General features: G+C 73.4%; 38 protein-coding genes, 1 pseudogene and 2 CRISPR repeat arrays (1 of these 41 only partly in view). Of the genes and pseudogenes, 22 read left to right on the top strand and 17 right to left on the bottom strand.

Going from position 1 to position 46710, the window contains the following annotated elements; genetic code table 11:
• Positions 1-261, top strand: a 261-nt coding sequence (locus tag LPU43_RS22730; RefSeq protein ID WP_229402527.1) for a type II toxin-antitoxin system VapB family antitoxin, incomplete at its 5' end; no start/stop codon positions are given.
• 38 nt (positions 262-299) lie between these two features.
• Here LPU43_RS22730 and LPU43_RS22725 read toward each other — a convergent pair.
• Together LPU43_RS22725 and LPU43_RS22720 are read right to left on the bottom strand one after the other, a co-directional pair.
• Positions 300-554: a hypothetical protein gene (locus LPU43_RS22725; protein ID WP_229402526.1), complete on the bottom strand. Its 255-nt coding sequence runs from the start codon at positions 552-554 to the stop codon at positions 300-302.
• Positions 551-865: a DivIVA domain-containing protein gene (locus LPU43_RS22720; protein WP_229402525.1), complete on the bottom strand. Its 315-nt coding sequence runs from the start codon at positions 863-865 to the stop codon at positions 551-553. The genes LPU43_RS22725 and LPU43_RS22720 overlap by 4 nt, the downstream gene beginning before the upstream one ends.
• On the opposite strand from LPU43_RS22720, the gene LPU43_RS22715 reads away from it, so the two are divergent.
• The 5 genes and pseudogenes from LPU43_RS22715 to LPU43_RS22700 all read left to right on the top strand — a co-directional run bounded on the left by LPU43_RS22715 (position 864) and on the right by LPU43_RS22700 (position 3267).
• Entirely contained in the window at positions 864-1010 is a 147-nt protein-coding gene (locus LPU43_RS22715; RefSeq protein WP_229402524.1) for a hypothetical protein, read from the top strand. The genes LPU43_RS22720 and LPU43_RS22715 overlap by 2 nt on opposite strands.
• 197 nt (positions 1011-1207) lie before the next feature.
• A complete protein-coding gene (locus tag LPU43_RS22710) occupies positions 1208-2113 on the top strand; it encodes a helix-turn-helix domain-containing protein (protein ID WP_229402523.1) in 906 nt (301 codons plus the stop codon).
• Positions 2106-2306, top strand: coding sequence for a DUF397 domain-containing protein (locus LPU43_RS22705; protein ID WP_229402522.1), 201 nt, complete (start codon positions 2106-2108; stop codon positions 2304-2306). Before LPU43_RS22710 ends, LPU43_RS22705 begins: the two co-directional genes overlap by 8 nt.
• A gap of 213 nt (positions 2307-2519) precedes the next feature.
• A CRISPR array of direct repeats spans positions 2520-2852; the repeat unit is 28 nt.
• A 36-nt stretch (positions 2853-2888) separates the two neighbouring features.
• Positions 2889-3038 (top strand): annotated as a pseudogene (locus LPU43_RS28805) (XRE family transcriptional regulator); the annotation flags it as partial.
• 13 nt (positions 3039-3051) lie between these two features.
• On the top strand, positions 3052-3267 hold the full coding sequence (locus LPU43_RS22700; protein ID WP_229402521.1) for a DUF397 domain-containing protein: 216 nt from the start codon (positions 3052-3054) through the stop codon (positions 3265-3267).
• Positions 3268-3328: 61 nt separating this feature from the next.
• A CRISPR array of direct repeats spans positions 3329-4875; the repeat unit is 28 nt; unit sequence CTGTTCCCCGCGCACGCGGGGGTGATCC.
• A 352-nt stretch (positions 4876-5227) separates the two neighbouring features.
• Here the strand turns inward: LPU43_RS22700 and LPU43_RS22695 are convergent.
• Positions 5228-5824, bottom strand: a complete 597-nt coding sequence (locus tag LPU43_RS22695; RefSeq protein WP_229402520.1) for a TetR/AcrR family transcriptional regulator — start codon at positions 5822-5824, stop codon at positions 5228-5230.
• A gap of 62 nt (positions 5825-5886) precedes the next feature.
• On the opposite strand from LPU43_RS22695, the gene LPU43_RS22690 reads away from it, so the two are divergent.
• Positions 5887-6813 (top strand): NmrA family NAD(P)-binding protein, encoded by a 927-nt coding sequence (locus LPU43_RS22690; protein WP_229402519.1) that lies wholly within the window; start codon positions 5887-5889, stop codon positions 6811-6813.
• An 18-nt stretch (positions 6814-6831) separates the two neighbouring features.
• On the opposite strand, the gene LPU43_RS22685 is transcribed toward LPU43_RS22690, so the two are convergent.
• Complete coding sequence (locus LPU43_RS22685) at positions 6832-8928, bottom strand: prolyl oligopeptidase family serine peptidase (protein ID WP_229402518.1); 2097 nt, start codon at positions 8926-8928, stop codon at positions 6832-6834.
• Positions 8929-9010: 82 nt separating this feature from the next.
• Between LPU43_RS22685 and LPU43_RS22680 the strand changes: the two genes are divergently transcribed.
• Positions 9011-10150, top strand: coding sequence for a site-2 protease family protein (locus LPU43_RS22680; RefSeq protein WP_229402517.1), 1140 nt, complete (start codon positions 9011-9013; stop codon positions 10148-10150).
• Positions 10151-10157: 7 nt separating this feature from the next.
• Here LPU43_RS22680 and LPU43_RS22675 read toward each other — a convergent pair whose 3' ends face one another.
• Together LPU43_RS22675 and LPU43_RS22670 are read right to left on the bottom strand one after the other, a co-directional pair.
• Positions 10158-11396, bottom strand: a complete 1239-nt coding sequence (locus LPU43_RS22675) for an FAD-binding protein (protein WP_229402609.1) — start codon at positions 11394-11396, stop codon at positions 10158-10160.
• A gap of 309 nt (positions 11397-11705) precedes the next feature.
• Complete coding sequence (locus LPU43_RS22670; RefSeq protein WP_229402516.1) at positions 11706-12635, bottom strand: LLM class F420-dependent oxidoreductase; 930 nt, start codon at positions 12633-12635, stop codon at positions 11706-11708.
• A gap of 172 nt (positions 12636-12807) precedes the next feature.
• Here LPU43_RS22670 and LPU43_RS22665 point away from each other — a divergent pair, with 172 nt between their 5' ends.
• Positions 12808-14043, top strand: coding sequence for an acyl-CoA dehydrogenase family protein (locus tag LPU43_RS22665; RefSeq protein ID WP_229402515.1), 1236 nt, complete (start codon positions 12808-12810; stop codon positions 14041-14043).
• Here LPU43_RS22665 and LPU43_RS22660 read toward each other — a convergent pair.
• The 6 genes from LPU43_RS22660 to LPU43_RS22635 all read right to left on the bottom strand — a co-directional run bounded on the left by LPU43_RS22660 (position 14040) and on the right by LPU43_RS22635 (position 22091).
• Positions 14040-14660 carry a DUF6518 family protein gene (locus LPU43_RS22660; RefSeq protein WP_229402514.1) on the bottom strand — a complete coding sequence of 207 codons (621 nt, stop codon included), beginning with the start codon at positions 14658-14660 and terminating at the stop codon, positions 14040-14042. The two genes, LPU43_RS22665 and LPU43_RS22660, sit on opposite strands and share 4 nt — an antisense overlap.
• A 62-nt stretch (positions 14661-14722) precedes the next feature.
• The gene (locus LPU43_RS22655) at positions 14723-17938 is read right to left on the bottom strand and encodes an ATP-binding protein (protein ID WP_229402513.1); all 3216 of its coding nucleotides are present in this window, start codon (positions 17936-17938) and stop codon (positions 14723-14725) included.
• Positions 17935-18636, bottom strand: coding sequence for a hypothetical protein (locus LPU43_RS22650; protein WP_229402512.1), 702 nt, complete (start codon positions 18634-18636; stop codon positions 17935-17937). The genes LPU43_RS22655 and LPU43_RS22650 overlap by 4 nt, the downstream gene beginning before the upstream one ends.
• 18 nt (positions 18637-18654) lie before the next feature.
• Positions 18655-19791, bottom strand: coding sequence for an endonuclease domain-containing protein (locus LPU43_RS22645; RefSeq protein WP_229402511.1), 1137 nt, complete (start codon positions 19789-19791; stop codon positions 18655-18657).
• Between the two features lie 51 nt (positions 19792-19842).
• Entirely contained in the window at positions 19843-21345 is a 1503-nt protein-coding gene (locus LPU43_RS22640; protein WP_229402510.1) for an ABC transporter permease, read from the bottom strand.
• A complete protein-coding gene (locus LPU43_RS22635) occupies positions 21342-22091 on the bottom strand; it encodes an ABC transporter ATP-binding protein (protein WP_229402509.1) in 750 nt (249 codons plus the stop codon). The genes LPU43_RS22640 and LPU43_RS22635 overlap by 4 nt, the downstream gene beginning before the upstream one ends.
• Before the next feature lie 143 nt (positions 22092-22234).
• Here LPU43_RS22635 and LPU43_RS22630 point away from each other — a divergent pair, with 143 nt between their 5' ends.
• Positions 22235-23455, top strand: coding sequence for a sensor histidine kinase (locus LPU43_RS22630; protein WP_229402508.1), 1221 nt, complete (start codon positions 22235-22237; stop codon positions 23453-23455).
• Positions 23452-24093, top strand: coding sequence for a response regulator (locus LPU43_RS22625; protein WP_229402507.1), 642 nt, complete (start codon positions 23452-23454; stop codon positions 24091-24093). The genes LPU43_RS22630 and LPU43_RS22625 overlap by 4 nt, the downstream gene beginning before the upstream one ends.
• Positions 24094-24107: 14 nt before the next feature.
• On the opposite strand, the gene LPU43_RS22620 is transcribed toward LPU43_RS22625, so the two are convergent.
• The gene (locus tag LPU43_RS22620; RefSeq protein ID WP_229402506.1) at positions 24108-24473 is read right to left on the bottom strand and encodes a hypothetical protein; all 366 of its coding nucleotides are present in this window, start codon (positions 24471-24473) and stop codon (positions 24108-24110) included.
• Between the two features lie 272 nt (positions 24474-24745).
• On the opposite strand from LPU43_RS22620, the gene LPU43_RS22615 reads away from it, so the two are divergent.
• The 10 genes from LPU43_RS22615 (at position 24746) to LPU43_RS22570 (ending at position 37457) form a co-directional block, all read left to right on the top strand.
• Positions 24746-25570, top strand: a complete 825-nt coding sequence (locus LPU43_RS22615) for a TrmH family RNA methyltransferase (RefSeq protein WP_229402505.1) — start codon at positions 24746-24748, stop codon at positions 25568-25570.
• A 92-nt stretch (positions 25571-25662) separates the two neighbouring features.
• Positions 25663-27165: a hypothetical protein gene (locus LPU43_RS22610; protein WP_229402504.1), complete on the top strand. Its 1503-nt coding sequence runs from the start codon at positions 25663-25665 to the stop codon at positions 27163-27165.
• Positions 27166-27676: 511 nt separating this feature from the next.
• Positions 27677-28705 carry a hydroxymethylglutaryl-CoA lyase-like TIM-barrel protein gene (locus tag LPU43_RS22605; protein WP_229402503.1) on the top strand — a complete coding sequence of 343 codons (1029 nt, stop codon included), beginning with the start codon at positions 27677-27679 and terminating at the stop codon, positions 28703-28705.
• The gene (locus LPU43_RS22600) at positions 28702-29538 is read left to right on the top strand and encodes a fumarylacetoacetate hydrolase family protein (RefSeq protein ID WP_229402502.1); all 837 of its coding nucleotides are present in this window, start codon (positions 28702-28704) and stop codon (positions 29536-29538) included. Before LPU43_RS22605 ends, LPU43_RS22600 begins: the two co-directional genes overlap by 4 nt.
• Positions 29539-29555: 17 nt before the next feature.
• Positions 29556-31271 carry a non-ribosomal peptide synthetase gene (locus LPU43_RS22595; RefSeq protein ID WP_229402501.1) on the top strand — a complete coding sequence of 572 codons (1716 nt, stop codon included), beginning with the start codon at positions 29556-29558 and terminating at the stop codon, positions 31269-31271.
• A gap of 3 nt (positions 31272-31274) precedes the next feature.
• The gene (gene asnB, locus LPU43_RS22590; protein WP_229402500.1) at positions 31275-33050 is read left to right on the top strand and encodes an asparagine synthase (glutamine-hydrolyzing); all 1776 of its coding nucleotides are present in this window, start codon (positions 31275-31277) and stop codon (positions 33048-33050) included.
• Entirely contained in the window at positions 33047-33781 is a 735-nt protein-coding gene (locus LPU43_RS22585; protein ID WP_229402499.1) for a thioesterase II family protein, read from the top strand. The genes asnB and LPU43_RS22585 overlap by 4 nt, the downstream gene beginning before the upstream one ends.
• Positions 33782-33806: 25 nt before the next feature.
• Positions 33807-35279 (top strand): hypothetical protein, encoded by a 1473-nt coding sequence (locus LPU43_RS22580; protein WP_229402498.1) that lies wholly within the window; start codon positions 33807-33809, stop codon positions 35277-35279.
• A gap of 86 nt (positions 35280-35365) precedes the next feature.
• Positions 35366-36139 (top strand): SDR family oxidoreductase, encoded by a 774-nt coding sequence (locus LPU43_RS22575; protein ID WP_229402497.1) that lies wholly within the window; start codon positions 35366-35368, stop codon positions 36137-36139.
• A 262-nt stretch (positions 36140-36401) separates the two neighbouring features.
• Complete coding sequence (locus LPU43_RS22570) at positions 36402-37457, top strand: hypothetical protein (protein ID WP_229402496.1); 1056 nt, start codon at positions 36402-36404, stop codon at positions 37455-37457.
• Positions 37458-37526: 69 nt separating this feature from the next.
• Here the strand turns inward: LPU43_RS22570 and LPU43_RS22565 are convergent, their stop codons facing one another.
• Genes LPU43_RS22565 through LPU43_RS22555 form a run of 3 tightly spaced genes read right to left on the bottom strand, consistent with a single transcriptional unit; the run spans position 37527 to position 42764 of the window.
• Complete coding sequence (locus LPU43_RS22565) at positions 37527-38804, bottom strand: MFS transporter (RefSeq protein ID WP_229402495.1); 1278 nt, start codon at positions 38802-38804, stop codon at positions 37527-37529.
• Positions 38801-39619 (bottom strand): thioesterase domain-containing protein, encoded by an 819-nt coding sequence (locus LPU43_RS22560; protein WP_229402494.1) that lies wholly within the window; start codon positions 39617-39619, stop codon positions 38801-38803. The genes LPU43_RS22565 and LPU43_RS22560 overlap by 4 nt, the downstream gene beginning before the upstream one ends.
• Positions 39609-42764 (bottom strand): non-ribosomal peptide synthetase, encoded by a 3156-nt coding sequence (locus LPU43_RS22555; RefSeq protein ID WP_229402493.1) that lies wholly within the window; start codon positions 42762-42764, stop codon positions 39609-39611. The genes LPU43_RS22560 and LPU43_RS22555 overlap by 11 nt, the downstream gene beginning before the upstream one ends.
• A gap of 309 nt (positions 42765-43073) precedes the next feature.
• Here LPU43_RS22555 and LPU43_RS22550 point away from each other — a divergent pair, with 309 nt between their 5' ends.
• Positions 43074-43919 (top strand): helix-turn-helix transcriptional regulator, encoded by an 846-nt coding sequence (locus LPU43_RS22550; protein ID WP_229402492.1) that lies wholly within the window; start codon positions 43074-43076, stop codon positions 43917-43919.
• Here LPU43_RS22550 and LPU43_RS22545 read toward each other — a convergent pair.
• Positions 43879-46710 carry the 3' portion of an AfsR/SARP family transcriptional regulator gene (locus tag LPU43_RS22545; protein WP_229402491.1) on the bottom strand. It continues 147 nt past the right edge of the window, so the window shows 2832 of its 2979 coding nt (coding positions 148-2979); its start codon lies beyond the right edge, outside the window; it ends in the stop codon at positions 43879-43881. The genes LPU43_RS22550 and LPU43_RS22545 overlap by 41 nt on opposite strands.

Raw genomic sequence — 46710 nt, 5'->3', positions numbered from 1 at the left:
GTGTCCCGAACCATCCTTGACGTTGACGACGAACTGCTCCACGAGGCGGCGAAGATTTTCGGTACGACCACCAAGAAGGCCACCGTCAACGCGGCACTGAAGGCGGCGGTCGATCGGGAGAAGCGCCGGGAGTTCGCCGACTGGCTCAAGAGCGGCGCTCTGCCCGACCTGACGGGGCCACACGACGGCGACTACGACATGATCACCGCCATCGCCGGTCAGGCCACCACCTCGGTGGTCCCGTCCGGCACTGCGGACTGACCGCGCCGCCCTCGCCCAAGCCGTGGTGGCCCCGACCCTCACCGCAGCCTCGGCCGCCGGGAACACTCGCCGTCGTGCTCGGGCCGGAGCTGGCACCGCCCGCGACCGGGCATGATCCGGTCGCAGAAGACCCAGTGTCGTACGTTCTGGTCGTCCTCCGCCGAGACGGTGGTGCTCCCCGGCTCGGTCTGCGGCAGCACGCGGGTCCAGTGCGCCACCACCCGGGCGAGCCGCTGGGCGGAGAGCAGGTCGTTCGCGACCACCGACAGGTGGATGACCCAACGGTCGCTCACCGCTCCCACCCCCGGTCGTCGCGGGCCTGCCCCCGCTCGGACTGCAACTGGCCCAGCACCAGCTTGACCCGGCCCACCTCCCGGCGACTGCGCGCGAGTTCGTCGTAGACGGCGGCCAACTCACCGGCCACCCGGTCGAGGAACTCCTGCACCTCCCGAGGGTCGACCCCGCGCCGGCCGAACCGGGCCGACCGGAACCGCTGCTCGCGCACCTGCCACGGCAGCAGCCGGCGGTGGGTCGCCCGGAGGTGTCCACCCGGCCCGGGGACCGGCGGCCGACAATGCCGGACCCGGCGGAAGAAGACGCGCATGACAGACCTGCCCCTCGCCATTGAGATCGACCTGTGGAAGGGCGGGCCCACCGGCCCGCCGCGCACCGGCGGACCCACCCCGGCACCTACCACCGCAGCCTTCAACCAGCAGCAGTACGGCAGCAGGGCCATACATGGCCGCTGAACAGCGCGAACTCCACAACGGCCGCAGGGGCGGTGAAGCACCGAGCCAGCCTGATTGCAACATCTCAATAGCGTTGCCTCTGATGATCTATAGCTTCCGGCATATACCTTCAGTGACGTGTCTATTGCTTCTGACACAGCACCGCGCTTCAATTGGACGGACCTGTGTTGACGGGTCACAACGGCAGGAGGCTACGAATGTCACAGTCGGTGGCCGGCTCGACCATGCTGCGGCGGCAGATCGGGCGCAAGTTCGAGTTACTCCGCAAGGCAGCGGGACTGACGATGGAGCAAGCCGCCGAGCGCCTGGACCGGGCACGGGCGACCATGCACCGGATCGAGAACGGGGCCGAGCACGTTCGCTTCCGGCAGGCCGATGTTCAGCAGATGCTCGATCTCTACGGAGCAACCGCCGAGGACCGAGAACTACTTCTCGCGATGACGGCCGCAACCCGCGAGAACAAGAACTGGTGGCACGACTACGTGGGCTCCGGCCTGCCGCGATGGTTCCAGCTATACATCGGACTGGAGGCTGCGGCATCCAACATCCGGCAGTACGAGGCAGAGCTGGTTCCGGGCCTACTTCAAACTCGCGCGTACGCCGAACACGTCTTCAGGATGCCCGGCGGCGCGATCGACGCCAGCGACGGCGAGGAACAGCAACGCGCGATCCAGCTCCGAGTGGAACGACAGGGCCTGCTCACCCGCTTCGCCGCTCCGCAACTCAGCGTGATAATCAACGAGGCCGTGTTGCGTCGACCCGTCGGCGGAGGCACTCTCATGGCCGAACAACTACATCAGATCCTGAAGGCCGCAGAGCTACCGAACGTAGTGGTCCAGGTTCTACCTTTTTCCGCCGGGCTGCACGCCGGGGCAATGGCCGGAGCCTTCTCGGTCCTTCAGTTCCCCGAGGACAGCAGAGGCCAGGAGGTGGAGCCACCAGTGGTGTACCTGGAGGCCGCGACCGGCGCGATCTACCTGGACAAGCCCCACGAAACGGCTGCCTACGACGCCCTCTGGGTCGACATGACGGGTCGGGCCTTGAGTGAGGATCGGTCGAAGGACATGATCCAGCAGATCGCAGAGGAGTACTCCCGTGGCTGAACTGACCGGTGCACTGTGGCGCAAGTCAAGCCGTAGCAACAACGGCGGCAACTGCGTCGAGGTCGCCGACAACCTGCCCGGCGTCGTCGGCCTACGCGACAGCAAGGACCCGGAGGGGCCGGTGCTGATCCTCGAACCGAGGTCGTGGGCCGCCTTCGTCAAGGGGGTCAAGACGGAGCCGCCCAGCAAGTGAGCCTGCCACCCGCCCGAGGACGCCACCAACAGATCTGATACCACCTCGCAATCAAGGGACAGCTCTGCTCGTACGGGAGTTGCGGACACCCACCGCATAAGCTGCGCCAGACCGGCTGGCTATGGCAGATCACCGACGCGGATTGCGATGATCTTGGTAGGCCAAGTGAACAAAATCAGCCGAGTTGATCTATAGATCCGCAGGTCAAGAAGCGTGTTCCCCGCGCATGCGGGGGTGATCCCTGCCCGGCGACCTGCGGGATCGTGTAGACGACGTGTTCCCCGCGCATGCGGGGGTGATCCGCTAGAGCGCACGCCGTAGGATCGACGCCCCCCGTGTTCCCCGCGCATGCGGGGGTGATCCGGTCACCTGCGGGCCCGGGTCGAGCAGGTCGGTGTGTTCCCCGCGCATGCGGGGGTGATCCCCACCTGTTGCTGATCCTGATCGGCGGGCCCGTGTGTTCCCCGCGCATGCGGGGGTGATCCCGTCTCGATGACGCCGCGCTGGAGGTCGTTCTGGTGTTCCCCGCGCATGCGGGGATGATCTCTCGCCTGGCTCCCTTCGGCATCTCGAAGTCCTTGCGTCAACTACGTCGAGATTCGCGCGGGTAGCCTCGACCTCGAAGGCCAACAGGTTAGGGAGCACGGCCGCGTCTTCGAGCACCTCGTCGCCACGGCGGCGAGCGCCCGGGAGTCGCGCGACCTGATCCGGGAGGCGATCGACGGGTTATGAGAGGACGGCTCGGGTGGACGAGGTCGACACGACCCGCGCGACCTGGCGAAAGAGCACTCGCAGCAATGGCTCGGGTGACTGCGTGGAGGTCGCGGACGACCTGTCGGGCGGGGTCGGACTACGGGACAGCAAGAACCCGACCGGGCCGGTGCTGACCTTCACGCCGAAGTCCTGGACCACCTTCCTCGAAGGACTCAAAGCCCAGCCATCCACCAAGCCCCAGAGCTGATCTTGGTGATTCGAGTGAACAAAATCCGCACAGTTGATCTATAAACCCGCAGGTCAAAAAGCCTGTTCCCCGCGCACGCGGGGGTGATCCGTGACCGTCTCCGCGCGATTGTCTCGCGTGGAGCTGTTCCCCGCGCACGCGGGGGTGATCCGCGGGGGGCGGAGCCGGGGCCGGTGGCGGGTCGCTGTTCCCCGCGCACGCGGGGGTGATCCCGCCCGGACGTGGACCAGCTTGCCCGCCCGGACCTGTTCCCCGCGCACGCGGGGGTGATCCCGAGGTCGTCGGCTTGGGGGCCGGGGAGGGTCGCTGTTCCCCGCGCACGCGGGGGTGATCCCGTCACCTCGCTGGTGCCGGTGCTCCGCGACGGCTGTTCCCCGCGCACGCGGGGGTGATCCCGGCTGCTCGTCGACACCGAAGGCGATGAGGCGCTGTTCCCCGCGCACGCGGGGGTGATCCCCAGAACAGCGGCAACTGCCCGTCGCCGTCGGTCTGTTCCCCGCGCACGCGGGGGTGATCCCCGTGTCAGAATCCTGTCCCATGAACGGGATTCCTGTTCCCCGCGCACGCGGGGGTGATCCCCGGTGCGCCGCCGCGACGTCCGTGAGGTCTGCCTGTTCCCCGCGCACGCGGGGGTGATCCCGACTCGATGAGCTCTTCTTGTTTGAAGAAATCCTGTTCCCCGCGCACGCGGGGGTGATCCCGGTTAGCGGCTGGTATGCCGCAGGATGGAACGCTGTTCCCCGCGCACGCGGGGGTGATCCCGCCGCCGGGTGCTGCGGGCGAACACCGGGGAGCTGTTCCCCGCGCACGCGGGGGTGATCCCGCCGCCGGGTGCTGCGGGCGAACACCGGGGAGCTGTTCCCCGCGCACGCGGGGGTGATCCGCGGGAGTACGTCGGCCTCTGGTACAAGCGGTTCTGTTCCCCGCGCACGCGGGGGTGATCCCATCCCGGACACGCCGGTCTGCCAGCTCCCCGCCCTGTTCCCCGCGCACGCGGGGGTGATCCGGCGTGGCACTACACCGGGGCCGCCTGCCGACGCTGTTCCCCGCGCACGCGGGGGTGATCCGCCTCCTGAAGGTCGTCCGCCGTCCCCTGTTCCCCGCGCACGCGGGGGTGGTCCCCACATCCACATCGCCATGGCCGACGGGGGCGTCTGTTCCCTGCGCACGCGGGGGTGATCCCGCCACGCTGCCGGTGATGGTCAGCGGTGGGTGCTGTTCCCCGCGCACGCGGGGGCGATCCCGGGAGCACCTCCCCCAGAGGTGCTGCGGTGTCCTGTTCCCCGCGCACGCGGGGGTGATCCGTCCACCGGCAAAGCACCGAGGAGGTCCGACTTCTGTTCCCCGCGCACGCGGGGGTGATCCCAACGGTTCTTCAACAGCGACACCGCCGTGGACTGTTCCCCGCGCACACGGGGGTGATCCGCGGTTGACGGTGCTGACGCCGTCGAGCCAGCGCTGTTCCCCGCGCACGCGGGGGTGATCCCTCCACCACCGCATCGCCGCCCGCCTCCCTGGCCTGTTCCCCGCGCACGCGGGGGTAATCCCAGGTGGGCGGTGGCGCACACGGCCGACAGGTTCTGTTCCCCGCGCATGTGGGGGTGATCCCATGGACCGCCGACGCAGTATCGGCCTCGGCGCTGTTCCCCGCGCGCAGGCGTGATCCCCACCAGGTGCCGAACGACGGCCGCATGTTCCTCTGTTCCCCGCGCATGCGGGGTGATCCGGCCGCAGCACATACCAGTGGGCCAGCCCTCTCCTGTTCCCCGGTATGCGAGGGTGATCCGACGGAGCGCCCCGTTTGTGCGGGCAGCTCCATTAGCGCCCGAACACAACGACCCCGGGTCGGACAGATCACCCACAGTCACCGACTCCGGCCCAGGCCCCAGCCGACCATAGTGGGGTGAGCCCGGTCGACGGCACTGGCCAGAGGCGCAGCAGGCTAGGGACTGCCCGTTGCCTAACCCAGTTGGGCGAAGGCGTGGTCTGCGTCGGCGACCGCCTCGGGGTGCACGTCGCGTGCGGTCCGCCCGTCGGCGATCTTCTGCCAGTTGGTCCGGGCCAGCACACGTTGGACCGCGATCACCTGGGCGGCTTGCAGTCGGCCCCGGACACCCGGGTCGAGGGCGGCGGCCAAGGCGTCCTCGTCGGCGAGCATGTACTCCAGGAGCCGTCCCGCCAGGCTCGGAGTGGTGAACACCAGACGGTGGAACGCCACCACCTCGGGATGGTCGCTGAGGCCGGTGACGGGCTCGAAGCGATCGAGACCGGCCCGGAAGTGCCGGTGCAGCGCCGCGATCGGCGCGATGCCGGGGGCCCGGTCGCGGACCACGCGGGCGGCCTCACCGCCGTGGTCGGCGAAGCGGTGCAGGACGAGGTCTTCCTTGGTGGCGAAGTACCGGAACAGGGTCGGTTTCGACACCTCGGCCGTCGCGGCGATGTCGGACACCGACACCTGGTCGAACCCGCGCGCCAGGAACAGCGAGATCGCCGTATCGGCGATTGCCTCCCGGGTTCGTACCTTCTTGCGGGCCCGCAGCCCGACCGGCTCACTCACCGCATCACGGTAACATCCGTTACTCGGTTGTGAATTTAACCTGGTAACGCTTCAATGGGATTATGAACAGCCCCCAACACCCGCTCCACTCCGCCCAGGCCGGCGCGGACGCCATGACTGCCACCGCACCTCCGGTGCTCGTCACCGGGGCGACCGGGCGCATCGGGCGCGCCGTGGTCGACCTGCTGACCGACGCGGGCGTGCCGGTCCGTGCCCTCGTGCGCCGCCCCGAGTCGGCGGCGACGCTGCCCGCCGACGTCGAGATCGTCACCGGCGATCTCACCGCGCCCGAATCCCTAGATGCCGCGCTGCACGCCGTCAGCACGGTCTTCCTGGTCTGGACCGCCCCGCCGCAGACCGCTGCGGCCGTCGTCGACCGGCTGGCCGCCCACACGCAGCGGGTCGTCTACCTGTCCGCGCCGCACCGGACCCCGCACCCGTTCTTCCAGCAGCCGAACCCGATGGCGGCGCTGCACGCCGAAATCGAGCGGCTCATCGCGGCCAGCGGAGTCGAATCGACGATCGTCCGGCCGGGGATGTTCGCATCGAACGCCCTGTTCTGGTGGGCCGCCGCGATCCGTGGGGACGGCGTGGTCCGGTGGCCGTACGGCGCGGCCGAGACGGCCCCGGTCGACGATCGAGACGTGGCGGAGGTCGTCGCGCGGGCCCTGCGCGAGAGCGGACACGTCGGCGGCGACTACGTCCTGACCGGCCCCGAGTCGCTCACCCAGGCCGAGCAGGTGCGCATCATCGGAGACGCGCTGGGCCGCCGGCTCACGTTCGAGGAGATGCCGCCCGACGAGTTCCGACGCGAGGCCCCGGAGGCCGCGCGCCCGGCCGTGGAGATGCTGCTGGCCGCTTGGAACGCCGCGCTGGGCCGCCCGGCACACGTCACCTCGACGGTGTCCGACCTGCTCGGAAGGCCGGCGCGAACCTTCCGCCAGTGGGCCGCCGACCACGCCACCGCGCTCACACCCGCCGCAGACTGATGTAGCGCTGCCGAACGATCACACCGCGCGGTCCCGGCTGGTAGAGCTTGCCGAGCGCTGGCGCGGCACGGCCGGGTCGGGCTGCCCGGTCAGGTTGCGCCACAGGAACTCCAGGGTCAGCGCCCAGAAGAACGCCCTTTGCTCGTTGTTCGCCGCCCCGCCGTGCCCGCCCTCGACGTTCTCGTAGTACGCCACCTCGCGCCCGTGCTCGCGCAGCAGGGCCGCCATCTTGCGGGCGTGCCCGGGGTGCACCCGGTCGTCGCGGGTGGAGGTGGCGAGCAGGAACGGCGGGTACGGCCGGTCGGGGTCGACGTTGTGGTAGGGCGAATACCCGCGCAGGAAGGCCCAGTCGGTCGGCTCATCCGGGTCGCCGTACTCGGCCATCCAGGACGCGCCGGCCAGCAGCCGGTGGTAGCGGCGCATGTCCAGCAGCGGCACGTGCGCGACGACCGCGCCGAACAGCTCCGGGTAGCGGGTCAGCATCACGCCCGCCAGCAGCCCGCCGTTGCTGCCGCCCTCGGCGCCGAGCCGCTCCGGGGTGGTGATGCCCCGGGCCACCAGGTCGGTGGCCACGGCCGCGAAGTCCTCGTACGCCCGGGGTCGGTTCTCCCGCAGCGCGGCCCGGTGCCAGCGGGGGCCGTACTCGCCGCCGCCCCGGATGTTCGCCACCACGTACGTGCCGCCCCGGGCCAGCCAGCCCCGGCCGATGATGCCGCTGTAGGTCGGGGTCAGGGATATCTCGTAGCCGCCGTACCCGGTGAGCAGGGTCGGGCCGCCCGCCGCGCCCGCGTCGCCGACCACGAAGTACGGCACCCGCGTGCCGTCCGCCGAGGTGGCGAAGAACTGCCGCTCGGTCAGCGCGTCCCCGTCGAAGAACGCCGGCGCCCGCTTGAGCGCGTCGACCGGGCCACCGACCCGCCCGAGCCGCAGGGTCGCCGGGTGCCGGAACCCCTCGGACACCAGCAGGTAGTCGTTGCCGGTGTCGGGGTCGGTCTCCACCACCCGGCTGTGGCCGGAGTCCGGTACGCCCGGCAGCGGCTCCCGCCGCCACCCCGCCGCGCCGGGGGTCAGCAGCTCCAGCCGGCTCCGCACGTCGGCGAGGGTGGACAGGATCAGGTGGTCGCGGGTCCACGCGTGGCCGCTCAGCGCGGTGCGGTCGTCGGGCGTGAACAGCACCGCCAGATCCCGCTCGCCGGCGAGGAAGGCGTCGAACCGGGCGGCCAGCAGCGCGCCCGCCGGATGCGTGACGCCCTGCACCGTCCACGGCGAGCGCAGCCGGATCAGCAGCCACTCCCGGTGCGCGTCCCAGCCAGCGTCCTCCGGCACGTCGACCCGCAGCCGCTCGCCGACCCCGGCGAGCAGGTAGGTCTCGGTGCGGTAGAAGTCCAGGCGGCGGCCCACGAAGGTGCGCTCGAAGCCGGGCGTGTGGTCGTGCCAGGCGTACGCCTCGATGTCGTCCACCTCGACCTCGAAGACGACCTCGGCCGCCGACAGCGGCGTGCCCCGCCGCCACCGGCGGACCGTGCGGGGGTGGCCGGAGGTGGTCAGCGAGCCGGGCCCGAAGTCGGTGCCCACGTAGACGTGGTCGGCGTCGATCCAGCAGACCGTGCTCTTCGCCTCGGCGAGCGTGAACCCGTCGGCGACGAAGGCGCGGTCGACCAGGTCGTACTCGCGCACCACGACCGCGTCGGAGCCGCCCCGGGAGAGGCTGACCAGGGCGCGCTCGTAGCCGGGGCGCAGCACCGTCACGTCGCTCCAGACCCAGTTCTCCCCCTCCTCGGCGGCCAGCGCGTCGACGTCGAGGAGCACGTCCCACTCGGGCTCGGGCCGGCCGTACCCGTCGGGGGTGGTCCGCCGCCACACGCCGCGCGGGTGCGCCGCGTCGGTCCAGAAGTTGTAGTAGAAGCCGTCCCCGCGCCAGCCGGGATAGGGGATGCGCTCGTCCGAGTCGAGCACCTGCCGCAGCTCGTCCCGCAGGGCGGCGAAACGCTCGCCCCCGGTCAGCCCGGCCAGGGTCTCGGCGTTGCGGTCCCGCACCCATCCGGCGGCGTCCGGGCCGTCCAGGTCCTCCAGCCAGAGGTACGGGTCGTCATGCTCATCGATCAGCCTCGCCACGGTGCCACTATCCCCGACCCGTCAACACCGATCAGCCCCGTCGGCCGGGCATGAGCCGGTTTTCGCGGGGTATGACCGGAACATGAGGGCGAGTTTCCGGATCGGCCGCGTCGCGGGCGTGCCCGTCGGGGTCAACTGGAGCGTCCTGGTCATCTTCCTGCTGATCGCCTGGGGGCTCGCGGCGGTCCAGTTCCCCCGCGCCTACCCGGGCCGGCCCGTCTGGGCGTACGTGCTCGCGGGGTTGGCCGCCGCCGTGGTCTTCTTCCTCGGGCTGCTCGCCCACGAGGTCTCGCACGCCGTGGTCGCCAAGCGCAACGGCCTGGAGGTCGGCGGCATCACGCTGTGGCTCTTCGGCGGGGTGGCCGAGCTGCGCGGGGAGGCCCGCGACCCCGGCGCGGAGCTGCGCATCGCCGGGGTCGGGCCGCTGGTCAGCCTGATCATCGGCCTCTTCTTCGGCGGCGTCGCGGTGCTGCTCTCCCTGGCCGGCGTGCACGGGCTCTGGCTCGGCGCGCTGGCCTGGCTGGCCGGCATCAACGTCCTGCTGGCGGTCTTCAACGCGCTGCCGGCCGCCCCGCTCGACGGGGGCCGGCTGCTGCGCGCCGCCGTCTGGAAGGCCACCGGCGACCGGACGAAGGCGTCGGTGGTGGCGGCCCGCGCCGGCTGGGTCCTCGGCGTACTGCTGATCGGGCTGGGGCTGTGGCGGTTCCTCGTCGGCGCGGGGTTCGGCGGGCTCTGGCTGGCGCTGATCGGCTGGTTCCTGATCGGGGCGGCCGGGATGGAGGAGCGGCAGGCCCGAATGGGCAGCGCGCTGCGCGGGGTGCGGGTCGCCGACGTGATGACCCCGCAGCCGCAGACCGCGTCGGGCGACATGACCGTGGCCGACTTCGTCGACCACTACCTCTTCGCGTACCGGCACTCGGCGCTGCCGCTGACCACCGACGGCCGGCCCGTCGGCCTGGTCACCGTCGACCGGGTACGCGGCATCCCCGCCGAGCGGCGGTCGGCCACCACGCTGGCCGAGGTGGCGTGCCGGGCCGACCAGCTCGTGCTCGCCTCGCCGGACGAGGAGCTGACCGACCTGCTGCCCCGGCTCAGCGAGTGCGCCGACGGCCGGGCGCTGGTGGTGGCCGACGGGGGGCTCGTCGGCATCGTCTCGCCCAGCGACATCAGCCGGGCGGTGCAGCGGAGCAGCCTCCGCGAGCAGGCGGCCGGGCGGCGCTGACCCCGGCTCAGGCGCGGGGGAAGTAGCGGTCCAGCAGGTCGGTGCGGAACTTCCCCGCCGGGTCCGCCTCGCGCAGCAGGGCCAGGAAGTCGGCGTGCCGGGGGTACGCGGCGGCGACCGCCGCCGGGTCGAGCGCGAACACCTTGCCCCAGTGCGGGCGGGGCGCGTACGGGGCGAGGCGCCGCTCCACCTCGGCCACCACGGGGGCCACCGCGTCGACGTCGCCGGTCCAGGTGAAGTGCGCGGCGAGGCTGCCCCGGTCGTACTGCGGGCTCAGCCACAGGCCGTCGACGGCGATCGTGCGCAGCTCGCAGACCTGGAGCACGGCGGCGATCCGCTCCGCCAGCGGGTCGAGGGCGGCCAGCGCGTCGGCCGCCGCCGCCCGGGGCAGGTGGTACTCCGACTGGAGTTCGTCGCCGCTGCTCGGGGTGAAGCCGAGCCGGAAGTGCGGCAGCCGCTCGTGCCACGGGCCCGGCGCGCCGAGCTGCGCGGTGCAGTTGCCCGCCGGCATCCCCGGCACCGGGTGCACGGGCGCGGTCGCCGCCGTGGTGCCGAGCCAGCCGTCCTCCGGCGGCGGCGCGTCGGCGAGCTGCTTGCGCCACACCTGCCCGAACCCGTCGCCGCGCCAGTCGGTGAAGAGGCTGACGCTGTACGCGGAGGCGAACGCCTCGTCCAGCGCGGCGCGCGGCAGCCCGAGCCGGACGTACTGGCGCAGCTCGAAGGCGGGCACCACGTCCAGGGTGACCCGGGTGACCACGCCCAGCGCGCCGAGGGCGACCACCATCCCGGGGAACCGGGCGTCGGCGTCGCGGCGCACGGTCACCAGCTCGCCGTCGGCGGTGACCAGCTCCAGGGCGGTCACGGCGGTGGCGAGGTTGCCGATGCCCGCGCCCGAGCCGTGGGTGGCGGTGGCCACCGCGCCGGCCACCGAGATGTGCGGCAGCGACGCCATCGTCGGCAGGGCGTACCCGGCGGCGTGCAGCCGGGCGGCCAGGTCGCCGTAGCGCACGGCGGCGGCCACGGTCACCGTGGCGCGCTCCCGGTCGACCTCGACGGTGGGCGGCAGCCCGGCCAGCGACACCAGGTCGCCGGTGGTGTCGCCGAGGCGGTTGAACGAGTGCCCGCTGCCGACCGCCCGCACCCGGGCGCTGCCGGCGACCAGGCGGCGCAGCTCGTCGACGGTGGACGGGCGGTGCCGGCGCGCCGCCGCGTACCGGATGTTGCCGGCCCAGTTGCGCTCCGGCACGCCCGGCCCGGCCCCGGTCGCCGGCTTCCGCTCCCCCACGTCCACGTCGCGCTCCCGTCGCTCGGCGGTGCGTCGCCCCGGGCCGCGCGGCCGTCGGGGCACGGTTGGCCGGGGCGTTTCGGGGAACCCTACGCCGATGAGGAGCTACCCGAACCCCGCCCGGCTCGACGCCCCGCGTGCCCACGGCAACGCGTCCATCGTCGAGCCGAGCAACCCGTTCCCCGCCCCGACGCCCGGCCCTGGACCGGCGCCCACGCCACGGCCGGGGCCGGTCCCCGCGCCGCCGCCGGGACCGGCCCCGCGCACGGCCTAGAGCTGCGGCATCACCTCGGACGCGACCAGCTCGACGTGGTCCAGGTCGGCCAGGTCGAGGACCTGGAGGTAGACGCGCCCGCTGCCGGCCTCGGCGTACCGGCCGATCCTGTCGACGACCTCGGCGGGGGTGCCGGCGAGGCCGTTCTCCCGCAGCTCGTCCGGCTCCCGGCCGATCGCCTCGGCCCGCCGTCGCACCTCCGCCTCGTCGCGCCCGCAGCAGAGCACGAGGGCGTTGGACCAGCGCATCGTGGCCGGGTCCCGGCCGATGTCGGCGCAGGCGGCACGGACCCGGTCGAACTGGGCCACCGTGTCGGCGACGGAGACGAACGGCAGGTTGAACTCGTCGGCGTAGCGGGCCGCGAGGCGGGGCGTGCGCTTCGGGCCCATGCCGCCGAGCAGGATCGGCGGTCGGGGCCGCTGCACCGGCTTGGCCAGGGCCGGCGAGTCGGCCACCGGGTAGTAGCGGCCGGCGAAGTCGAACGTCTCGCCCGCCGGGGTCTCCCAGAGCCCGGTGACGACGGCGAGCTGCTCCTCCAGCCGGTCGAACCGCTCTCCGAGGGAGGGGAACGGGATGCCGTACGCGGTGTGCTCCTCGGCGTACCAGCCGGTGCCGATGCCCAGCTCCACCCGGCCGCCGCTCATCTGGTCGACCTGGGCGACGGTGATGGCCAGGGGGCCGGGCAGCCGGAACGTGGCCGCCGTCATCAGGGTGCCGAGCCGGATGCGGGAGGTGTCCCGGGCCAGCCCGGCCAGGGTCGTCCAGGCGTCGGTGGGCCCCGGCTCGCCGCTCACCGCGCCCATCTTCAGGTAGTGGTCGGAGCGGAAGAACGCGCCGTAGCCGGCGTCCTCCGCGCAACGGGCCACGGCGAGCAACTGGTCGTAGCTGGCGCCCTGCTGGGGTTCGGTGAAGATCCGCAGTTCCATCCCCCGAGCATAGGTAGCTGAAAGGAAGGGCACCTTCTTAACGCCTGCGGTAGAGAGGGGCGCCCCTCTCACCACCGCCGACGGCCGCGCGGCGTGGGCGCAGCGCCCGGTCGGCCGGTACCGGCGTCCCTTCCCGGCGGGACGCCGGGCGGCGCAGCCTCGACATGACCCGGTGCCGCGAGTCGCGCGGCGCGGCGGTGACGCCGCCGCGATGCCGGGCGAGCAGGAGGCGACCATGGACGACCAGGACCGGACCCGACTCATCGACGCCGTGCGGGAGCTGGCCCCGGAGCTGGGCCGGCGGGCCGCGGAGATCGAGGCCGCCCGGGAGCTGCCGGCTGACCTGCTCGACCGGCTCCGGGCCGCGGGCTGCTTCCGGATGTTCGTCCCGCGCAGCCACGGCGGGTACGGGGCGGACCCGCGCACCGGCCTGGCCGTGCTGGAGGCGCTGGCCCGCGCCGACGGGTCCACCGGCTGGACGGTCATGATCGGCGCGGAGACCCCGCACCTGCTCGCCATGCTCCCCCGCGACCGGTTCGACGAGCTGTACGCGCAGGGCCCGGACGTCGTCGTGGCCGGCGGCTTCGCCCCGCAGGGGCGGGCCGAGCCGTCCGACGGCGGGTTCCGGGTGACCGGCCGGTGGGGGTTCGCCAGCGGGTCCCGGCACGCCGACTGGATCTTCGGCAACTGCGTGCTCACCGAAGACGGCCAACCCCTGCCCGGCCCGGACGGCCAGCCGGCGCAGGTCCGCTCGATGCTCCTGCGCGTCGATCAGGTGCGGGTGGAGGACACCTGGCACTCGCTGGGGCTGCGCGGCACCGGCAGCCACGACGTGGTGATCGACTCGGTCCACTGCCCGGCCGGGCGGAGCTTCGACATTTTCTCCGGCCCCCCGTGCGTGCCGGGGCCGGGCTTCGTCGCGCCGCTGTCCCAGTTCGTCCTGCACCTGGGCGCGGTGGCCGTCGGGATCGCCCAGGGCGCGCTGGACGACATGGTCGCCCTGCTCGACGCCGGCCGGCAGCGGCTGTACGCCCGGCAGTCGCTCGCCGACTCGCCGGCCTTCCGGGTGCAGCTCGGCCGGGCCGACCTCTACGTCCGGGCGGCCCGGACGCTGCTGCGGTCGCTCGCCGACGACCTGCTGGGGGCGGCCGAGGCCGGCGACCCGGCCGCCGTCGACGCGCTGCGCCCGGTGATCTCCGCGAGCCTGCCCTGGGTGACGGAGGCCGCCACCGCCGCCGTGGACGCCTGCTACCGGTCGGCGGGCGGCGGCGCGGCCCGGGACTCCTCCCCGATCCAGCGCCGCTTCCGCGACATCCACACCTTCGGCCAGCACGCGGCGGCGGCCGAGGGCTGGCTGGGCAACAACGGCGCCCACCTGCTCGGCCGCCCCGTGGAGCTGGCCTACTAGACCGCCGCGCCGAAGACGGCGAAGGCGACGAGGACGACGGCCGCCATCGGCAGCGACACGGCCAGCGCGAGGGCGCGCTGCCGGTGCGTACGGCCGAGGAGCGCGACGAGCAGCAGGGCGAGCGCGACGTCGATGGCGACGTTCCACGCCAGCTCCGACGAGTAGCTCGGGTCGCGCAGCCGGAGGGCGAAGCGGGTCGCCTCCTCGAGGAGGACGGCGGCCGGCAGCGCGAGCCCGACCACCGCTCGCCACCCCTCGGCCCGCGCCCAGACCCCGCCGACGCCGAAGACCAGCCCGGTCAGCACCCCCAGGAGCATCCAGAGCAGCGCGGTCTTCCCCCAGACGATCGCCAGGTCGTCGCCCTGGATCAGCGTCGCCGCGAGGTAGTAGCTGGGCACCGCGAGGACGAGCAGGACGGCCGCGCCGAGCGCCGCCCGCAGCCATCCGGAGCGCACCCACCAGCCGAAGAAGAAGGCGGCGATCGCCCAGGTGGCGGTCGAGTTGCCCAGCTCGGCGAGGGGGTACGGGACGAACTTGATCCACACGAAGTCGAGGGAGCCGAGCAGGAGCCCGCCCACCACGGCGGCGAGCGCCACCTTCCGATCAACCAACGACATGGCCGGGAGCATACCGAGTATGCGGCCGGGGCCCGTCGTTCGGGTGCGAAATTCTCTCGGATTCACGGGGACGACCGCTGGACCACCTCCTCGGGCGTCAGGGGCGCCTTGGGGTGGTGGGTCAGGCACATCGGGGTGTCCACCCGGACGAAGGGGAAGCCCTCCCCCGCCACGTAGAACTGGCCGCTGCCCAGCAGCCCGATGTCGGGCAGCCGGCCGCCCTTGGCCTCGGCGAGCTGCCGCGCCGCGTCGATCTGCGTCGGGGCGTTGAGCAGGCCGAAGAACTGGGTGGTGGCGTTGCCGGAGACCTGGTTGTGCAGGCCCTTCGGGGCCTGGGTGGCGAAGACCAGCCCGAGGCCGTACTTGCGGGCCTGCGAGGCGAGCGCGATCGTGCTGGCCGTGCAGGCGGTGTTCCCGCTCGACGGGGCGAGGGTCTGCGCCTCGTCCATGACGAGCAGGCCGCCCAGCGGCCGGTCCCCGGCGGGATGCCGCCGCACCCACGCGAACAGCGCCATCTGCAACTGGTTGACGAAGCTCTGCCGCTCCTGGTCGGAGGTGAGCCCGACGAAGCTGACCACCGACACCCGGGCCCGTCGGCCCGGCGCGGGGGTGAGCAGCAGACCGGGATCGGCCGGGGCGCCCGCGCCGCCGAAGAGCGGGTCGGTGACCATCGCCGCCTTGAGCGCCTCGGCCAACTCCAGGGCCAGCTTGTCGGCGCGGGCGAGCCGGCTCACCCCATCGGGCAGGTCGGTGAGGAACTCGGTGAACCCCGGCAGGCCCACCATGCCGGTCCGGGCGTACGCCAGCAGCGCCTCGGTCAGCACCGCCTTGCCCTGCTGGGCGAGTCGGGTCGACCGGTCCACCCCGGCGCGGGGTGCGAGGGCCTCCACCGCCGAACGGATCGCCTGGTCGAACTCGTCGGGCGAGTCGTGCACCGGCGTGAAGTCCGGCAGCGGCTGGAAGCTCAGCGGCCGGCCGGCGGTGACCCGGGGCGTCCAGACCACGACCTCGGTGTGGTCAAGGTAGTCCCGGGCCCGCTCCTCGTCGCCCGGCCCCCAGCCGGCCGGCGGCTGCGGCCACGGGTCGCCCAGCCGGGCCAGGTCGTTGTTCGGGTCGAGCACGATCGAGGAGACGCCCTGCCGGGCGCACTCCTCGACCAGGCGGCGGATCAGCACCGTCTTGCCCGACCCCGAGCCGGCGAAGACCACCGCGTGCCGGCGCAGCGACTCCAGGTCGAGCAGGAACGGCCGCCGCCCGTCGGCGGTATGCCCCAGCCGGACGACCGCCGCAGGGTCCGCCGCCGGCCCGTCGTGCGCGGCCCGCTGTCCCGGCGTCGCGTCCCCGCCCGGCGAGGACGCGGCGGCCGAAGCGGGCCCGGACGCGGCAGGCTCGGCGGCGGCCGTGGTGGTCTCGGGCTCGGGCTTGGGCTCGGGCGCGGGCTCCAAGGCCGGGGCCGGGGCGGGGGTGCCGAGCATCGTGCGGAACAGCGCCGTGCCGCTCGCCGGCCGACGGGCGACCAGCCACTCCTGGTAGGCCGCATCGGGCTCCCGGGCCAGCTCCCGCAGCGCGGCGAAGACCCGCAGGTCGTCCTCCGCCACGGCGCACCGCACCCCGCCGGCCGCGTCGAACTCCGCCAGCACCTGGGCGGTACGGGAACCGGTGGGCCAGGGGCCGTTGCGCAACAGCACCAGCCGCCGCTGCGGGTACTGCCGGTCCAGCCCCGCCAGCGTGCAGGCCGCCCGGACCCGTGCGATCGTGGCGACCGCGTTCGGGTGGGCGAGCCCCCGGAAGCACCAGTGCGCCTCGTTCTCGGTGGCCTCGTCCAGCACCTCGACGAGGCGGCCGTGCAGCGCCGGCTTGCGGCCCGGAGGCGGGTCGTGCTTGTACGTCGCCCCGGTCGGGGCCTGCTCGGCAATCCACGCGGCGAGCCCGGCGGCGAGCAGCGGCGGCAGGTGGACGTCCTCGGTGCGGTGGTCGAGCGCGGGCCCGACGTCGGCCGCCGCCACCAGTCGGGCGAACCGCTCGTCCAGCGGGCGCAGGTCCGCGACCCCGGCCGGGGCGGGCACGGGCGTGGGCGGGGCGTCCCCGCCGTCGACGAGCCGCTCCAGCAGGGTCACCTCGTCGGCGTCACGGCACCGGGCGACGTGCTGGTCCACCTTGCGCAGCAGGGCGCGCGGAGTGAGGTTCGGGGCGTCGGCGAAGGCGTCGGCGCTGATCGGCCAGGTCGGGTGGGGCGGGGTGAACCGCCGCTCGCGGAACACTGCGGCGAACCGTTTCGCCACGATGGCCCGCCCGATCTCCGGCGTGGGAATGCGGTCGGGCAGCAGGGACACCCGGAACCGGTCCGCCACGGAGGTCGGCGCGCTGCGGGTCAGCAGCTCCCAGGTGTCCGGCAGGCAGGACACGACGAGCAGCGTCCGGCGGGTGACGTCGCGCAGGGTCAGCAGGCCGTCGGCGATCGGCCCGAACGCGCTCGCGTGGGCGTCGTCCAGCTCGGCGCGGGGGTCGAACATGGATGTGGTGGTCTGGGCTAGAAGCGTGTCGAGCTGGTCGACGGCGATCACCGTCGGGTCCAGCGTGAGCGCCATCAGCCGGGAGACGTCCTGCACGATCTGCTGCGGGGTCCGTACCCCGTGGGTCAGCCCCCACTCCGCCCGCCCCGCCGGGTCGCCCGGCTCGCTGATCAGGTGGGCGTAGCCGATGTCCTGGTCGTCGAACTCCCGGGAGCCGTGCAGCACGAGCGCCCGGGCGGTGTCCTGGCAGTCCCGGCCCACCTCGCGGTGATGGGTCCGCAGCGCGCGGACGAAGGTGTCCAGGTGCTCGCGGGTGAGCGCGCGGGCGCCGGCCACCGCGTCCCGCACCTCGGCGGGGATGCCGAGCTGCGAGGTGAGCCGGCGCAGGAACTTGCGGAGCTGGGTGTCCCAGCCGCCGGAGGCCCGGCCCATCCCCTCGACCATCGCCAGGGCGACGCTCGACCAGAAGGTCCGGCCGCTGACCATGTTGACCAGGAAGAAGTAGCCGCCGTCGTGCTGGATGCGCTCCCGCACCGCGCCGAGCAGGTGGGTCTTTCCGGAGCCGGCCCGCCCCTGCATGGCCACGCCGAGGGGGCGGCTGGTGTCGTCGGTGCGGGCGCGGGCCACCCCGCGCAGGATCTCGGCGGCGACCCGCTCGTGCAGCTCCGGCACGTCGTACGGGGAGGGGCGCCACACGTCGTCGGGGGTGACCGCCGGGTGGAAGGTCAGCGCCTCCAGCGCGGCGCGCTCGTCGTCAGGGATCATGCCGCCCCGATCGACAGGGTGTGGCTGTCCTCGTCGCCGATGCGCACCGCCGCCGCCCGGTCCCGCGCGGTCAGCGACTTGGTGTTGGCGACCGGGATGATCCGGACGCCGTCCTGCCGGACCAGCGCCCGCAGCGCGTCGTCCACCGCCGCGCGATCGGTGCCGTCGAGACGGTCGCGCAGGTCGGCGAGGCCGACCCAGGCGCCGGGCGTCGGGGCCAGCTCCCGGTACGCGGCCCGGACCAGCTCGGCGACCTCACCGCCACCGGCGGTCGGGGGCGCGGCCTCGGCGGTCGGGGTCGCGCCGCCCTCCGCCGCCGGGGCCGGCTCGGCGGCCGTCCGGGTGAAGAAGTCGGCGTGGCTGACCCGCAGCCGCTCCAGCGCCCGGTCCAGGTTCCCGAGCAGGGTGAACAGGGAGCGGCTGGCCGACCCGCCCGCCCTGGGCGGGGTGCCGCGGTGCAGCCGGCGCGCCACCCGCCAGCCCTCGTCCGTCAGCTCGTGGGAGAACGGGCGGTGGCTGCGGTCGGTCTCCACCAGGCCGAGCTTGACCAGCTTCTCGTTGTCCTTGCCGGTGAGCGCGAAGCCGGCCAGTTCCCGCAGCTCGGCGTTGGTCAGCTCCCGCGCCTCCACCATCAGCACGACGAGCGCGTTGATCTGGTTGGGGGTCAGGTTCGGCAGGTCGGCGGTGCCGCTCGACATCGGTGTCTCAGTCTCCTGTCAGGGGTGCGCGCCGGCCGTGCGTCGCCGGGCCAGCAGGTCCCGGATGCTCCGGAGCACGGCCTGGACGTCGGTCAGCACCTGTTCGTTGGTGAACCGGAGCACGTCGAGCCCGAGGAGCTGGAGCTGCACGTCGCGCCGCCGGTCGTCGGCGAACATCATGGCTCCCCGATGCTCCGGGCCGTCCACCTCGACCGCAAGTCCCTCCACCGTCCAGAGGAGATCCACCCGGTACGGCCGGGCGAGCAGGTGCCACTCGTAGGTGTGGTTCCAGCGGCGGCCCCGGGCCCAGTCGTGTGGGGCGAGGGCCCGCTCCAGGGCCTGCTCGGCCGGGCTGTCCGGGCGGGGCGCGCCGGCCAACGGCGGAAACGACAGCCCCGTTGCGGCGGGGCTGTCGGAAACCCGACTGGCGGCCCCGGCCAGCTCGGCGAGGGGCGTCGGCAACCGGACCGGCACGGGGCGGACCCGGTCCGTGGCCGCAGCGAGCGGACCGACGATCCAGACCGCGCACCGGCCGTGCTGCACCAGCCACTCGGCCGCCGCCACCAGCACCCGCCCGTCGCCGGGAGCGGCGTCCGTCGGCGCCTGCGCGAGCAGCACGAGGTCGTCGCGGCCGTACGCCTCGGCGAGCACCCGGGTCAGCCCGGCGGCGCGTACCTCGACGGGGAAGCGCGGACGGCGGCGCCGCCGTCCGCCCCCGCGCGCACCGCCTGCACCGCCCCCACCCGCGCTGGCGTCCCCGGCCGCGCCCTCGGCGCCGGCGGCGGCCCGGTCGCGGAGCGCCCTCTCGGCCAGGTCGGCGACGAACGGTCCGAAGTGGTCGGAGCGGGCCGCGAGCCGGCCGGCGATCCCCCGGACGGCCGCCACAGCGGGCGGGCCGCCGCCCTCCAGCCGACCGGCGTCGGGCAGCCAGCGGGGGAAGAGCGCGAGGGCGGCCTCCTCCAGTTGGTCAAGGAGGGCGGCGACCAGGGCGGCGAGGGAGAGCCCGCGCTCGGGACGGTGGGCGAGCACGGCCGGCGCGGTCGGCGGCAGCGGGTCGAGCGCCAGCCGGAGCAGTTCGGGGTCGGCGTCCACGAGGTGACTGACCCGGTGCGGCGGCACGGCGGCCCACCAGTCCGCACCGGCCCCGTCACGCATGGTCGGGCACCCTACCGGCCCGCCGGGCCGGCCGCCGTCCCTCCCGCCCCGTCAGTCGGCGGCGGCCAGGGCCGTCACCGGCCCCACCCGGGCCGCCCGGCGAGCCGGGAGCAGGCCGGCGAGCGCCGTCGCCGCCGCGAGGGCCAGCACCACCAGGGCGAGCCGCCCGGCCGGGAACTCGACGGGCGCGCCCGCCCCGAGCGCCGCGACGGTCAGCCACCCGTACGGCAGGGCCAGCAGCAGGCCCAGGGTCGCGCCGACGACGCCGTACAGCCCCGCCTCGACCGTGAGCGTCGCCGCGAGCCGACGCCGGGACATCCCGACGGCGCGCAGCAGGCCCGACTCCCGGGTGCGCTCCACCACGGAAAGCGCCGTGGTGGTGCCGACGCCGACCACGGCCACGACGACGGTGAGGGCCAGCAGCGACAGCAGCACGGCCGTGACGGCCCGCAGGTCGCCGGCCAGGTCGTCGCGGTCGTCGGCGGTCACCTCGATCCCGACCCCGGGGCCACCGGCGGCGCGCAGCGCCGCCACCGCCGCGGAGCGGGCCCGCCCGCCGTCGCCCGCCACGTCGGCCAGCAGGCCGGTCGGGGCGGCCGGCACGCCGAGCCGGTCCAGGTCGGCCGGGGCCAGCAGCAGGCCCGCGCCGACGGGCGTGTTCGCCATCGTCGCGGCGACCCGCAGCAGCACCACCCGTCCCGGCCCGGCGTCGGCGAGGCTGCCCGCGCTCGCGCCGAAGTCCGCGCGGGTGGCCAGCGCCCGCAGGTCCAGGTCGACCGCGGCGAGGCCCTCGACGGCGACGCCGGCGACCCGCACGTCGGGGCTGGCGCGGTAGGGCACCACCCGGTCCAGCCCGGCGTCGGCGCGGGCCCGCTCCACCAGCCCGGCCGGCAGCGGCCCGTCGCCGGGGGCCGACACGGCGATGTCGGCCGGGTGGGCGTCGGGCGTCAGCCGCAGCTCGACCTGGCGGAGCCCGTCGTGACCGGCGAGCCGGGCGGCGAACGCCTCCGTCGTGTAGCCGGCCGCCCCCGGGTCGTCTGGGGCGGCCACGACGCCGACGACGGTCAGCGGGACCGACCGGGCCGGATCGGCGCCCGCCGTGACCCGCAGGGTGCCGCCGACGGCCAGCCCGAGCCGCTCCACGGTGCGCCGCGTGACGGCGATCTCGTCCGCCGCGCCCGGGTACCGGCCCCGGGTGACGCGGACCGTGGCGAGCGGGCCCGTGCCGGGGTCCGCGTACACGGACAGCCCGCCCGTCCCGCCCGCGAACCCGTAGAAGGCGTCCGTGCGGCCCACCGCCTCGGCGACGCCGGGCACCCGGCGGGCGGCGTCCAGGGTCCGGGTGGTGACGTCCCCGGAGACGACCAGGTCGGCCGCCGCGGGCGTGCCGCTGAGGCCGGCGAGCAGGGTCCGCTCGGTGACCTGGTGCGCCAGCACCGTACCGAACACGACGAACGCCGCGACGGCCATCGCGAGGCCCGTGAGCAGCGTCCGGGCGGGGCGGCGGGCGGCGTCGGCGAGCTGGGAGCGCAGCACTTCCCCGCGCCGGCTCACCGGGCCACCGCCAGGTCGTGCAGGGCGGCGGCGACCGCGTCACGGCCGGGCCGGTCCAGGTCGCCGGCGAGCCGGCCGTCCGCGAGCAGCACGACCCGGTCGGCGTACGCGGCGGCCCCCGGATCGTGGGTGACCATGACCACGGTCTGCCCGAGGGTACGGACGCAGTCGCGCAGCAGCCCGAGCACCTCCGCCCCCGAGCGGGAGTCCAGGTTGCCGGTCGGCTCGTCGGCGAAGACGACCTCGGGGCGGGACACCAGCGCCCGGGCGAGCGCGACGCGCTGCTGCTGGCCGCCGGAGAGCTCGACGGGGCGGTGGGTCAGCCGGTCGCCGATGCCGAGCGCCCCCACCAGCCCGTCGAGCAGCACCGGGTCGACCTTCCGGCCGGCGAGGTCGAGCGGCAGGGTGATGTTCTGCGCCGCCGTGAGCTGGGGCAGCAGGTTGAACGCCTGGAAGACGAAGCCGATCCGCTCCCGGCGCACCCTGGTGAGCACCCGGTCGGGCTGGCGGGTGAGGTCGGTGCCACCGAGCAGCGCCTGACCGGAGGTGGCCGTGTCGAGGCCGGCGAGACAGTGCATCAGGGTGGACTTGCCGGAGCCGGACGGGCCCATGATCGCCGTGAACGCCGCCCGGCGGAAGCCGACGGTGACGCCGTCCAGGGCGCGTACCGCCGTCTCCCCCCTGCCGTACACCTTGACCAGGTCGACCGCCGCGACGGCCGGCGCGGGGTCGGGATGCTTCGTCATCTTGCCTCCACCTCTCACGGGACGCGGCAGAGCCTGGCGGGGCGGAGCCCGGCGGCGCATCCACCCCGGGTCGGGTCCGCCGCCGCCCGGTCCGCCTTTCGGCAGATCCGCCCCGGGCGGCCCCTTGGCTACCGTGAAGTGCGATGACAGGAGAGTTGAGCCCCGGATGGCGGCGCGCCGGGCAGGCCGCCGCCCTGGTCGGCATGGCCCTGCTCGGGCTGGTCGACGTCACGGGCGGACGGGTGTTCCTCCTCGGCGGCGGCATCGCGCTGCCGGCCGCGCTGGCGCAGGTCGCCCTGGCGGTCGCCACGGCGGCGGTGTGGCTGCCCGCCCACCGGCAGGGCTCGCCTCGCCTGGCGCTCGCGGCCGGGGCGGTGGCGACGTGGTCGCTGGCGACGACGGCGGCGTACGCGTACCTGCGGCACAGCGCCGGCCTCGACGGCCTGGTGCCGCTGCGCGGATCGGATTCGCTCTGGGGGTTGGCGGAGTCGTGCGGGCTGCTCGGGATCGTCTTCGTGGCCGCCCGGCGGGCGGCACCCCGGGCCGCGCCCGCCGTGGTCGCCGTCACCGGCCTCGCCGTGGCCGCGCTGCCGTTGCGGGCCGACACCGGAGCCGTCCACCTCATCGTCGGCATGGCGTACGCGCTGCTCGCGGCGGGGACCGCCGCCGCCGGCATGTACCTGCGGCTGGCGGAGACAGCCCGCCGGCGGCAACTCGCGGCGGTCCGCGCCGAGCAGCGCGCCGAGTTCGCCCGGGACCTGCACGACTTCATCGCCCACCACGTCACGGGCATCGTGGTGCAGGCGCAGGGCGCCCGGTACGTCGCCGAGCGGGACCCCGGGCGGGCCGTGGCCGCGCTGGAGCAGATCGAACGGGCCGGCGCGCAGACCATGACGGCGATGCGGCGGATGGTCGGCGTGCTGCGCGACGGGGACGCCCCGGTCGCGCCCCTGGCCGGGGCGGCCGACCTGCCGGAGCTGGTGGACGCCTTCCGCGCCGCCGGCCCGGTCGGGGCCCGGCTGCGCGTCGACGGGCCGCTCGACGACCTGCCGATCGAGGTGACGTCCTCGGCGTACCGGATCGTGATGGAGGCCCTGACGAACGTCCGGCAGCACGCCGCCGGGGCGCGGCGGGTGGACGTGCGCCTCGGTCGCACCCCGGAGGGGCTGCTGGTGCGGGTGAGCGACGACGGCCCCGGGCGGGGCGGAGGCCGAGGGGGCTTCGGGCTGGCCGGGCTGGCGGAGCGGGTGGGCGCGCTCGGCGGCACGCTGCACGCCGGCCCCGGCGACGGCGGCGGATGGGTCGTGGAGGCGAGGCTGCCGCTTTCCGGCGGGGTGCCGGTGAACGGGGAGGTCGGCCGGTGATCCGGGTGCTGGTGGCCGACGACCAGGCCATGGTGCGCACCGGCTTCGGGATGATCATCGGCGCGCAGCCGGACATGGAGCTGGTCGGGGAGGCGGGCGACGGCGTGGAGGCGGTGGCGCTGGCCCGGCGGCTGCGCCCCGACGTCGTCCTGCTGGACATCCGGATGCCGAGGCTGAACGGGCTGGAGGCGCTGCGCCAGCTCGCCGGCCCCGGCGTCGCGGACCCGTTCCGGGTGGTCGTGGTGACCACCTTCGACCTGGACGAGTACGTGCACACCGCGCTGCGCACCGGCGCGTGCGGGTTCCTGCTCAAGGACTCCGGGCCCGCGCTGCTGGTCGAGGCGGTGCGCGCCGCCGTCGCCGGGGACGCCCTGATCAGCCCGTCGATCACCGTACGGCTGCTCGAGCACCTGAACCCGCCGACGGCGGCCCGCCCTGCGGAGACCGGGCTGTCACCCCGGGAGCTGGACGTGGTGCGGCTGGTGGCGCGGGGCGCCACGAACGCCGAGATCGCCGCGAGGCTCTTCATCACCGTGGGCACGGTGAAGACCCACCTGGGCAGCGTGCAGGCGAAACTCGACGCCCGCAACCGGGTGGAGATCGCCGCGTGGGCGTGGGAGCGCCGCCTGGTGAGCTGACCCCCCGCTCACCGTCACCCGTCGACCGGGGCCGTGCACGTCACCGGCTCGCCCGGAGTGCCGGTCACCCGGGCCACCTCCCGGCCCTCGACGACGATGCGGCAGACCAGCGCGCCGTCCGACGGCGTCGCCGCCAGCGTCGTCCGGCCGCGTTCGACCACGAGCGTCCGCCCCCACGGCAGCGGGGCGGCCTCCTGGGCGCTGGCCTCGGTCGGCCTCCCGTCGCCGCCCTCGGCCGGCACCGTGATCACCGGTCGGACGGTCGTCCCGGTCGCGCCCGTCAACTCGTACCGGACCTCGAGCGGCCCGGCGTCGGCGCAGGCGGAGGTCAGCAGCAGGATCGCGCCCAGGAACAGGGGCACGGGCAGGGCACGTTTCACCGGTCACTCCTCGCCGTCGCGGCCGGCCACCCGGTCGGGCGCGGCTCGTCGGCGCCCACGCTCCCACCGGTATCCGGTCGACCACCTCCCCCGGCCGACGGAACCGGGCCCGGCGGAGTCCGCCGTTCGGCGGAGGGACCGGCCCCACTGCTGCCGAAACTGGAAGGTCGCGGCCGAGGGCAAGGAATGGGTCAGGGCCCGGTATCGAATTCCGGGCCGCCGCCCACGGGCCCACCTCGGCCAATGCTGGCCGATGCTGTTGAATCGGCTGCGTGGCGAAGACCTTGAAGATCACCACTCGGAACGCCAGTTTCCAACAGTGGCAGGCGTTGCTGGTCAACCGCACGAAACGCCAGCGCCTGGGCGAGTTCCTGGTGCAGGGAGTGCGGCCGATCACCCTGGCCCTCGAACAGGGCTGGGAGATCCGCGCCCTGCTCTATCCGGACGGGCGGAATCTGTCCCGGTGGTGCCGGGATCTCCTCGACCGGGCCGCCGCCACCCGCGTGGCTCTCGCGCCCGAGTTGATGCACGAACTCGGCGGCAAGGAGGAGGAGTCACCGGAACTGCTGGCGGTGGTGGGGCAGCCCGAGGACGACCTGGGTCGGCTACCGGTCGGGCCGAAGATGCTGGTCGTGGTCTTCGACCGCCCGAAGACGCCGGGCAACGTCGGCACCCTGATCCGCTCCGCGGACGCCTTCGGGGCCTCCGGCGTCGTCGTCACCGGCCACGCGGCCGACCCCTACGACCCGAAGGCGGTACGGGCCAGCACGGGTTCGTTGTTCGCCGTTCCGGTCGTGCGGGTCGCCAGCCACCGGGACGTTCTCGACTGGGTGGCCGCGCTGCGTGCGCGCGGCCTTTCCCGGCTTCAGATCGTCGGCACGGACGAGCACGGTGATTCGGATGTCGCGGACCACGACCTGACCGGCCCGACCCTTCTTCTCGTCGGCAACGAGACGCACGGCCTCAGCGCGGGCTGGCAGGAGGCGAGTGACCGGACGGTGCGAATCCCCATCGTCGGCGCCGCCAGTTCCTTGAACGCGGCGGCGGCCGGAACTGTCGTGCTGTACGAGGCGGCGCGGCAGAGAGCCAATTCCTGATCCGCGACGCACCGCCCCGTGCGTTCTTGGGGAGAAATCGGGCCCTTAGCATGTCCGCGTAGTCCTGAAGAACACCAATGGCGGAGGCGAACATGGGCAGCAAGGTCCTGATAATCGGCGCTCCAACCGATGACCTGCACGAGCGGCGGTTGAAGGCGGTGACCGCCGCGTGCGAGAGGCTCGGCGCGCTCGCCGACTCCCCGGCCCCGGCGGGTTCCGCCCCCGCCGTGGACCTGCTGCGCGCCCTGGCAGCCGCGGGCAGGATCGCGGTGAGCGCCGAGGACGAGGAGGTGGGGCCCTGGACGCTGTCCTACGTACCCTCGCCGGGCGCGCTGTCGGCGGTGGCCACGGGGTCCGCGCCGTCCTGGGGCGCGCGGGTGGACGGCAAGCAGCAGAAGGCCCTGCGGCGGGCCCCGGGGGCGGTCTTCCGCCTGCCGTTCGTCGACGCCGCGACGGGCGCGGCGAGCGGCGGCGCGATCAGCACCTTCACCACCGACTGGTCGCCGTTCACGGCGGCCTGCGCCGTCGTGGTGCACCCGGACCACGAGGCGCTCGCGGGGTCGGAGGTGCGGCGGCGGCCGTACTTCAGTGGCCTCTTCGTGCGCCACCCGCTGCACGGCGACCTGCTTCCGGTCTGGGTCGCGGACTGGGCCAAGCCCGAGTTCGGCACGGGCGCGGTCATCGTCAACCCGGCGCACTCGGCCGCCGACCTGGAGTTCGCCCGCGCCGTCGGGCTTCCGGTCCGCTTCGGCCTCGGCGAACACGAGCCCAGCGCCGACCCGGCGAGTTGGCTGACGCCGCCGGTCATCAAGACCGGGGCGGCGGTGCGGGCGGGCCGGCACGACGGCCTGAGCCACGAGCAGACGCTCCAGGCGTACCTGGAGGAACTGCTGGCGGCCGGCCACGCCGACCGGACCGAGTCGGTCTCGCTCGGCCGGGCGCCGCTGGCCGTGCTGAGCGCCGACCCCGCCGGGGAGGTGCGCTGGTCGCCGGCGCTGCGGGCGCGCAGCCTCACGGAGGGAGCGGGGGCGTTGTCGGCGTCGCTGCGGGTCACGCCGCTGCTGACGGCGGCGAGCGGGTACGCGGTGGGAGCGGCGACGCTGGTCAGCTCCGCCGAGGCGGTCACGGGCGACCTGCTGTGGCTGCGCCTGCTGGCGCTCGACCTGGGGATCGAGCACCCGCCGGCCCTGGTGCTGCCGGTGGCCCGCGTCGGCTCGGCGCAGGGCGTGGAGCCGCAGTGGCTGGACGGCGCGCTGCTCGTGGCGGGCCGTCCGGATGAGACGGTGTCGGTGAAGGCCCAGGTCGGCGAGCAGATCGAGCGGATCGCCAAGGATCACGCGGCGGCGGTCGCCGGGTCGGCGGAGCCGGAGGGCGCACCATCCAAGGCGGCCGAGCAGATCCTCGCGGCGCTCGCCGCCGCCGACTTCCCCGGCGCCTTCAAGGCGGTCGGCGCGACGGCGAAGACCGTCCGCCGTGGCGGCGCGGTCGGCGAGTCCGAGCGGACCGCGTTCCTGGCGGCCCTCTTCGTGCTCCTCGGCCTTCCGCTGCCCGAGGGCTTCTCCACCACGGCACTCCAGACAGCGCTCACCCGGTAGGTGCCAGGCGGGGGCGGAACTGTCCGCCCCCGCACCCGTCCCGCCGGCCGTCCCGCCCAGAGCCACGCCCCGCACGGGCCACGCGCACCCCGGGCCGCACCGCGCCCCACCGCCCCGGGCCATATCGCGCCACGCCCCGCCCCGCCGCGCGGGCCACAATGCGTAGGCCGTCCCTTTTCGCACCGCGCCGGCCGGCACGTCGATCCCCGTCGCGAGGGGCAAAACGGCCAAACCGAAACGGACCGGCGACAATCAAAACGCACCGGCACACCGGCGTTTAGGCAAGATGGCAACAAGGTTTTGCCAAGCTCGCGCCGCAAGACTACAGCCGTGCGCATTTCCTGGCAGGCGCGGATACCACGAACAACCCTTTCCGGCCGCCGATGAGGCCACGAGGACGCTCCGATTCACATTGACTGTCATAGCCGGTAATCCGTGGGGCAACGGTGCGACCCGCGAAGTTCCGGCCGTCTAAGTTCGGAGAGTGAGCATGCCCGCAGCACAGTCCCTAATGGTTGACGTGCTCGACACAACCCTGCGCGAGGGGTCGTACGTCGTCGATTTCCAACTCGACGAGAAATTCGTCGTCGACCTGCTCAACCGCATGGACGACACGCCGGTGACGAAAATTGAGATCGGCCACGGCGTCGGCTTCGAGGCCGAGCGGATCGGCATCCGGCCCTGCAACATCGACATCAGGAGATGGTGCGAGATCGCCCGCGCGGAGCTGTCCTCCTCGCAGTGGGGCATGTTCGCGCAGCCCGAGTTCAGCCGGCTGGAGACCCTGCGCGAGTTGTGCGACCAGGGCATGTCCTTCGTGCGCATCGGGATGTCGGCCGAGCAGGTCCAGGCGAACCTCGGCTACATCAAGCGCGCCACCGAGATGTGCGAGCAGGTCTACCTCAACCTCATGAAGTCGAGCGCCACCCCCGCCAACCGAATACCCAGCCTCCTGGACGGCATTCCCGACAACATCGCGGGGCTCTACGTCGTCGATTCCTACGGCTCCATGCTCCCCAGCGACATCGGCCGCTACATCGCCGCCGCGAAGGAATGCTGCCCCGTGGTCGGATTCCACGGCCACGACAATCTCGGAATGGCGAACGCCAACAGCATGGCCGCCCTGGATTCGGGCGCAGCCATCATCGACGGCACGTTGGCGGGAATTGGTCGGGGCGCCGGCAACGCCGAGACCGAATCGTTGGCGGGCATTCTGAGCATGGTCGGCGACGACGTCTACTCCTATCAGGAGCTGGCCCGGCTCGCCGAATTCTGCCGCAGCAGCCTGGACGCGCTCCCCGACAACCGGAACCTCCAGGTCCTCGGCGGCGTGATCGGCGTTCACTCCGGTTTCTTCCCACTCATCGAGGAGCTCTGCGCGGAGCATTTCCTCGACCCGGGGCACCTGATGCGGGCCGCCGTCGAGCTGGCCGAGCACAGCGTCGGCAAGGACGACATCCGGGCGGCGGCGCAGCTCCTCGTCCGGACCGGGGCAGTGACCGGCACCCCCATGGCAGCGCTTCTTGGAGGAACGAAGTGAGATTCGCCCGACGTCAGACGCCCACCGGCCACGAGATCCTCGTCGGTCACGACGGGGGCTGGACGCCGCTGTCGGACATCGAGGGGTTCCCCGCGTCGAGCCGACTCGTCGACCTGCTCGACGACTCCCGGCTGCAGGAGCTGGCCCGCCTGCTCGATCGCCCGCCGGCCCTCGCGGCGGCCGACCTGCGGCTCGACGAGGCCCCGACCGTCATCGACGCCGGTGACATCTGGGGCGCGGGCCTGAACTACCACAACCACTCCCGGGACCTGGACGCCGAGCAGCCCGTCTCCGGGCCCGGGTCGTACCTGCGGCCGAGGAGCTGCCTCATCGACAACGGCGGGCGCATCGAGCTGCCGACGCAGAGCAAGCGGGTGACCGCCGAGGCCGAACTCGGCCTGGTCATCGGCAAGGAGTGCAAGAACGTGCCGCGCGCCTCCTGGCGTTCGGTCGTCGCCGGGGTCACCGCCGTGCTGGACATGACCGCGGAGGACGTCATCCGCGAGAACCCCCGGTACATCCCCTGGGCCAAGGGGTTCGACACGTTCTGCAGCGTCGGGCCGCAGGTGGTGACCCTGGACGAGTTCGACGACGTGACCCTGAAGTCGATCCGGGTGTCGACCGTCCGCAACGGGGAGGTCGTCGCCACCGCGCTGACCTCCGACATGAAGTACGACCTGGGCTACCTCGTCGAATACTTCACGGCGGGCCGGACCATCGCCCCCGGCACGGTGATCTGCACGGGCACCCCCGGTGCCGGCGTCATCCGCTCCGGCGACTCGATCGAGTCGGTCGTCGAGGGCGTCGGCACTCTCTCCCACACCGTCGCCTGAGGGCTGGTGAACCGTCCATGAGCGACTTCTCCGTAGTCTCCGACATCGACCGGGCCGTGCGCGCGCACGCCGAGTGCGACGCCATCGACACCGGCAACGGTGTCATCAGCTACCGGCGGTTCGGCGAGCACGTCGCCGACTTCGCCGCGCGGCTGGAGGCGAGCACCGCGCCCGGTGAGTTCATCGGGATCGAGGCGACCCGGGACGCCGGTTCGATCATCGCGATGATCGGCGCGCTGAAGGCCGGCCGCCCGTTCCTGTTCATCGACCCACGCGACACCGCCTCGTACTCGACCAAGGTCGGCCTGCTCGGCATCACGACCCTCGCCCGGACCCCGACGGGCGCCCACGCGCCGATGCTCGGCGAGGTGCCGGCCCAGTGGCGCGGCGACGCGGGCGCGCAGGCCGCGCCGGCGCTGCCCGGGGCCGACGCGGACCGGGTCGGCTACGCGATCTACACGTCGGGCTCGACGGGCGAGCCGAAGTGCGTGCTGGTGCGCGGCGAACCGCTGGCGCGGGTGATCCGCGACCACGTCGAGCGGCTGGCGATGGACCCGACGTGCCGCACGCTCCAGTTCGCGCGGCTGACCTTCGACGGGTGCGTCACCGAGATCCTGTGGACGCTCACCTCCGGCGCGTGCCTCGTGGTCCTGCCCGAGGAGCACCTCGCCCCCGGGCCGGTGCTGCGGAGCACGCTGGAGCGGTTCCGCGTCACCCACGTCAAGACCACGCCGTTCGCCCTGACGGCGACCACGCCGAGCGAGGCGATGAGCCTGCGCCACGTGATCAACGGCGGGGGCGCGTGCCGGCAGGCGGTGCTGCGGAAGTGGTCGTCGGTCGCGGTGTTCCACAACGCGTACGGGACCACCGAGACCACGATCTGCAACTTCCTCAGTGACGGGCTCGACCCGGACGACTGCGCCGACTCGATCCCGCTCGGCGGGTTCGTCGGGGAGGGCGACTACCGGATCGCGCCGCTGGCCGACGCGGCGGGGCCGGAGGCGGCGGGGTCGGGGTCGGTCGACGCCCGGGGGGAGATGGTGTTCACCGGCGACTGCGTGGCCCTGGGCTACCTGACGCCGCACGGCATCCAACGCTTCCTCGACGACGGCGGCGACCGGGTCTACCACACCGGCGACATCGTCGAGCGCCGCGACGGGCAGGTCTTCTACGTCGAGCGGCTGGACCGGCAGATGAAGGTCCGCGGCTACCGGCTCGACCCCGGCGAGATCGAGAGCGCCGCCTGTCGCCTCGACGGGGTCGACGAGGCGGTGGTGACCGCCGAGTCGCACGACGACCACGCCTCCGACGCGGACGCCCTGGTCTGCTACTACCTGGGCGCGGCCCCGGCCCGCGACGTCCGCGCCCACCTGGAGACGGCCCTCGACTCCTACAAGGTCCCGTCGGTGATCCAGCAGGTCGACGAGATGCCCTACACCCGCAACGGCAAGGTCGACCGGGACGCGCTGCGGGCGAGCCGGCAGCGCAGGGCGCCGGTGGCCGTGGCCGACTCCCCCGTCGACCGGGTGCTCGACGCGGTGCGGCAGCTCACCGGCACCGACGACGTCGGCCTCGACGACAACTTCTACGAGGTCGGCGGCGACTCGGCCTCCACGGTGCTGCTGGTCGGCACGCTGAAGGAGCTCGGCTGGATGGACGTCGGGGTGCGGGACGTGCTGCGCGCGGAGAACCTGAAGGCCCTCGTGGCCCAACTGCCGGACCGGGGTGCGTGACCCATGTGCGGTGTGTGTGGCACCTTCGCCCCGGACGGGCGCATCGACCGCGGCATCCCGGCCGCGATGCACTCCCAGTTGGTCCATCGCGGGCCCGACGAGACGTACTCGCTGAACACCGCGACGATCGCCGCGAAGCTCGGCCGGCTCGGCATGACCGGCCTGGTGGACGGGTGGCAGCCGGCCGAGGAGCGCGGCGGGCGCTACGTGGCCATGACCAACGGCGAGATCTACAACGCGCGGGAGCTGCGGTCCCGGGTGGGCCAGGACCGGCAGGGCAACGGCGTCGACGTCTCGGTGATCCCGGAACTCGTCGCCCGGTACGGCGTCGACGGGCTCGGCCTGGTGGACGGGCAGTTCGCCACCGTCGTCCTCGACCGGGCCGAGAACGCGCTGTACCTGGCCCGGGACCGGTTCGGCATCTGCCCGCTGTACTACACGGTCGTCGGCACGACGGTTCACTTCTGCTCGGAGATCAAGCCCCTCGTGCGGTGCGTCGACCGCGCCTGGAAGCTGAACATGGGCGCGGTCGACCAGTACTTCTCGCTGGGCAACGTCGTCGCCCCCCAGACCCTCGTGGCGGGGGTGATGGCCGTCCCGCCCGGATGCGCCGTGCGGTTCGGCGACGGCGAGCCGGAGACGCTGCGCTACTGGCGCTACGGCGAGTTCGACGAGGGCGCGGAGCCGGTCTCCGCCGAGGCGCTCCGCGAGGGGCTGCGGCAGTCCACGCGCGACCGCCTTTCGGCGGACGTGGAGATCGGGGCGTACCTCAGCGGCGGTTTCGACTCCACGGCGATCGTCATGGAGTCGGCCGCGCTGCTCGACCGGCCCGTGCGGACGTTCTCCGTGGTCTTCGACGAGCGGAACCTGGACGAGGGCCGGTTCCAGACCGAGGTGGCCGAGCTGGTCGGGAGCAAGCACGAGCGCATCCGGTGCCGGCAGAGCGACGTCACGTCGCGGTTCGAGCGCATGGTGCGGCACTGCTGCTATCCGCAGCGCGAGACGTACAACGTGGCGGCCATGATGCTCTCCGACGCCGTGCGGGCCGCCGGGATCAAGGGCGTCGTCTCCGGGGAGGGCGCCGACGAGCTCTTCTTCGGGTACGACTCCTACGCCTTCGACAGCGCGGCCAGGTCCAGTCGCAGCTCCCGGGAGGAGAACGAGCAGGCCTGGGGGCGGGCGGACTTCGGCTGGGAGGTCGACTGGCGCAGGGTGGACCGACGCCGGGACGCCTACCTCACCGCGACCGCCCGGGAGGCGATCTCCGGCAACGAGTTCTGGCGCTCGCGGCTGGTCCCCTTCACCGACGAGGAGACACAGCGGCTCTCGCCGATGCAACTGCGCTCGATCGCCGACGTGTACGTCCAGATGTGCGGGCACCTCCTCGGCGACCACGGCGACTCGATGGTGATGGCGAACTCGATCGAGGGGCGGTACCCCTTCCTCGGCAACCCGGTGGTCTCCCTCGCCCTGCGCGTGCCCGACAGCGCCAAGGTGGTCGACTTCGAGGGCAAGGCGTGCCTGCGGACGGCCTACGAGGGGATCGTCCCCGAGTCGGTCCTGCGGCGCGGCAAGCACGGGTTCACCGCGTACGACCTGCGTGCGGGCATGGACGCGCGGACGTGGGCCGGTTGGCGGGAGCTGGTCGCCGCCTCGGGCGTCTTCGCCGAGGACTGCCTCGACGCGGACCCGCGCACCACCCAGTCGGAGAAGTGGGACTTCCGGCTCAGCGTCATCAGCATCGCCATGATCATGGACGAACTGGGGCTGCGGCTGTGAACCCCGCGCCGGGCCGGGCCGCCGGGGAAACCCGCACGCCGTCGGGCCCCGACATCGTCGCGTTCCCCGGGGCCGGCTCGTTCGGCGGGGAGCTCAAGACGGTGGTCCAGGAGTTCGAGCCGTCGGCGCGGCTGCTCCACTACCCGGGCCGGTTCGGGCGGGACTTCGGCCGGGGGGCCGGGTCGTTCGACGCGGTCGTGGAGCACTGCCTCGCCCTCCTGGCCCGCCGCGAGCCGCGCCGGCCCGTGCTCGTCGGGCACAGCTTCGGCGCGTACGTCGCGTACGCCGTGGCCGCCCGCCTGGAGGAGCGCGGCGCGGAGGTGGCCGCGCTGGTGGTCGTCGGCGCGACCGCCCCGAGCCTGCTCACGGTGCCCGAGTCGGTCACGACGAGCCGGTCGGACCTCGTCGCCTACCTGGCGGACCTCGCCCCGGACGCCGACGTCTCCGACGAGTGGCGGGAGGCGACCCTCGACCTGGCCATGCAGGACCTCCGGGTGCTGCGCGAGTTCGCCGCGGCGGAGCACGGGCGGCTGCGCTGCCCGATCCACGCCGCCCGTGGCGACCGGGACCGGCTCGCGTCGACGGACGGGATCGGCGCGTGGGGGTCGGTCACCCTCGCCGCGCACACCCACCGGGTCTTCGCGGGCGACCACTCCGACGTCCTGCACGGTGCCGAGTTCCTCTCCTGGCTGCGGGAGATCAGCGTCGGCGCCGACGCGGAACGTGTTTGAGCCAGTAATCCAGAAAGGAACACTCATGCCCTCTGTCGTGCTGGACGAGTTGCGCAAGGCGCTGCCGGAGCAGGATGTGCCGGCGGTCGAGCGTTGCGCCACGGACCTCTACAACGCCCTGCCCCGGCCGGACGAGCTGGGGAAGAACATCGTGATGGTCGCCTACGGCGGCGGCAAGGACAGCGCGTACGCGGTGGCGTTCGTGCGCGCCGTGCACCTGGCGCTCGCCGAGCGGCACGGCGAGACGTTCCAGCTCCGCATCGTGACCATGCGGCACGGCGGGATGCCGTACCAGGTGATGTTGAACATCGACCGGACCTACCGGGCGCTGGGCGTCTACGACGACCCGCACACCGAGCTGCTGCTGCTGGAGGGCGACCAGGTCCGCCCGTTCGAGCGGGACCGCGCCATGCCGTACAAGCTGCTGGAGTTCAACCGGACGGACATGCTGATGTCCGGCCACCGGGCCTACGGCGACGGGCGGGCGACGTTCTGCAACGCCTGCAACCTCAACGTGGCGAACTCCTTCGGCGTCGCCGCCCGGCACGGCGACGGCGTGGATCTGATCATCACCGGCGACTCCCCGCGCGAGCAGCGGGACTACGCCCTGTGGATCCGCAAGCTGGCCCGGAAGGCGGGCCAGAAGCCCGCCGACAGCGGGAAGGGGTTCAAGGGCACGCTGGAGACGCTCAACGGGCTCGCGCAGGCGTACTTCCAGGAGATCCACGGCACCGAGAACGTGGAGCGCATCCAGGAGCGCGGCGTGACGTCGGACGTGCCGGTCGGGTTGCAGTTCTTCTCGATCTACGACTACACGAGCTACGCCTCGGGGGCGCACTGGCAGCTCCTGACGGGCCACCTCGGCTTCGTCTTCGACGAGATCGCGTTCAACTTCACCGAGTCCGACTGCGCCAACCCCGCCCTCATGGCCCACCTGCGGGGGCTGCGGACCGAGCGCGCGTACAAGCGCTCCTACGCCGAGGGCATCGGCCAGTACGTCGACTTCGCCCTGGGCCTGATGGAGCGCAAGCACTTCCCGCAGCACCTGATCGACGAGATGCGCGAGCGCTACCGCACCGACGCCGGCGTCGAGACGATGCGGAAGGTGGCCGCCCAGTACGCGGAGGACGCGTTCGGGCTGAACGAGACGCAGATGGTCTGCATGGTCTACTCCCCCTTCGCCGGGCGCGCGGCCAACCTGCACGAGTTCCTGGCCGGGGAGCACCCGGAGCTGGTCCAGGACGAGGAGCGCATCCGCGCGGTCCTGGCCGGCGCGGAGGACGGTGAGCTGGCGGCGCGGCTGGAGCGGATCAGCGGGCTGAGCATCACCGACCTGCGCGTCCTGCACGACGGCCCGCTCTGGTCGCCCAGCACGGACGTCTCGGTGCAGGCGCCGGTCCTCCAGCAGGTGATGTCCACCGACCCGCACCAGAAGGTGATCACCGCGAAGTACAACCGCGAGGGAGACGAGATCCTCGACCGGGTCGCCGGCCGCTAGCCCCGGCCGGTCGTCGGATCGACTTCACGCGGGCGCAGCCGTCACCGGGTGCGCCCGCGCCCGCACGTCCCTGAGGGAGACATCTGATGGATCTTGGTCTTTCCGGCCGCACCGCGCTGGTCTGCGGGTCTACCGGGGGCCTCGGCGAGGCGATCGCCCGGGCCCTGGCCGAGGAGGGCGCGAACACGGTGGTCTGCGGTCGCCGGGCCGGCCGGGCCAAGGAGATCGCCGCGAGCCTCCCCCGCGCCGTCGGGGTCGACGTGGACCTCCTCGACGACAGCGGCCCGGCCGACCTGTACGCCGCGACGGTGGCCGCCTTCGGCCCGCCGGACATCCTCGTCCTCAACGGGCCCGGCCCCCGGCCGGCGCCGGCCACGGAGATCGACGCCGCCGACGTGGAGGGCGCGCTCGGGGCCCTCGTGCTCCAGCACGTCCGGCTGGTCTCGCTCGCGCTGCCGGCCATGCGGGCGGCCGGCTGGGGCCGCATCCTGGCCGTCGGCTCCAGCGGCGTCGTCGCCCCCCTGCCCAACCTCGCGCTGTCGAACCTCGGCCGGGCCGCGCTCGCCGGCTACCTGAAGACGCTGGCCGCCGAGGTCGCCGCCGACGGCGTCACGGTGAACCTGCTGCTGCCGGGCCGGATCAGGACCGACCGGACGGCGGCGGTCGACGCCGCGAACGCCCAGCGCTCGGGTCGCACGGTCGCCGAGGTCGAGCGGGCGTCGACGGCCACCATCCCGGCCGGCCGCTACGGGCGTCCCGAGGAGTTCGCCGCCGCCGCCGCGTTCCTGTGCGGCGCTCCGGCCTCCTACGTCACGGGCGTGGCGCTGCGCTGCGACGGCGGGCTGGTCCGCGGCCTCTAGTGCAGCAACGGCGGTGGTTCATGGATAGCCGAGCATCCGAGCGCTCCTGGGGCCGGGGCTCGTCGCTGTCTGGGCGCGCTCACGCTCATGCAGACAGGATGACCGCGACACTCGCGATCACTATATGAGTTCGAGTATTCACCATCTGCACACACGCCTCTCGCGAGAATGTATTTCTCCACGTCGCTTCCCCTCCGTAAGGGTGTCCACCCGCAACCGCCACCGGTATGGCGGCTGCGGCGGCCCGTCTCCGGGAGGAAGCATGTCCACACGTCTGAGGCAACGCGCACGACGATCCGCCCTCACCCTGCTCACCGGCGCCACCCTGGCGGTGCTGGTGTCGGCCACCTCGGCCACCGCGGCACCGCTCGACGGCCAGTCCGGCAACCGTGGCGGGACCGGCACGACCGCCCTCGCCGACGTCTGGATGAAGGACCACGCCGACGACGTCGGCCTCCAGCCGCACTCCATCTTCAACTTCTGGGAGAGCCCGGACATCAAGGTCTGCCCCACCGCCGTCGAGTGCAACGAGAGTCAGCAACCCGTCGTCAACCAGCCCGCCTACATCTTCGTCACGCTGCGCAACCCCGGCCCGTACGCCGGCCCGGTGGTGGAGCACGGCCGCATCGAGGTCTGGGGATCTCCGTCGGCCAGCGGCTCGGCATGGCCGGGCGACTGGACCCGGATCGGGTGGCAGTCGGTGCCGTCCTACCCGGGCACCACCAAGGTCACGATCCTCTGGCCCAAGGTTCCCGGGCCCGGGGGGCACTACTGCCTGATCGCCCGCTGGATCTCCCCCAACGACCCGCCGACCTTCGAGTCGCCCGACATCGGCGTGACCGTCCGCCACAACAACAACTTCGCACAGCGCAACATGGAGAGGGTGCGGACGATCCCCGCTGGCCCCTTCGTGGACGTGCCACACACCTTCGGTAACGCGCTGGCGACGGGAACCCGCAACAGCCTGCTCTTCAGTGCGGCCGGCGCACCGCTGAGCACCGCCGGCGGCCGGCTCGTGGCCGACCTCGGTTCGACCGTCTACGAGCGCTGGCTCGCCGGCGGCAAGGTGGGCAAGGGCGTCCGCGACCTCGGCCGCAACCAGATCGAGATCGTCGATCCCGGACAGGCCAGCCTGGACAACATCGCCCTCAACCCCAGGGAGAAGCTTGCCCTGACACTCCGCTTCAGCACCACGACGGTCACCAAGGAGACCATGACCGTACGGCTGGCCCAGATCGGCCCGAACAGCCTCGGCGAGGAGCGGGCGGTCCTCGGCGGCGTCAGCTACGACGTGACGGCGGGGCTGCCGTCCAGCTAGACGAACGGGCCCGCCGGCCGTCCCGGCCGGCGGGCCGATCAGTCGGTCGCGGGCGCGCCGCCCGGCCGGTCAGTCGTTCGTGGCGGCCGGGGGCATCGTCCTGAGCCGGGTCACCGGCGAGAAGAGCACGGTGAGCACGAACAGCGCGCTGGCGGCCGTGGAGACCCACAGCGCCGCCCGCACCCCGGCCACCGCCGCGATGCCGCCCGCGACCGGGCCGCCGAGCGCGCCGACGCCGAACATGACGGCGCGCACGGCGGCGTTCATCCGGCCCATCATCCGCTGCGGGGTGACCGTCTGCCGCAGGCTCATGATCAGGACGTTGACGACGCTCAGCCCCACGAAGCTCAGGAACCACGCGGCGGTGAACATGGCGTAGACCAGCCACGCCGGGCCGGAGGCCGCCGGGATCAGCAGCAACGAGGCCAGGGCCATGATCAGGGCGCCGGCGTAGACGTGCCCGATCCGCAGCCGGCTCAGCAGGCGCTGGGACATCAGCCCGCCGAGGATGCCGCCGCACGCGCCGATGGTCAGCATCAGACCGAGCACGGACGGCGGCACGTCCCGGGTGCGCACCGCGTAGACGATGAACATGGGTTGGGTGGCGGACATGAAGAAGTTCGCCATGCCGCCGACCACGGCGACCCAGCGCACGTACTGGTTCCCGGCGACGAAGCGCAGCCCCTCCACCAGCTCAGCGAGGGGCCGCCGGTCCGGCGAGCGGGCCGGCACCGCCTCCCGGGTGCGGATCATGAGGAGGGACAGCACCGAGCCGAGGAAGGTGACGGCGTTGGCGGCGATCGCGATCGGGGCGGAGAGCAGGTTCACCAGGGAGCCGGCCACGCCCGGCCCGGCGGCGTCGGCGGTCGCGGCGGTGGTGGCCAGCTTGGCGTTGGCCTCGACCAGGTAGTCCGGGTCCCGCACCAGGGTGGGCACGAACGACATCCAGCTCACGTCGAACAGGACGGCGGCCATGCCCACGCCGAAGGTGATCGCCAGCAGCAGCGGCACGGTCAGCAGGTCGAACGCGGCCAGCAGCGGGATGAGCCCGATCAGGACCATCCGGACGGTGTTCGCGCCGATCATCGCCGGGCGCCGCCGGTGGCGGTCGACCCAGACGCCGAACAGCGGGCCGAACAGCAGGTACGGCACCATCTGGAGGAAGCGCAGGACGCCCAGCTCCTCGGGCTGCGCGTTCAGCGTCATCACGGCGGTGAGCGGCAGCGCGAGCAGGGTGATCTGGGTGCCGAACAGCGACAGCGTCTCCCCGGACCAGAACTTGAGGAAGTCGCCGTCGCGCCACAGGCTCCGCCGGGGGGCGACGGCGGTCGCCTCCCGCGTGGTCACCGCAGCCCCCCGGCCGTGGTCGTCCGCGCCAGCGCCTCGGAGACGACCCGGGCGAGCCCGGACACCCCGTCGGCGTCCCACAGCGAGTGGTGGTCGCCCGGCAGCGTGACCTCGCGGACGTCGTCGACCAGCTCCGACCACCGCCGCGTCTCCGGCGGCGAGTCCCGCGCCCGGACCACCAGCACCGGGCCCGGGTGGCCGGGCGCGACCCGGTGCCGTTCGAGGGCCCGTACGTTGTTGCGGAACACCGCGAAGCGCTCGTCCAGCGTCTCGGAGTCCAGCTCGTCCGGGAGCCAGCCGCGGGCGCGCAGCGGCTCCCACGCGTCCTCCCCGGTGCCCTCCTCCTCCCACACTCGCAGCGTCTCCGCCGAGCGGTCGCGGAGCCGGTCGAGGGTGTCGGCGGCGAAGCCGGCCACGAAGCGGGCGCGGATCATCCGGTCCGTCGGCGTGGGCTCGTCCTGCGGCACGTAGGCGTCGACGAGCACGACCAGCGGGACCGGGCAGCCCCCCGACCGCAGCCGCGCGGCCGTCTCCAGCGCCAGCACACCCCCCGTCGACCAGCCGAGCAGGCACACCGGCCGGCCGTCGCGGTCCACGTCGACCAGCTCGGCGTACGCGTCGGCCAGCTCGGCGAGGCTGCCCGGGAACGCCTCGCCGCCGTCGTAGCCGGGCGCCTCGATGCCGGTCACCGGCCGGTGGTCGAGCAGCCGGGCCAGCGGCAGGTAGGTGTGGCAGGAGCCGAAGGCGGAGTGCACGCAGTACAGCGGGGGCCCGTCGCCGTCGGGGCCGAAGGGTACGAGGACGTCAGGAAGCATCGCCGGAACCCGTCCCCGCCCGCGCCGCCAGCAGGCGGTCCACCTCGGCCGCGATCACCCGCACCGAGGCGTCGACGAACATCGCGCGCACCCGCACCTTGACGCCGAAGACCTTGTTCAGCCGGCTGACCACGCGCATGGCCTGCAACGAGTTGCCGCCCACGGCGAAGAAGGCGGCGGTGGCGCTGACCCGTTCCACGTCCAGCACCGCGGCGTAGATCTCCGCGACGGCCTTCTCGGTCTCGGTCTCCGGGGCGACGTACTCGTCGGCCGGGTCGTCCAGGACGGGGGCCGGCAGCGCCTTCCGGTCGACCTTGCGGGCCGTGGTCATCGGCAGCTTGTCCATGATCACCCAGACCGAGGGGATCATGTAGTCGGGGAGCTGCTTCGCCAGGTGGGCGCGCAGGTCGGCCGGCTCGGGCACGCGCCGGTCGGCCGGCGTGGCGTACCCGACGAGCTGGTTCTCGCCCCGGCGGTCCGGCCGCAGCGCGACCGCCGCGACGCCGACGTCCTCGTGCGCGTTGAGCGCCGACTCGATCTCCTCCAGCTCGATGCGCAGGCCGCGCAGCTTCACCTGGCCGTCCCGGCGGCCGAGGAACTCCAACTGGTAGTCGCTGGTCCAGCGGACGATGTCGCCGCTGCGGTAGACCCGGCCGCCGGGGTGGAACGGGTCGTCGACGAACGCCTCGGCCGTCAGCCCCGGCTGGTTGAGGTAGCCCCGGGCCAGCCCCTCCTCGCCGCCGATCAGCAGCTCACCGGGCACCCCCCGGGGCGCCAGCCGCCCGGCGTCGTCGACCACGTACATCCGGCGGTCGGTGAACGGCGCGCCGATCGGCGGCGCGCTGCGGGCCGGGCGGTGCGGGCACTCGTAGGAGGTGCAGCCGACGGCCGCCTCGGTCGGCCCGTAGCAGTTGATCAGCCGTCGTCCGGGCAGGTTCCACTTGTTGACCGTCTCGGCGGTCACCGCCTCGCCGCCGGCCATGATCTTGCGCAGGTGCGGGTACGGCCCGCTCTCCACCAGCGCGAGCATGGTCGGCGACATGCAGATGTAGCTGACCTGCTGCGCGCGCATCAGCGCCGCGAGGGCGTCGGGCGCCGCGCCGGACTCCTTGTCGACCAGGATCAGGGTGGCCCCGGCGGTGAGACCGGCGAAGATCTCGCCCTGCGACATGTCGAAGGCCAGCGCCGCCAACTGCAACATCCGGTCGTACGGGCCGAGGTCGAACACGCGCCGGTAGGAGGCGATGAAGGACTGGAGGGCCCGGTGCTCGATCAGGACGCCCTTGGGCTGGCCGGTGGAGCCCGAGGTGTAGATGACGTACGCGAGCGAGTCGCGCCCCGCCCACTCCTCCAGCGGCCCGGCGTCGACCCCCGCCGCCGCGATGGCGTCCCACTCCGTGTCGACCTCCACGATCGACCGGGACGCCGCCTCGGGGAGCCGGTCCCGCAGCCGGCCCTGGGTCAGCACGACCGACGCGGCGGTGTCCCGGAGGAGGTACTCCAGCCGGTCGGCCGGGTGGCTGGCGTCGAGGATCGCGAACGCGGCCCCCGCCTTCAGCACGCCGAGCAGCGCGACCAGCGCGTCGAGGTCCCGCTCCATCGCCACGGCCACGATCTGCTCGTGCCGGACGCCCCGGCTGCGCAGGTAGGCCGCCACCGCGGACGCCTTGCGGTCCAGCTCCAGGTAGGTCAGGCTCGTGCCCTCGTACACGGCCGCGACGTGGTCGGGCTGCTCCTGGGCGCGCCGGGCGATCGCGGCGTGGACCGGCTCGTCCCGGTGGGCCAGCAGCTCGCCGGTGCCGGCCGCCAGCAGCGCGTCGCGCTCCTCGTCGCCGAGGACCGGGAGCTGCGAGACCCGCGTGTTCGGCTGGGCGCAGGCGGCGGTGAGCACCCGCTCCAGGTGACCGACGAAGGCCTCGACGCGCCAGGCGTCGAAGAGGTCCGTGGCGTACTCGACGCGCAGCCGCAGCCGGTCCTCGGCCTCCACGAAGGTCAGGGACAGGTCGAAGCGCGCACCGAGCGAGCCGGCCTCGATCGACTCCACCTCCACGTCGGGAAGGTCGAGGACGGTGCCGGAGGTGCGCTCGCTGAGCACCTGCACGCAGACGCCGAACAACGGGTTGCGGCCCGGGTCGCGGTGCGGGCTGACGCGGTCGACGACCCGCTGGAACGGGACGTCCTGGTTGTCGTAGGCGTCGAGCATCGTGTCGGCGAGCTGGGCCAGCAGCTCGTCGAAGGAGGGGTCGCCGGCCAGGCTGGTCCGGAGCACCACCATGTTGGTGAAGTAGCCGACCACCTCCTCCAGGTCCGGGTCGCTGCGGCCCAGCGCGGCCGTGCCCACCGGGACGTCCCGCTCGCCGGTGTAGGCCGACAGCACCACGGTGAGGGCGGTCGTCAGCACCATGGACAGCGAGACGTGCTCATCGGCGGCCAGCCGACGTGCCGCCACCAGGACGTTCGCCGGCAGGTCGACGTTGAGCCAACCGGCGGAGAAGCTCGGCTCGGCCGGACGCGGCCGGTCGCCGGGCAGCTCCAGCGGGGGCAGCCCGCTGAGCTGCTTCTCCCAGTACTGGAGCTGCTCCTCCAGCGCGCCGGTGGCCAGCTTGTCGCGCTGGCGCGCGGCGTAGTCACCGAAGCTGCCGCCCGACGCCGGGGCGGGCACCGGCTCGCCGCGCACGATCGCGGCGTAGGCGTCGGCGAGCTGCGCCAGCAGCAGGCTGGTGGACCAGCCGTCGGTCACGATGTGGTGGTAGACCTGCGCCAGCACGTGCTCGCGCGGGCCGAGCCGGAACAGCCTGAAGCGGTACAGCGGCCCGGCGACGAGGTCGAACGGCGCGGCGGCGTGCGCGGCCAGGTCGTCCCGCAGGCGGTCCTCGCGGCTCTCCGTGGGCTCGTCCGCCAGGTCGTCCACCGGCAGCGGCACCGTCGACACCGGCGCGACCACCATCGTCGGCGTGCCGTCCCCGCCGGACACGGTGCCCCGCAGCACCTCGTGCCGGGCGACGATCGCCGTCAGGGCCGCGCGCAGCGCCTCGACGTCCAGCGGTCCCCTGATCCGGTGGGTCGCCGCCACGTTGTACGTCGCCCGGCCGGGCACCATCTGCTCGAGGAACCACAACTGTTCCTGGCCCACCGACAGCGGCATACGCTCAGGGGACACCGGAGCCTTGCTCATGGTCATTGCTTCTGCTCCCAACCCTGCGGCAGCGCCCGTCCCGACCGACGTGGCGTCAACGCCCAGGTAGCGTCAAAAGTTCGCGGCTGCGTGCCTGCTGGCGGTTGAGTATGGCCAACCGGCGGGGGCGCTTATTGGACGTTCCTAACCTCCCCGGGGACACCCCGGACCGGGTTGCGCGCGTCGGCCGCGAGGTCTGCCGGGGCGCGGTTTCCGGTATCGTCGGCGCTCAACAGCCGCGCGCGTTCCCGGCGGCGGCAGGACCCAGGGAGCAAACGGGTGAGGCTTCCGTCTGACGCGATGATCGCGGCGTGGCAGCCGGCGGTGACGGGGATCGTCGAGGTCTTCCACGCCGAGTACGCCAAGCACGAGTATCCCGTCCACACGCACGACGCCTGGACCCTGTTGATCATCGATGGCGGTGCGGTGCACTACCAACTGGACCATCGGGAGCACACCGCCTTCGGCACCACGATCACCCTGCTGCCGCCGTACCTGCCGCACGACGGGCGCGTCGCCGCGCCGGAGGGCCTGCGCAAGCGCGTGCTCTACCTGGACGGGAGCCTGCTGGACGAGGCGCTGGTGGGGCCGGCCGCCGACGATCCCGAGCTGCGCGACCCCCTGCTGCGGACCCGGGTCGGCCAGTTGCACGACCTGCTCGCCGAGGGCGGGGACGACCTGGAGGCGCAGTGCCGGTTGGCCCTCATCGGCGAGCGGCTGCGCGCCCACCTGCGCGGCGGAAGCACCGAGCCGCGCGTACGCCGCGAAGCCCGGTTGGCCCTGCGCCTGCGCGAGCTGCTCGACGAGCACACCGCCGAGGGCGTACGGCTGGACGAGGCCGCCGAGCTGCTCCAGGCGCACCCGGTCCACCTGATCCGGGCGTTCCGCCGGGAGTACGGCCTGCCGCCGCACCGCTACCTCACCGGCCGCCGGGTGGAACACGCCCGGCGGCTCCTCCTCGCCGGGACTCCCCCGGCCGACGCGGCCACGGCGGTCGGGTTCTACGACCAGTCGCACCTGTGCCGGCACTTCAAGCAACTGGTCGGGGTCAGCCCCGCCTACTACGCCCGGCTGAGCCAGGGCGTCACCCGACCTCCTTCACGTCGAACCTCGCCAGCAGGCTGAGCGCGTCGTCCTCCAGGGCGCGGAAACCGGCCCGCCGGGCGGTCTCCAGCGCCCTCTCGGCCAGCGCCCGGTCCGTGGCGTCGCCCCAGTCGGCGCGCATCCTGATCAGCCCCAACACGGCCAGCGTCCGCTGATAGGGGATGTTGGCCGCCGACGCGACGGCGTACGCGATCTCGTACTGGCGCAACGCCTCGTCGCCGCGCAGGCCGAGCGCGTAGGCCTCCGCGAGGGCGGTGTACGCGTCCGCCTTGGTGCGGTGGTCGCCGAACTCCAGGCTGATGGCGATGGCGGCCCGGGCGGACTCGATCGCCGCGTCCACCCCGCCGGCGGCGCACCTGATCCGCGCCAGGGTGGTCAACGCGGCGGCCTGGCCCAGTTGGTTGCCGCTCTCGCGGTGCATCGCCAGGCCGCGCTCGGCGTGGTAGGCGGCGGCGGACGGGTCGCCGAGGGCGTGGTGGACGGCGCCCATGCTCGTCAGCGTGCTCGCCTGACCGGGCGGCGAGCCGATCTCCGTGTACAGGGTGTGGGCGGCGGCGTAGCAGCCCACGGCCTCGTCGAGGTCGTTCATCAGCCGGTGGACGTCGCCCAGGTTCTCCAGGTTCACCGCCGTGCCCACCAGGCTCCCCGCCCGCTGGTTCGCCTCCAACGCCTGGGTGAACTGCTCCCGGGCCTCCCTCAGCCGGCCGATGTCGGCGTAGACGACGCCGAAGTTGCACAGGGCCGCCGTGTGGCCTTCGAGCCAGTTGCCCTCCGCGCTCAGGGCCCTGGCCTTGGCGAGGTGCTCGAGCGCCTCCTCGAACCGGCTGATGCTGTGGCACGCCTGGGCGAGGCTGTGATGCGCGGCGGCCTGCCCGAGCAGGTCGCCGTTGATCGCCGCCGCCGCCAGGCCGGTCTCGGCCAGCGCGAACCAGTCCCGGAACGGCTGCTGGAGCCCGAGATACCCGCGCAGCCAGTCCGCGAGCAGCCAGGCGGGCTCGTGCAGCCCGTTGGTCATGGCGCGCTCCGCCACGGTCACCAGGTTCTCCCGCTCGGCGTCCAGCCAGGCTTTGGCCTGCCGATGGTCGGTGAAGGCGACCGGGGCGTGGACCGGGCGGTCCGGCAGCCGGGGCAGCCGGAAGACCTGCGGATAGAGGATCTTGGCGGCTGCGTCGACGACCGCCAGGTAGAACTCGCAGAGGCGGCGCAGCGCCTGACGCCGCTCGCCGTCGCCGATTTCCGTTGCGCACCGCCGCTGGGCGTAGAGCCGCAACAGGTCGTGGAAGGTGTGCCGGTTGCCCGCGACGGGTTGGATCATGTGCATGGCGGCGAGCTGGTCCAGCGACCGGTCGGCGTCCTCGGTGGAGAGCCCCGTGAGCGCCGCGACGGGCGCGGTGGAGAAGTCCGGGCCGGCGAACGCGCCGACCAGGCCGAACAGCCGACGCGCGGTCTCGGGCAGCGCCTCGTAGGAGAGGTCGAACGCCGCCTGCACGGCGATCCGGTCGTCGTCGGCCACGGCCAGCGCGTTCAGCCGGTCCCCCGCGTACAGCGCCGCGACGAAGTCGGCGAGCCGCTGGTCCGGCCGGTCCGACAGGCGTGCCGCACTGATCCGCAGCGCGAGCGGAAGACAGCCGCAGGCGGTCGCGAGGTCGCGCAGCGCCGGGTCGTCGGCGGAGTAGTCGTCCCCGAGCAGGCCGGACAGCAGCTCGACCGCCTCCGGCTCGGTCATGACGTCGAGGTTGAGCCGCCGGGCACCGTCCCACGCCACCAGCCGGCTCAACCGGTTGCGGCTGGTCACCAGGACCAGGCAGCCCACGGAGCCGAGCAGCAGGGGCCTGACCTGGTCGGCCGAGGCGGCGTTGTCCAACAGCACGAGGATCCGCTTGTCGGCGGCGATCGACCGGAAGAGCGCGGCGGCGTCGTCCAGGTCGATCGGCACCTCCTGCCGGGGCACACCGAGGGTCTGCAGGAACCGCGCGAGCACCTCCGCCGGCTGCTGCATCGGCATCTGGCCCGAGAAGCCGTGCAGGTTGACGTAGAGCTGCCCGTCGGGGAACCGCTCCCGAACCTGGTGCGCCCAGTGCGCCGCGAGGGTCGTCTTGCCGACACCCGCCGCACCGGAGATCACGATGGTCCGCTGCCCGGAGTCGAGGAACCTGTCCAGGCGCTGAAGGTGGTCGGCGCGTCCGGTGAACCCCGGGGCGTAGGCGGGCAGTTGGGCCGGCACCGGCGTCTCCGGCCGGGCCTTCGGCTCGTCCTCCGGTGGTCGCCGCCGCCCGTCGGCGGTGCCCATCAGAATGGCCATGTGCAGTTCCTGGAGCGCTTTTCCGGGGTCGGAGCCCAGTTCCTGGGCCAGATGCTTTCGGGTTCGGTCGTACCAGTCCAGGGCTTCGGCGGTGCGGCCGGTGCGGTGGAGCGCGCGCATCAATTCGTAAACGAGCGATTCGGCGAGGGGCCGGGAGGGGACCAGCATTGTGAGCTGGGAGATGACGCTTTCCGGCCGGTCGAGGTCGAGTTCGGTCGCCGCCCACATAGCCGCCGCGGTGGTCCGCTGGATTTCCCAGGAATGCCGCATGTTGGCAGCCCATATGGTGTCCAGGCCGGCCAGCGGGGCACCACGCCACAGGCGCAACGCCTCGCCGAGCGCCGCCGCCCGACGGTCCCGCGACACGTCTGCCGCGCCGCCTTCCGCGACGAGGTCCTGAAAGCGCAGCACGTCCACCCGGTCACGGGGCACGTGCAGCGCATAACCCGTGCTCATCCGCTCCAGAAAGACCTGCTCCGAGGCCATGTCGGCCAGCAGCCCCCGCAGCCG

Origin of the sequence: Micromonospora okii, assembly GCF_020884795.1 — a bacterium.
Classification (GTDB): domain Bacteria; phylum Actinomycetota; class Actinomycetes; order Mycobacteriales; family Micromonosporaceae; genus Micromonospora; species Micromonospora okii.
Note: the sequence above shows the minus strand (reverse complement) of the source record. Positions and strands in the feature narration are given on the sequence as shown.

What these genes read in the sequence shown, in the direction of transcription:
- LPU43_RS22715 (WP_229402524.1), top strand. Translation starts at nt 864, where the DNA reads ATGACAGACCTGCCCCTCGCCATTGAGATCGACCTGTGGAAGGGCGGG.
- LPU43_RS22720 (WP_229402525.1), bottom strand. Translation starts at nt 865, where the DNA reads ATGCGCGTCTTCTTCCGCCGGGTCCGGCATTGTCGGCCGCCGGTCCCC.
- LPU43_RS22710 (WP_229402523.1), top strand. Translation starts at nt 1,208, where the DNA reads ATGTCACAGTCGGTGGCCGGCTCGACCATGCTGCGGCGGCAGATCGGG.
- LPU43_RS22690 (WP_229402519.1), top strand. Translation starts at nt 5,887, where the DNA reads ATGAACAGCCCCCAACACCCGCTCCACTCCGCCCAGGCCGGCGCGGAC.
- LPU43_RS22680 (WP_229402517.1), top strand. Translation starts at nt 9,011, where the DNA reads ATGAGGGCGAGTTTCCGGATCGGCCGCGTCGCGGGCGTGCCCGTCGGG.
- LPU43_RS22670 (WP_229402516.1), bottom strand. Translation starts at nt 12,635, where the DNA reads ATGGAACTGCGGATCTTCACCGAACCCCAGCAGGGCGCCAGCTACGAC.
- LPU43_RS22660 (WP_229402514.1), bottom strand. Translation starts at nt 14,660, where the DNA reads ATGTCGTTGGTTGATCGGAAGGTGGCGCTCGCCGCCGTGGTGGGCGGG.
- LPU43_RS22655 (WP_229402513.1), bottom strand. Translation starts at nt 17,938, where the DNA reads ATGATCCCTGACGACGAGCGCGCCGCGCTGGAGGCGCTGACCTTCCAC.
- LPU43_RS22650 (WP_229402512.1), bottom strand. Translation starts at nt 18,636, where the DNA reads ATGTCGAGCGGCACCGCCGACCTGCCGAACCTGACCCCCAACCAGATC.
- LPU43_RS22645 (WP_229402511.1), bottom strand. Translation starts at nt 19,791, where the DNA reads ATGCGTGACGGGGCCGGTGCGGACTGGTGGGCCGCCGTGCCGCCGCAC.
- LPU43_RS22635 (WP_229402509.1), bottom strand. Translation starts at nt 22,091, where the DNA reads ATGACGAAGCATCCCGACCCCGCGCCGGCCGTCGCGGCGGTCGACCTG.
- LPU43_RS22630 (WP_229402508.1), top strand. Translation starts at nt 22,235, where the DNA reads ATGACAGGAGAGTTGAGCCCCGGATGGCGGCGCGCCGGGCAGGCCGCC.
- LPU43_RS22610 (WP_229402504.1), top strand. Translation starts at nt 25,663, where the DNA reads ATGGGCAGCAAGGTCCTGATAATCGGCGCTCCAACCGATGACCTGCAC.
- LPU43_RS22605 (WP_229402503.1), top strand. Translation starts at nt 27,677, where the DNA reads ATGGTTGACGTGCTCGACACAACCCTGCGCGAGGGGTCGTACGTCGTC.
- LPU43_RS22595 (WP_229402501.1), top strand. Translation starts at nt 29,556, where the DNA reads ATGAGCGACTTCTCCGTAGTCTCCGACATCGACCGGGCCGTGCGCGCG.
- asnB (WP_229402500.1), top strand. Translation starts at nt 31,275, where the DNA reads ATGTGCGGTGTGTGTGGCACCTTCGCCCCGGACGGGCGCATCGACCGC.
- LPU43_RS22580 (WP_229402498.1), top strand. Translation starts at nt 33,807, where the DNA reads ATGCCCTCTGTCGTGCTGGACGAGTTGCGCAAGGCGCTGCCGGAGCAG.
- LPU43_RS22575 (WP_229402497.1), top strand. Translation starts at nt 35,366, where the DNA reads ATGGATCTTGGTCTTTCCGGCCGCACCGCGCTGGTCTGCGGGTCTACC.
- LPU43_RS22570 (WP_229402496.1), top strand. Translation starts at nt 36,402, where the DNA reads ATGTCCACACGTCTGAGGCAACGCGCACGACGATCCGCCCTCACCCTG.
- LPU43_RS22560 (WP_229402494.1), bottom strand. Translation starts at nt 39,619, where the DNA reads ATGCTTCCTGACGTCCTCGTACCCTTCGGCCCCGACGGCGACGGGCCC.
- LPU43_RS22555 (WP_229402493.1), bottom strand. Translation starts at nt 42,764, where the DNA reads ATGCCGCTGTCGGTGGGCCAGGAACAGTTGTGGTTCCTCGAGCAGATG.